This is a genomic window from Tersicoccus phoenicis, from assembly GCF_001968835.1.
GTDB lineage: Bacteria > Actinomycetota > Actinomycetes > Actinomycetales > Micrococcaceae > Tersicoccus > Tersicoccus phoenicis.
This window is the reverse complement of record NZ_MRDE01000068.1, coordinates 56,893-114,258: the sequence shown is the minus strand read 5'-3', so window position 1 is coordinate 114,258 and position 57,366 is coordinate 56,893. Positions and strand designations below refer to the sequence as shown.

Annotated in this window: 52 protein-coding genes (2 of these 52 cut by a window edge); 28 read left to right on the top strand and 24 right to left on the bottom strand. The window is 72.7% G+C overall.

Going from position 1 to position 57,366, the window contains the following annotated elements; genetic code table 11:
• The 5 genes from BKD30_RS10765 to BKD30_RS10745 form a co-directional block, all read right to left on the bottom strand.
• Positions 1-589 carry the beginning of an ABC-F family ATP-binding cassette domain-containing protein gene (locus BKD30_RS10765; protein ID WP_076704558.1) on the bottom strand. Its footprint begins 1,208 nt before the window's first position, so 589 of the gene's 1,797 nt are visible here — the first part of the coding sequence; its start codon is at positions 587-589; its stop codon lies beyond the left edge, outside the window.
• A 51-nt stretch (positions 590-640) separates the two neighbouring features.
• Positions 641-1,639 carry a 4-(cytidine 5'-diphospho)-2-C-methyl-D-erythritol kinase gene (locus BKD30_RS10760; RefSeq protein WP_076704557.1) on the bottom strand — a complete coding sequence of 333 codons (999 nt, stop codon included), beginning with the start codon at positions 1,637-1,639 and terminating at the stop codon, positions 641-643.
• Positions 1,640-1,641: 2 nt separating this feature from the next.
• On the bottom strand, positions 1,642-2,523 hold the full coding sequence (gene rsmA, locus BKD30_RS10755) for a 16S rRNA (adenine(1518)-N(6)/adenine(1519)-N(6))-dimethyltransferase RsmA (RefSeq protein ID WP_076704556.1): 882 nt from the start codon (positions 2,521-2,523) through the stop codon (positions 1,642-1,644).
• A gap of 4 nt (positions 2,524-2,527) precedes the next feature.
• The gene (locus tag BKD30_RS10750; protein WP_076704555.1) at positions 2,528-3,760 is read right to left on the bottom strand and encodes a ubiquitin-like domain-containing protein; all 1,233 of its coding nucleotides are present in this window, start codon (positions 3,758-3,760) and stop codon (positions 2,528-2,530) included.
• Between the two features lie 181 nt (positions 3,761-3,941).
• Positions 3,942-4,979, bottom strand: coding sequence for a TatD family hydrolase (locus BKD30_RS10745; RefSeq protein ID WP_083956322.1), 1,038 nt, complete (start codon positions 4,977-4,979; stop codon positions 3,942-3,944).
• Between the two features lie 102 nt (positions 4,980-5,081).
• Here BKD30_RS10745 and BKD30_RS10740 point away from each other — a divergent pair, with 102 nt between their 5' ends.
• From BKD30_RS10740 to BKD30_RS10730, 3 genes are read left to right on the top strand one after another with little or no spacing between them, the layout of a single operon-like run.
• On the top strand, positions 5,082-6,068 hold the full coding sequence (locus tag BKD30_RS10740; protein WP_076704553.1) for an AAA family ATPase: 987 nt from the start codon (positions 5,082-5,084) through the stop codon (positions 6,066-6,068).
• A gap of 33 nt (positions 6,069-6,101) precedes the next feature.
• A complete protein-coding gene (locus tag BKD30_RS10735) occupies positions 6,102-7,793 on the top strand; it encodes a DUF58 domain-containing protein (protein ID WP_076704552.1) in 1,692 nt (563 codons plus the stop codon).
• Positions 7,790-10,312 carry a transglutaminase family protein gene (locus BKD30_RS10730; protein WP_083956319.1) on the top strand — a complete coding sequence of 841 codons (2,523 nt, stop codon included), beginning with the start codon at positions 7,790-7,792 and terminating at the stop codon, positions 10,310-10,312. The genes BKD30_RS10735 and BKD30_RS10730 overlap by 4 nt, the downstream gene beginning before the upstream one ends.
• Here BKD30_RS10730 and BKD30_RS10725 read toward each other — a convergent pair.
• Together BKD30_RS10725 and rsmI are read right to left on the bottom strand one after the other, a co-directional pair.
• Complete coding sequence (locus tag BKD30_RS10725) at positions 10,284-11,774, bottom strand: NAD-dependent succinate-semialdehyde dehydrogenase (protein ID WP_076704548.1); 1,491 nt, start codon at positions 11,772-11,774, stop codon at positions 10,284-10,286. The genes BKD30_RS10730 and BKD30_RS10725 overlap by 29 nt on opposite strands.
• Before the next feature lie 152 nt (positions 11,775-11,926).
• Positions 11,927-12,799, bottom strand: coding sequence for a 16S rRNA (cytidine(1402)-2'-O)-methyltransferase (rsmI, locus tag BKD30_RS10720; protein ID WP_076704546.1), 873 nt, complete (start codon positions 12,797-12,799; stop codon positions 11,927-11,929).
• A gap of 284 nt (positions 12,800-13,083) precedes the next feature.
• Between rsmI and BKD30_RS10715 the strand changes: the two genes are divergently transcribed.
• The 10 genes from BKD30_RS10715 to BKD30_RS10670 all read left to right on the top strand — a co-directional run bounded on the left by BKD30_RS10715 (position 13,084) and on the right by BKD30_RS10670 (position 23,821).
• Positions 13,084-14,835, top strand: coding sequence for a dolichyl-phosphate-mannose--protein mannosyltransferase (locus tag BKD30_RS10715; protein WP_076704545.1), 1,752 nt, complete (start codon positions 13,084-13,086; stop codon positions 14,833-14,835).
• Between the two features lie 16 nt (positions 14,836-14,851).
• Positions 14,852-16,738: an AMP-dependent synthetase/ligase gene (locus BKD30_RS10710; protein ID WP_076704543.1), complete on the top strand. Its 1,887-nt coding sequence runs from the start codon at positions 14,852-14,854 to the stop codon at positions 16,736-16,738.
• Positions 16,739-17,123: 385 nt separating this feature from the next.
• Entirely contained in the window at positions 17,124-17,924 is an 801-nt protein-coding gene (locus BKD30_RS10705) for an ABC transporter ATP-binding protein (RefSeq protein ID WP_218189298.1), read from the top strand.
• A 23-nt stretch (positions 17,925-17,947) separates the two neighbouring features.
• Positions 17,948-18,589, top strand: coding sequence for a heme exporter protein CcmB (locus BKD30_RS10700; RefSeq protein WP_218189297.1), 642 nt, complete (start codon positions 17,948-17,950; stop codon positions 18,587-18,589).
• The gene (gene ccsA, locus BKD30_RS10695) at positions 18,589-19,332 is read left to right on the top strand and encodes a cytochrome c biogenesis protein CcsA (protein ID WP_143588161.1); all 744 of its coding nucleotides are present in this window, start codon (positions 18,589-18,591) and stop codon (positions 19,330-19,332) included. Before BKD30_RS10700 ends, ccsA begins: the two co-directional genes overlap by 1 nt.
• A 111-nt stretch (positions 19,333-19,443) precedes the next feature.
• Positions 19,444-19,863 carry a cytochrome c maturation protein CcmE gene (locus BKD30_RS10690; RefSeq protein ID WP_076704539.1) on the top strand — a complete coding sequence of 140 codons (420 nt, stop codon included), beginning with the start codon at positions 19,444-19,446 and terminating at the stop codon, positions 19,861-19,863.
• Positions 19,860-21,845, top strand: coding sequence for a heme lyase CcmF/NrfE family subunit (locus tag BKD30_RS10685; protein ID WP_076704537.1), 1,986 nt, complete (start codon positions 19,860-19,862; stop codon positions 21,843-21,845). Before BKD30_RS10690 ends, BKD30_RS10685 begins: the two co-directional genes overlap by 4 nt.
• Positions 21,838-22,329 carry a cytochrome c-type biogenesis protein gene (locus BKD30_RS10680; protein WP_076704535.1) on the top strand — a complete coding sequence of 164 codons (492 nt, stop codon included), beginning with the start codon at positions 21,838-21,840 and terminating at the stop codon, positions 22,327-22,329. Before BKD30_RS10685 ends, BKD30_RS10680 begins: the two co-directional genes overlap by 8 nt.
• Complete coding sequence (locus tag BKD30_RS10675; protein ID WP_076704534.1) at positions 22,326-23,159, top strand: tetratricopeptide repeat protein; 834 nt, start codon at positions 22,326-22,328, stop codon at positions 23,157-23,159. The genes BKD30_RS10680 and BKD30_RS10675 overlap by 4 nt, the downstream gene beginning before the upstream one ends.
• Before the next feature lie 110 nt (positions 23,160-23,269).
• Positions 23,270-23,821 carry a TlpA family protein disulfide reductase gene (locus tag BKD30_RS10670; protein WP_083956314.1) on the top strand — a complete coding sequence of 184 codons (552 nt, stop codon included), beginning with the start codon at positions 23,270-23,272 and terminating at the stop codon, positions 23,819-23,821.
• Between the two features lie 15 nt (positions 23,822-23,836).
• Here BKD30_RS10670 and BKD30_RS10665 read toward each other — a convergent pair whose 3' ends face one another.
• The 4 genes from BKD30_RS10665 to BKD30_RS10650 all read right to left on the bottom strand — a co-directional run bounded on the left by BKD30_RS10665 (position 23,837) and on the right by BKD30_RS10650 (position 28,545).
• Complete coding sequence (locus tag BKD30_RS10665) at positions 23,837-24,556, bottom strand: cytochrome c biogenesis CcdA family protein (protein ID WP_076704532.1); 720 nt, start codon at positions 24,554-24,556, stop codon at positions 23,837-23,839.
• A 226-nt stretch (positions 24,557-24,782) separates the two neighbouring features.
• Positions 24,783-26,321: a TIGR01906 family membrane protein gene (locus BKD30_RS10660; protein WP_076704531.1), complete on the bottom strand. Its 1,539-nt coding sequence runs from the start codon at positions 26,319-26,321 to the stop codon at positions 24,783-24,785.
• Between the two features lie 173 nt (positions 26,322-26,494).
• Positions 26,495-28,000 carry an adenosylhomocysteinase gene (ahcY, locus tag BKD30_RS10655; RefSeq protein WP_076704530.1) on the bottom strand — a complete coding sequence of 502 codons (1,506 nt, stop codon included), beginning with the start codon at positions 27,998-28,000 and terminating at the stop codon, positions 26,495-26,497.
• A gap of 137 nt (positions 28,001-28,137) precedes the next feature.
• Positions 28,138-28,545 carry a DUF3499 domain-containing protein gene (locus BKD30_RS10650; RefSeq protein ID WP_076704529.1) on the bottom strand — a complete coding sequence of 136 codons (408 nt, stop codon included), beginning with the start codon at positions 28,543-28,545 and terminating at the stop codon, positions 28,138-28,140.
• Positions 28,546-28,659: 114 nt separating this feature from the next.
• Here BKD30_RS10650 and BKD30_RS10645 point away from each other — a divergent pair, with 114 nt between their 5' ends.
• Positions 28,660-29,166, top strand: coding sequence for a hypothetical protein (locus BKD30_RS10645; protein ID WP_076704527.1), 507 nt, complete (start codon positions 28,660-28,662; stop codon positions 29,164-29,166).
• Between the two features lie 53 nt (positions 29,167-29,219).
• Here the strand turns inward: BKD30_RS10645 and BKD30_RS10640 are convergent, their stop codons facing one another.
• Genes BKD30_RS10640 through BKD30_RS16955 form a run of 3 tightly spaced genes read right to left on the bottom strand, consistent with a single transcriptional unit; the run spans position 29,220 to position 34,877 of the window.
• Positions 29,220-30,836 (bottom strand): DUF5719 family protein, encoded by a 1,617-nt coding sequence (locus tag BKD30_RS10640; RefSeq protein ID WP_076704526.1) that lies wholly within the window; start codon positions 30,834-30,836, stop codon positions 29,220-29,222.
• A complete protein-coding gene (locus BKD30_RS10635; RefSeq protein WP_076704525.1) occupies positions 30,829-34,317 on the bottom strand; it encodes a glycosyltransferase family 2 protein in 3,489 nt (1,162 codons plus the stop codon). Before BKD30_RS10635 ends, BKD30_RS10640 begins: the two co-directional genes overlap by 8 nt.
• A gap of 8 nt (positions 34,318-34,325) precedes the next feature.
• The gene (locus BKD30_RS16955) at positions 34,326-34,877 is read right to left on the bottom strand and encodes a WhiB family transcriptional regulator (protein ID WP_076704524.1); all 552 of its coding nucleotides are present in this window, start codon (positions 34,875-34,877) and stop codon (positions 34,326-34,328) included.
• A 422-nt stretch (positions 34,878-35,299) separates the two neighbouring features.
• Here BKD30_RS16955 and BKD30_RS10625 point away from each other — a divergent pair, with 422 nt between their 5' ends.
• Positions 35,300-36,013 (top strand): TIGR03089 family protein, encoded by a 714-nt coding sequence (locus tag BKD30_RS10625; protein ID WP_083956312.1) that lies wholly within the window; start codon positions 35,300-35,302, stop codon positions 36,011-36,013.
• Between the two features lie 305 nt (positions 36,014-36,318).
• Here BKD30_RS10625 and BKD30_RS10620 read toward each other — a convergent pair whose 3' ends face one another.
• Positions 36,319-37,005 carry a GtrA family protein gene (locus tag BKD30_RS10620; protein ID WP_235861630.1) on the bottom strand — a complete coding sequence of 229 codons (687 nt, stop codon included), beginning with the start codon at positions 37,003-37,005 and terminating at the stop codon, positions 36,319-36,321.
• 157 nt (positions 37,006-37,162) lie between these two features.
• On the opposite strand from BKD30_RS10620, the gene BKD30_RS10615 reads away from it, so the two are divergent.
• The 5 genes from BKD30_RS10615 to BKD30_RS10600 all read left to right on the top strand — a co-directional run bounded on the left by BKD30_RS10615 (position 37,163) and on the right by BKD30_RS10600 (position 41,330).
• Positions 37,163-38,431 carry a 5-(carboxyamino)imidazole ribonucleotide synthase gene (locus tag BKD30_RS10615; RefSeq protein WP_083956310.1) on the top strand — a complete coding sequence of 423 codons (1,269 nt, stop codon included), beginning with the start codon at positions 37,163-37,165 and terminating at the stop codon, positions 38,429-38,431.
• A complete protein-coding gene (purE, locus tag BKD30_RS10610; protein WP_083956309.1) occupies positions 38,428-39,000 on the top strand; it encodes a 5-(carboxyamino)imidazole ribonucleotide mutase in 573 nt (190 codons plus the stop codon). The genes BKD30_RS10615 and purE overlap by 4 nt, the downstream gene beginning before the upstream one ends.
• Before the next feature lie 51 nt (positions 39,001-39,051).
• Positions 39,052-40,404 (top strand): mannose-6-phosphate isomerase, class I, encoded by a 1,353-nt coding sequence (gene manA / locus BKD30_RS10605; protein WP_076704522.1) that lies wholly within the window; start codon positions 39,052-39,054, stop codon positions 40,402-40,404.
• Between the two features lie 211 nt (positions 40,405-40,615).
• Positions 40,616-40,747: a hypothetical protein gene (locus tag BKD30_RS16880; protein ID WP_268874384.1), complete on the top strand. Its 132-nt coding sequence runs from the start codon at positions 40,616-40,618 to the stop codon at positions 40,745-40,747.
• Positions 40,748-40,835: 88 nt separating this feature from the next.
• Positions 40,836-41,330, top strand: coding sequence for a hypothetical protein (locus BKD30_RS10600; RefSeq protein ID WP_076704521.1), 495 nt, complete (start codon positions 40,836-40,838; stop codon positions 41,328-41,330).
• A gap of 53 nt (positions 41,331-41,383) precedes the next feature.
• Here the strand turns inward: BKD30_RS10600 and BKD30_RS10595 are convergent, their stop codons facing one another.
• Both BKD30_RS10595 and glpX read right to left on the bottom strand, forming a co-directional pair.
• Complete coding sequence (locus tag BKD30_RS10595; RefSeq protein WP_076704519.1) at positions 41,384-42,574, bottom strand: lipid II:glycine glycyltransferase FemX; 1,191 nt, start codon at positions 42,572-42,574, stop codon at positions 41,384-41,386.
• A 149-nt stretch (positions 42,575-42,723) separates the two neighbouring features.
• Positions 42,724-43,719 (bottom strand): class II fructose-bisphosphatase, encoded by a 996-nt coding sequence (glpX, locus tag BKD30_RS10590; protein WP_408033377.1) that lies wholly within the window; start codon positions 43,717-43,719, stop codon positions 42,724-42,726.
• 303 nt (positions 43,720-44,022) lie between these two features.
• Between glpX and BKD30_RS10585 the strand changes: the two genes are divergently transcribed.
• The 4 genes from BKD30_RS10585 (at position 44,023) to BKD30_RS10570 (ending at position 47,480) form a co-directional block, all read left to right on the top strand.
• The gene (locus BKD30_RS10585; protein ID WP_235861629.1) at positions 44,023-44,676 is read left to right on the top strand and encodes a DUF4245 domain-containing protein; all 654 of its coding nucleotides are present in this window, start codon (positions 44,023-44,025) and stop codon (positions 44,674-44,676) included.
• Between the two features lie 75 nt (positions 44,677-44,751).
• Positions 44,752-45,408, top strand: coding sequence for a carbonic anhydrase (locus BKD30_RS10580; RefSeq protein WP_235861628.1), 657 nt, complete (start codon positions 44,752-44,754; stop codon positions 45,406-45,408).
• A 71-nt stretch (positions 45,409-45,479) separates the two neighbouring features.
• Complete coding sequence (locus BKD30_RS10575; protein WP_076704514.1) at positions 45,480-46,898, top strand: class II fumarate hydratase; 1,419 nt, start codon at positions 45,480-45,482, stop codon at positions 46,896-46,898.
• Positions 46,899-46,916: 18 nt separating this feature from the next.
• Positions 46,917-47,480, top strand: a complete 564-nt coding sequence (locus tag BKD30_RS10570; RefSeq protein WP_076704512.1) for a DUF488 domain-containing protein — start codon at positions 46,917-46,919, stop codon at positions 47,478-47,480.
• 174 nt (positions 47,481-47,654) lie between these two features.
• On the opposite strand, the gene BKD30_RS10565 is transcribed toward BKD30_RS10570, so the two are convergent.
• Entirely contained in the window at positions 47,655-48,131 is a 477-nt protein-coding gene (locus tag BKD30_RS10565; RefSeq protein ID WP_076704671.1) for an NUDIX hydrolase, read from the bottom strand.
• 298 nt (positions 48,132-48,429) lie between these two features.
• On the opposite strand from BKD30_RS10565, the gene BKD30_RS10555 reads away from it, so the two are divergent.
• A complete protein-coding gene (locus BKD30_RS10555; RefSeq protein WP_076704510.1) occupies positions 48,430-50,175 on the top strand; it encodes a pyruvate dehydrogenase in 1,746 nt (581 codons plus the stop codon).
• Between the two features lie 35 nt (positions 50,176-50,210).
• Here the strand turns inward: BKD30_RS10555 and BKD30_RS10550 are convergent, their stop codons facing one another.
• Positions 50,211-50,735: a prepilin peptidase gene (locus BKD30_RS10550; protein WP_076704509.1), complete on the bottom strand. Its 525-nt coding sequence runs from the start codon at positions 50,733-50,735 to the stop codon at positions 50,211-50,213.
• 190 nt (positions 50,736-50,925) lie between these two features.
• Here BKD30_RS10550 and BKD30_RS10545 point away from each other — a divergent pair, with 190 nt between their 5' ends.
• Both BKD30_RS10545 and BKD30_RS10540 read left to right on the top strand, forming a co-directional pair.
• Complete coding sequence (locus BKD30_RS10545; protein WP_175578474.1) at positions 50,926-51,810, top strand: hypothetical protein; 885 nt, start codon at positions 50,926-50,928, stop codon at positions 51,808-51,810.
• A gap of 61 nt (positions 51,811-51,871) precedes the next feature.
• Positions 51,872-52,528, top strand: a complete 657-nt coding sequence (locus BKD30_RS10540) for a rhomboid family intramembrane serine protease (protein WP_235861626.1) — start codon at positions 51,872-51,874, stop codon at positions 52,526-52,528.
• A 4-nt stretch (positions 52,529-52,532) separates the two neighbouring features.
• Here BKD30_RS10540 and BKD30_RS10535 read toward each other — a convergent pair whose 3' ends face one another.
• From BKD30_RS10535 to BKD30_RS10520, 4 genes are all read right to left on the bottom strand, one after another.
• Positions 52,533-53,843 (bottom strand): PhoH family protein, encoded by a 1,311-nt coding sequence (locus BKD30_RS10535; RefSeq protein ID WP_076704667.1) that lies wholly within the window; start codon positions 53,841-53,843, stop codon positions 52,533-52,535.
• 484 nt (positions 53,844-54,327) lie between these two features.
• Entirely contained in the window at positions 54,328-55,110 is a 783-nt protein-coding gene (locus BKD30_RS10530; RefSeq protein ID WP_076704508.1) for an isoprenyl transferase, read from the bottom strand.
• Positions 55,111-55,237: 127 nt separating this feature from the next.
• Positions 55,238-55,636 carry a type II toxin-antitoxin system VapC family toxin gene (locus BKD30_RS10525; protein WP_076704507.1) on the bottom strand — a complete coding sequence of 133 codons (399 nt, stop codon included), beginning with the start codon at positions 55,634-55,636 and terminating at the stop codon, positions 55,238-55,240.
• Positions 55,633-55,869, bottom strand: coding sequence for a FitA-like ribbon-helix-helix domain-containing protein (locus tag BKD30_RS10520; RefSeq protein ID WP_076704506.1), 237 nt, complete (start codon positions 55,867-55,869; stop codon positions 55,633-55,635). Before BKD30_RS10520 ends, BKD30_RS10525 begins: the two co-directional genes overlap by 4 nt.
• A 126-nt stretch (positions 55,870-55,995) precedes the next feature.
• Between BKD30_RS10520 and trhA the strand changes: the two genes are divergently transcribed.
• Positions 55,996-56,742, top strand: a complete 747-nt coding sequence (gene trhA / locus BKD30_RS10515) for a PAQR family membrane homeostasis protein TrhA (RefSeq protein WP_076704505.1) — start codon at positions 55,996-55,998, stop codon at positions 56,740-56,742.
• Positions 56,743-56,825: 83 nt separating this feature from the next.
• On the opposite strand, the gene BKD30_RS10510 is transcribed toward trhA, so the two are convergent.
• A protein-coding gene (locus BKD30_RS10510) for a thioredoxin domain-containing protein (protein WP_076704504.1) crosses the window boundary here: on the bottom strand, positions 56,826-57,366 show its 3' end. The gene runs 1,601 nt beyond the window's last position; only the last 541 of its 2,142 coding nucleotides appear in the window; its start codon lies off the right edge, out of view; it ends in the stop codon at positions 56,826-56,828.

Here is a 57,366-nt window from a genome sequence, read left to right as displayed (position 1 = left end):
GCACCTCCCAGGTGCGGGTGCACACCTCGTCGAGGAACCACCGGTCGTGGGTGACGACGAGCAGACCGCCGGCGTTGGCCGCCCACCGCCGCTTCAGGTGCCCGGCCAGCCAGGTGATGGCCTCCATGTCGAGGTGGTTGGTGGGTTCGTCCAGGGCGAGGATGTCGTGGTCCCCGCGCAGCAGCCGGGCGAGGGAGACACGCCGGCGCTGACCGCCGGAGAGGGTGCCGAGCCGGGCGTCCCACGGCAGGTCGCCCAGCAGCCCACCGATGACGTCGCGGGTGCGCGCGTCGCCGGCCCATTCGTGCTCGGGGGTGTCGCCGACCACGGCGTGGCCGATCGTCTCGTCGTCGTCGAGCGTGTCGGCCTGGGCCAGCACGCCGATCGTGGTGCCGCCCCGGACCGTCACGCGTCCGCCGTCGGGTTCCAGTCGGCGGGCGAGCATGCCGAGCAGGGACGACTTGCCGTCGCCGTTGCGGCCGACGATGCCGATCCGGTCGCCCTCCTCGACGCCGAGCGTGACGGAGTCGAAGACGACCCGGGTCGGGTACTCGAGGTGAAGGGCCTCGGCCCCCAGCAGATGCGCCATATCCCTTTCAGGGTAGGCGAGGGAGGGTCGCTCCCGAGACCGGGCCCGCGCTCAGGTGCCGGCGCGGGAGAGGATCTGGGCGCCGGCCACCGGACCGGTCACCGGGACCGCGTCCAGGCCCCGGTGACCCAGGCTGGTCGCGACGGCGTCGGCGTCGTCCTCGTCGGCGCACAGCAGTGCGAGGGTCGGCCCGGACCCGGAGACGATGCCGGCGAGCGCCCCGGCGGCCAGGCCCTCGGCGAGCACCGGCCGCAGCCGGGGGGCGAGGGTGAGGGCGGGTTCCTGCAGGTCGTTGCGCAGCACCGCGGCCAGGCGGTGCGGGTCCCCGGCGCGCAGCGCGTGCAGCACCTCGGCCGGTGGGGCGGGGACGGGGATGTGTTCGGGTCCCGGGCCGCCGGCGACGGCCTGCCGGTGCTCGTCGAGGGCGGCGTAGGTGCGCGGGGTGGAGATGCCGAAGCCGGCGGTGAGCAGCACCCAGTGGAACGGCACCGGGGCGAGGGCCGAGGTCAGTTCGGTGCCGGTGCCCAGGCCCACGGCGACGCCACCGAGCAGCGCGAACGGGACGTCGGCGCCGAGCTGTTCACCGAGCCGGGCGAGCGCCCGGGTGCCCAGCGCGGTGCCGAGCAGCGCGTCGCAGGCGACGAGCGCCGCGGCCGCGTCGGCGGAGCCACCGCCCATGCCGCCGGCCACGGGCACCGCCTTGCTCAGGTGCAGCCGGACGCCACCGTCCCAGTCGGAGGCGGCGAGCACGAGGGCGGCGGCGCGGGCGGCGAGGTTGGTGGCGTCCCGCGGGATCGCGGCGAGCAGGTCGACTCCGCTGTCCAACTGCCGGCGGGCCTGGACGGCGAGGACGCTGCCCGGGGTGAACTCGACGGTCAGCCCGATCCCCGGCTCGTCGGTCGCGGTGGCGGTGACGTGCTCGAGCAGGGACACCGCCTGGTAGACGCTGGCGACCCGGTGGTAGCCGGACGGCAGCAGCGGGCCGACGAGGAAGCAGACGTTGATCTTGCCCGGTGCGCTGACCGTGACCGAGCCGCTGGTCGTGGGCATGGTCAGGGGTCGGTCCGGTGCTGGGCGAGCCGGGCGAACGCGCCGATGTCGAGGGTCTCGCCGCGGGCGGCGGGGTCGATCCCGGCGGCGCGCAGCACCCGCTCGGCGGCCGCGGGTGAGCCGGCCCACCCCGCGAGCGCGGCGCGCAGGGTCTTGCGCCGTTGGGCGAAGGCGGCGTCGACGACGGCGAACACGTCGCCTCGATCCGCCGTGGTGACCGGCGGCCCCTGCCGGACGAAGGACACCAGACCGGAGTTGATCCGCGGCGCGGGCCAGAACACGTTCGCCCCCACGGTGCCGGCCCGGCGCACGTCCGCGTACCAGGCGGCCTTGACCGACGGCACCCCGTAGGTGCGGCTGCCCGGGCCGGCGGCGAGCCGGTCCGCGACCTCCTCCTGGACCATGACGAGGCCGTGCTCGATCGTGGGGACGGTCGCCAGCAGGTGCAGCAGCACGGGCACGGCGACGTTGTAGGGCAGATTGGCGACGAGCGCGGTGGGGTCGCCCGGCAGGTCGGTGACGGTGGCGGCGTCGGCAGTCACCACGGACAGGGCAGACACCCGGTCGGGACGGTGACGGCGCACGGTGTCAGGCAGTTGCCCGGCCAGAACGGGGTCGATCTCGACGGCGACCACCGCGGCCGCGGCGTCGAGCAGCCCGAGGGTGAGCGATCCGAGCCCGGGGCCAACCTCCAGCACGGTCTCCGCGGCGGAGACCTCGGCGGCGGAGACGATCCGGCGGATCGTGTTGGGGTCGATGACGAAGTTCTGGCCGAGCGTCTTGGTGGGCTGCACCCCGGCCCGCTGGGCGAGCCGACGGATCTGTCCCGCTCCCAGAAGACCCGCGGTGGAGCCGGCCGCGGGCACCGGGAGATCAGCGGTCATGCTGTCATCGTAGCGACGCCGCGGCCTCCGTCCCCTCGATGTCGCCGCGCGACGTCGCACCGGTGTCCCGGCCCGGCGGCGGGCTCGTCGGCCGGCTCGTGGGTGGCGGGCTCGTCGGCCGGCTCGTAGGCTTCGGAGCCGGCGGCGGGCTCGTCGGTGGGCTGGTCGGTGGGCTGGTCGGTGACGGACTCGTCGGCCGTGGTTGGCCGGGGACGGGCTGCCGCGGGAGGGAGTACTGTTCGGTCTGCCCGGGAGCCGGCGGGGCCGGTGCGGTGGGAGCGGGTCGCAGCGGCCCGAGACCGCCGAGGCCGGGCCGCGCCGGTGCCGGCCGACCGGGTCGGTCCAACGTGCCGACGGAGACGATGCGGGAGACGGGCTCGCGCACGGTGCGGCTGCCCACGAGCATGCGGTCCCGCGGTTCACCGTTCACCGTTCGCGTGCGGTAGATGCGCACGATCTCCCCGGGCCGGCCTTCGCGCAGCACGGTCGTCTCGCCGGCGAACCGGGTGGGGTCCTGTCGCACCTCGGTGCCGAACGGGATCTGCTCCCGCTGCTCCACCGCCGGGCCGCTGCCGATCCGGGTCACGGTGATCCGCAGGTCAACGGTCGGCACCCGGGTGCCGTCGGGGGCGATCTGATCGCGAGGCCCGAGCCGGATGCCCTGTTCGGTCACGGCCTGCCGGATCGTGGGGGCGGCGGTGCGCACGGTCCGGGTCCGGCCGTCGGCCGCGATGGTGATGCGCTTCGGGGTCGCGATGGCCAGCGGTCGGGGTGCGGTCCGCAGTTCGCGGTCGTCGGGGACGACGGCGCGCGAGCCGTCCGGCAGGTCGAGGAATTCGAGCAACTGTCCCACCGTGCGCAGGAGCGTCGTGATCTGCCGGGGCCGGCCGTCGATGACCAGGTCCAGCCGCATCGCCCGGGTGATCCGGATGGCGTCGTCACTGCCCACCGACCGGTCCTGCGCCGGCTCGACCAGATCACCGGCCCGCACGGTGACCCCCGCCCGCGCCAGCACCTCGCTCACCCGGCTGGCGCCGGTGCGGACGGCGGTGCTGCTCGGCGCGCCGGTGCCGTCGTCGACCGTGATCGTGACGGCACGAGCGGGTGCGGCCACGGCCAGACCGATCGCGCCGACGGCCGCGAGCAGGCCGACGAGAACGGCACCGAGGAGAACGCCGATGAGCCGGCGATTCGTCCGGCGAGGTACCCCCCGACGACGGTGCAGGCGGATGGTCACGATGGTCAGCCCCCGAATTCCTGATGATCCCCCACCGGATATCCACGGAGACGGCGCGGACCCGGCACCGGGACGTCGACCGACCCGCCGCGGGGGCCGGTCCCTCGTCACGACCGTAACCGGGTCGTGACCTGAAAGCCAACCGCACCCCTGCCGGACGCCCGTCGGGGCCGGCCGTCGCTCATGTGGTGCGGCCGACGGGAACGGGCTGCCAGGACCCGTACACGCGTTCGGTGTTCGCCCGCAGGTCGGCGCACAGTTCGGCCAGATCGGCACCGCGCGTTTCCGCCATCGACCGCACCGTGACGGGGATGAGGTAGCTGGCGTTGGGACGACCGCGGTGGGGATGCGGGGTAAGGAACGGGGCGTCGGTCTCCACCAGGACGAGGTCACGACGAGCGATCCGCAGGGCCTCGCGCTGGGGGTCGGCGTTGCCGAAGGAGACGGTGCCGGAGAACGACATGTACCAGCCGCGCTCGTTGCACAGCCGGGCCAGCTCGCCGTCGCCGGAGAAACTGTGGAACACGACGGCGGGAGGCTCCGGCTCCTCCCGCAGGATCGCGACGACGTCGTCGTGCGCGTCCCGGTCGTGGATCTGCAGGGCCTTGCCCAGCCGGCAGGCGAGGTCCAGGTGGCGGCGGAACGAGGCGTGCTGCGGCGCGGCGTCCTCGCGCCGGGTGCGGAAGTAGTCCAGTCCCGTCTCCCCGATCGCGCGGACCCGGGGGTGGCCGGCGAGCGCCTCGATCTCGGCCAGGGCGGTGTCGAGCTCGCCCCGGCCCGCGTAGCGGACGGCGTCGTTGGGGTGGATGGCGACGGCCCCGAGCAGTCGGGGGTCCTGCTCGAGCGCGGCGACCGTGAACCGGGAGGACGCCAGGTCGCAACCGACCTGCACGGCACCGGCGACGCCCACCCGTTCGGCGGCGTCCAGGGCGGCGGCGACCCCCACCTCGACGAGGCCGTCGTGGAAGTCGAGGTGCGTGTGGTTGTCCAGCACGGGCAACGGGAGCGGCTCGGGGGCGGGGGGGTAGGTGAGCCGGCGGGACCGGCCGTTCTCCCCGGTCGACCTGCGCCGTCGTCCGGCGCCGGCCCCGGCACTGTCTTCTCCGGCGCTGTCTTCTCCGTCGCTGTCGACCGGCCCCGTCCCGGCCGTCGGAACCGCCCGGTACTCGGGCGGGGCCTGGTCGGTCGCGGACGGCCGAGGAGCGGAGGAGGAGACCATGGGCCCAGCGTAGCCAGCGGGTGGTTGGGTAGGCTGGACCGATCGCGGCCGTGCACGCCCACCGGGCGGTGCGGGTGCCGCGTCGGGACGAGCGGAGACTTCATGGCGACCAACGCCCACCCCGGCACCGCGGCCGAGTTGACCGAGGCGCCCTTCGCAGCACTGACGACGGCGGTGCTCGACGCGATCGGCACGGTCATCGACGGCAAGGCCGCGGCGGCGCGCACCGCGTTGACGGTGTTGCTCGCCGAAGGCCACCTGTTGCTCGAGGACGTTCCCGGGGTCGGCAAGACCCTGCTGGCCCGCTCGTTGGCGCGCACCGTCGACGCGACGGTCACCCGGATCCAGTTCACCCCGGACCTGCTGCCCTCGGACGTGACCGGGGTGTCCATCTTCGACCAGCGCACCACCGCGTTCGAGTTCCGGCCCGGCCCGGTGTTCGCCCACCTGGTCATCGCCGACGAGATCAACCGGGCTTCGGCGAAGACCCAGTCGGCGATGCTCGAATGCATGGAGGAACGGCAGGTCACCGCCGACGGCGTGACCCATTCCCTGCCCGAACCGTTCATGGTGGTCGCGACGCAGAATCCCCTGGAGATGGAGGGCACCTACGCGCTGCCGGAGGCGCAACGGGACCGGTTCATGGCGCGGGTGGCTCTCGGCTATCCGGACGAGTCCGCCGAGGTGACCATGCTCCGGACCCACCAGGCGGCCTCGCCGCTGGAGGATCTGCGGCCGGTGATCGGTCTGGACGAGGTCGGGTCCCTGATCCGGCAGGTGCGGGCGGTGTACGTCTCCGACGCGGTGCACGCCTACGTGGTGCGGATCGGGACGGCGACGCGGGCGCACGCCGGCCTGGCGCTCGGCGCGAGTCCTCGCGCCCTGCTGCACCTGCTGCGCGCGGCGAAGGCCGAGGCCGCGCTCTCGGGTCGGGACTACGTGCTGCCCGACGACGTCGCTCGGCTGGCGTCGACCGTGCTCGCCCACCGGCTGGTGCCGGTACGGCGGTCGACCGATCCCGACGCCGGGGTGGCGCAGATCCTGGACGCCATCCTCGGGTCCGTGCCGGTCGAGTCGGGCCGCGGCTGAGCCGGCGGGCCCGGCGGACGGGAACGGCACCCCATGTACCGTGACACCACCACACCGGGCTCCCGTGGGGCCGCCGACCGGCACCGGGGCGGGTCGGCAACCGGCCGCGGGCTCGGTCGGCGGCAGAACGGCGCCCGACGAGCGGGTGACGGCCGTGCGGTGCCGTCCACCCGTGCCGCGAACGTCACCGCCTGGCCACTGACCCGTCGCGGCTGGTGTTTCCTCGCGCTCGCGGTGGTGGCCCTGCTGGCCGCCCAGGTGCTGGGCCGGCGGGACCTGCTCTCGGTGGGGATCTTCCTCGCTCTGCTGCCCACCGCCGGCCTGCTCCACCTGCGGTGGTCCCGCCCCGCGCTGACCGCACGCCGCCGGCTTGATCCCGCGCAGGCGGAGGTGGGTCGGCCGGTGCGCGTGCACCTGGCGGTCGACGGCACCGTGCACGGGGGCCGCGCCCTCGCCCAGGAGGACGTCGACCCGGCGCTCGGCAGCCCGTTGGGGTTCCGGGTCCCGGACCCGGGACAGACTCCCGGCGTCGACGGCGACGGCGACGGCGACGGCGACGGCGCGCAGCGGCGGGGCACGGTGCGCGGTCGGTACCGGTACGAGCTGCACCCGACCCGGCGTGGCGTCTACGCCGTCGGCCCGCTGCGACTGCGCCGGCAGGATCCCTTCGGGATGACGGTGCGGCACGTGCTCACCGGCGACCCCGACACGGTCGTCGTCCGGCCCCGGCTGGTCGACCTGCGCGGCGGCCCGGACGAGGGGTGGCGGGACGTGCGCGGGATGAGCCCCGCCGTGCGCACCACCGCCCGCACCGAGGTCGACGTCAGCACCCGCGAGTACCGCCCGGGGGATCCGCTGCGCCGCGTGCACTGGCCGGCCAGCGCCCGGCACGGCTCGCTCATGGTGCGCCAGGAACTGAGCACCACCACCCCGCCGGCGGTCCTGCTGGTCGATGACCGCATCGGCGCGCACCTCTCCCGCACCGGCGCCGCGTTCGCGCCGGGTCCCGGCAGTGGGAACCTGGTGACCAGCGACGGGTTCGAGCTGGTGGTCAGTCTCGGCCTCTCCGTCGCCGCCGAGCTGAGCCGGGCGGGCGCGGACGTGCTGGTGCGGAGCGCGGACGGGCGACCGCTGCTGCACACCAGCACCACGGCGGTGGACCCCCGCCAGGATTCCTTCTCCCGCGCCGCGGGGATCGCGGATCTCGCGACCGGACTGGCCGGGCTCTCCCTGCGGGCGGCCGCCCACGAGGGGCAGGAGCCCGGCCGCGCCGGTCACCGGTCGCGTGGTTCGAGGTCCCGGCACCGGACCGGGACCGACGACCCGATCGTGGCCGGCACCACTGCGGCCGGTCCGGTCTTCGACCCGGCGGGGCTGAGGGACCTGCCCCGAGATACAGCCGACGGTGACCTGTTCGTGTTGGCCGGCGAGCTCACCGACGCGGAGACGACCCGGTTGGCCGCTCTGGCCGGCACGGTCGCCGCCGCGTACGTCGTCCTCGTCGTGCCGCGTCCCGACGCGGCGGTCCGCACCCTGGACCGCCTGCGCGACGCTGGGTGGACCGCCGTCGCGGTCGGCCGGCACGAGACGGTCCGCTCCGTGTGGGACGCGTGGACGCGCGAGCGAGCGGCCCGGCCGCGTCACGCCGTCCCCGCCACGCCCGTTCCCGGGTCCACGCCCGGGGTCACCACCACCAGCACCACCGGCAGAGGATCGACCCGATGACCGTTACCGGTACCCGGCCGGCCGGCCCCGAGGCGGCCCCGGACGACGCCCGCAGCCGGGCCCGTCGCGGCCGCCCGGATCTCCGCGGCGCGGTTCCCCCGCTCGTCGTCCTGGTCGCCGTCGGACTCACGCTGCTGCCGGTCACCGGGGTGCTGCTGGGGCAGGCGTGGCTGGTCCCGGTGCTCGTGTGCACCGCCGTCGCGCTGGTGCCGGTCGCCGCGCTGCGTGTGTTCCGGGCACCGGACGGACTGGTGACCGTCACCGGCGCGGTCGTGCTGGTGGCGGCCGTCAGCGCCGTGTACTTCCCGAGCACGACCCTGTTCGGGGTGCTGCCCACGGGAAGCACCCTGGCCGCGGCGGGTGACGCCCTGGCGGCGACCTCCGACCTGGTCCGTACGTCCGCGATCCCGGTCGAGGCCGACACCGGGCTCCTGCTGCTGTTCTCGCTCGCCGCGGGCCTGGTCGGCCTCGTGATCGAGGCCATCACCTTCAGCCTGCGGATGCCGGCGCTCGGTGGGGTGCCCCTGGTGGCGCTGCTGCTGGTGCCGGCGCTGATGCGGCCGGACAGCATCGAGGTGACCGGCTTCGCCGGCGCGGCGGCCGGCTACCTGCTGGTCCTGGCCACCGGGCACGCGTGGGCGCTCCGTCGCGAGGCGCAGGCAGCGGCACCCCTCACCGGTGCGCAGAGAACCGGGGGCGAGCGAGTCGGGGCGGGACAGGGCCCGAAGCGGACCGAGAGCGGTCCGGGGTCCGGTGCCACCGATTCGGCGCCGGCCGGATGGGTCTCGACGGCGATCCTGTGCGTCGTCGTGCTGGTCGCCTCCCTGGCGGTCCCCGCCGCCATCCCCGGTTTCACGGCGGGCATCTTCCCGCACGGCACCCGGCTGCGGCTGGTCGAGCCCGACGACCGCGTCAGTCCCCTGATCCGGCTCGGCGACGACCTGAAAACACCGCAGGCCGGACGGGGCGAAGTGCGGTACTCGACGACCGCGGACGGGCCGGTCTACCTGAGGATGTCGACGATCACGAACCTGGACGGCAGCCAGTGGGGCCCCGACCCGGACCCCCGTTCCTACCAGCCGCTACGCAACACGCTGACCGACGACTCGCCCGGCGCCGCCGGCCGCACCGACTACGCCCGCGTGCTCATCAGCGGTTACGCCATGCCGTGGCTGCCGGTACCGCAGAACTCCCGGTTCATCGGCACCACGGAGGGCAGCTGGGTCGTGAACCCGACGACCGGGGACGTGCGCAGCGCGGACGGGCGCGGCTACCGGTCGGCCGAGTACACCACCCAGATCGTCAGTCCCACCCTGACCCGGCAGGGGCTACTCGACTCGCCCAACCGGGTCCCCGCCTCGATGGCATCCTTCCTGCAGCTGCCCGCGAAGATGCCGGCGGTGATCACCCAGACCGCGGACCGGATCGCCGCCACCACCCCGGACCACTTCGCCCGCGGCCTGGCCATCCAACAGTTCCTGCGTGGCGGGGACTTCACCTACTCCCTCGACGCACCCGGGCGCAAGGGCTACGACGGCACCGGGATCCGGATCGTCGGGGAGTTCCTCACCCAGCGCGAGGGCTACTGCGTGCACTTCGCGTCCACGATGGCGGTACTCGCCCGGGCCATGGGCATTCCGAGCCGGATCGTCGTGGGACTGGCGCCGGGGCGGACGGCGGAGGACCCGGTCGGCGACGTCAACCGGGCGCCGAGCGGTCAGCAATGGCGGACCTTCGCCTCGGACTCCCGGGACGCGCACGCGTGGCCGGAGCTCTGGTTCGAGAACTACGGCTGGGTCCCGTTCGAGCCGACGCCCGGGCGCGGCGTCGTGCCCGCTTACACCATCACCCCCGGCAGCGGCACCACCGCGTCGCCGAACGGCAACGAGGACCCCCGCCGGCAGGCGAACGCACCGGCACCCACCGCGCCGGAGACCCCTCCGGCCACGCCCGCACCGGGCGGCGACCCGGCCGAGGCCACCGCCGCCAGCTCGCCGTGGCCCGCGGGCCTGGCCGCGGGTGTGATCCTGCTGGCGGCGCTCCTGACGGTGCCGGCGCTCATCCGCGTGGCCCGGCGGCGCCGCCGACTGGGCCTCGTGCGCACCGCCGACGACGGGATCGCCGCCCAGGCCGCCTGGCGGGAGGTCGTCGACACGGCCGTCGACGTCGGTCGCGGGCCCGGGGCCCACGAGACCCCCCGTGGTTTCCTCTCCCGGCTCGGGTCACCCTCGGACACGGCGTCGGGCGGGCTGCCGGCGGCGAACCGGGTGGTCACGGCGGTCGAACGGACCCGGTACGGCCCGCCGGTGGCGGCCGGAGCACGGCCGGCCCCCGGCGTCGTCACCGGCTCTCCTGACGGGGGCGACGCCGACACCGGTCGCGTCCGGGCCTCCGACGTGGAGGAACTCCGCGCCGCGCTACGGCGACCGCTGTCCCGGCGGTCCCGCTGGCGTGCGGCGATCGCGCCGCGGTCGCTGTTGCGCCCCGTCGTCAGGCCCGGTCGGCCCAGGGGTCGCTGATACCGACGTACTGGGTGGAGAGGTACTCGGACAGGCCCTCCGGCCCACCCTCGCGGCCCATGCCGGACTGCTTGACGCCGCCGAACGGGGCCGACGCGTTGGAGATGACGCCGGCGTTCAGCCCCAGCAGGCCGACCTCGAGCCGTTCGCCGATCCGCAGGCCACGGCCCAGGTCGCGGGTGAACACGTACGCGGCCAGCCCGTACTCGGTGGCGTTGGCCAGCCGCACGGCCTCGTCCTCGTCGTCGAACACGGTGATCGGCGCGACCGGCCCGAAGATCTCCTCCTGCAGGATCCGGTTGTCCGCGGGCACGTCGGTGAGCACCGTGGGCTGGTAGAAGTAGCCGTCGCCCTCGGCCGGGGCACCCCCCACGAGGGGTTTCGCGCCGGAGCTCACGGCGGCGGACACCAGTTCGTCGACCTTGTCCCGGCTCTTCGCGTCGATCAGCGGGCCGACCGTCGTGGACTCCTCGGTGCCACGGCCCAGGGTGAGGGCCTTCATCTTCCCGGCGAGCGCCGTGCTGAAGGCCTCCGCGACGTCCCGGTGCACGAGGAACCGGTTCGCCGCGGTGCACGCCTCGCCCATGTTCCGCATCTTGGCGGCCATCGCACCGGCGACGGCGGCGTCGACGTCGGCGTCCTCGAACACGAGGAACGGGGCGTTGCCGCCGAGCTCCATCGAGGTGCGCAGCACGTTGTCGGCGGCGTCGGCGAGCAACCGACGGCCGACCGGCGTCGACCCGGTGAAGGAGAGCTTGCGCAGCCTGCTGTCCTTGATCAAGGGGCCGGTGACGTCGCCGGCACGGGTGGTGGGGATGACGTTGAGCACGCCCGCCGGCAGGCCGGCGTCGAGCAGCACCTGCGCGAACAGCTGGGAGGTCAGCGGGGTGAGATTGGCCGGCTTGAGGACCATGGTGCAGCCGGCCGCGATGGCGGGCGCGACCTTGCGGGTGGCCATCGCGAGGGGGAAGTTCCAGGGGGTGATCAGCAGGCAGGGCCCGACCGGCTTCTTCACGGTCAGCACCCGCAACGTGCCCTCCGGCGAGGCGGAGTAGCGGCCGAAGGCGCGCACCGCCTCCTCGGAGAACCAGCGCAGGAACTCCGCACCGTAGGTGACCTCGCCCTTCGACTCGGCCAGCGGCTTGCCCATCTCGAGGGTCATCAGCAGGGCGAACTCGTCCGCGCGGGCGGTGACCGCGTCGAAGGCGCGGCGGAGGATGTCACTGCGTTCCCGCGGCGCGGTGCGGGCCCAGCTCTCCTGCGCCGCGACGGCGGCGTCGAGGGCGGCCTTGCCGTCCTCGGGACCCGCGTCGGCGAGGGCCAGCAGGGTGCGGCCGGTGGCGGGGTCCTCGACGTCGAAGGTCGCACCGCCGGTGGCGTCCCGCCACCGGCCGCCGATCAGCAGTCCGGTGGGAACTCGGTCGAGGAGCTCCTTCTCACGTTCGGCGATGGTGGCGACCACGGCACTCTCCTTCGATGTCCGGCTCGGGTGGTGTCCGACCGACGGCGACGCGGCCGCGGTCGTCGGCCCCACGCTACGGGCGGCACCGGGGCCTGTCCATGTGCATCCGGTCGGGTCGGACGGGGTCGGCTGGTGCGGGTGCACGATCAGGGTCAGGGCCGGCGCAGGGCCGCCTCGTACAGGTCCCGGCGGCTCAGCCCGGTGCTCGCCGCGACCTGCGCCGCCGCATCCTTCAGGCGTGTTCCGCTCGCACGCAGCGCGGTCACCTCGGCGAGCGCGTCGTCCAGAGACACCGCCGGAGCGGGCGGGGCGCCGGCGACGACGACGACGATCTCCCCGCGCGGCGGGTCCTGCCGGGTGCCGGTCAGCAGGGCCGTCACGGACCCGCGCCGGATCTCCTCGTGCAGCTTGGTCAGCTCCCGGGCCAGGGCCGCCTCCCGGCCCGGGCCGAACGCCTCAGCCAGGGCCGCGAGCATCGCCTCCACCCGGTGCGGGGCCTCGAAGAAGACCATCGTTCGCGGTTCGGTCGCCAGCTCGGCCAACCGGGTGGCGCGCTCTCCCGACTTCCGTGGCAGGAAACCCTCGAAGCAGAACCGGTCGGTGGGCAGGCCCGACAGGGCGAGGGCGGCGAGCACGGCGGACGGACCGGGGGCGACGGTGACCGGCACGTCCTCCCGCACGGCCGCACTGACCAGCCGGAACCCGGGATCGGAGACGGCGGGCATGCCGGCGTCGGTGACGATCAGGACGGTGGCGCCCGACCGTGCCGCCTCGAGCAGCTCGGGGGTGCGGCTGGCCTCGTTGTGCTCGTGGTAGCTCGTCACCGTGCCGGTGACCGTGACGCCGAGACCCTGCAGCAGCCGGTGCAGGCGGCGGGTGTCCTCCGCGGCGACGACGTCGGCGGTCGCGAGCAGGTCACGGAGCCGTTCGCTCGCGTCGGACAGGTTGCCGATCGGCGTCGCCGCCAGGACGATGCCGCCGCCGACGCTCCCCGCGGCGCCGCCGGTCGCCTCACGCTGCTCCACATTCTCGAGGCTACCCGCGCGGGGGGCGTCGCCCCCGTTCGGCGCACCGGGGCCGGGTCGCCGGGGTCGCCGCCGTTCATTGCGCCGCCGGGCCGATGGAGTACCGGTGCGCGCCCCATCGCCGGTGGGACAGTTCCTCCCGACGAGGCGGTGTCCAGGGCCGCCCGATCGGTAGAAACTGTCCCACTGGGCGTTCGTACGGCCGCCGGTCGCGTGTGCCGGAGCAGCCCGACACTCGCCGTCACGCCGGGAACCGCACAGGGACGGGCCCGTAGCATGGACGGGTGAGCCACCCCGCGAGCCCGACCGAGACCGATCCGGCGTCGACTCGTTCCGCGGTTCGCGGCTCGTCGCAGGACCAGGATCGCGACTCCCGGCGCGGCGTTCGAACCCGGGGCAACCCCCGGCGCCTGGTGCTGCCGCCGAGCGAGGCCCTGACGTATGCGGCACTGAAGTGGCGTCTGATCGGTTCCCCGACGGACGCCGGCTCGGCCGGTCCCGGGAGGGTCGGGTGGCTGCTGATCGCCGTCGCTGCCGTCCTCGGCGGCCTGCTCCGGTTCGTGCGACTGGCTGAACCGCGGGCCCTGGTGTTCGACGAGACGTACTACGTCAAGGACGCCTACTCGATGCTGCAGAGCGGCTACGAACGGAACTGGCCGGAGAACGCGAACGACGCGTTCGTCGCCGGCCGTCCCCAGCCGCTGAGCACCCCGCTGTACGTCGTGCACCCACCGCTCGGCAAATGGCTGATCGCGTTCGGCATGTGGCTGTTCGGCACCGACAACGGGTTCGGCTGGCGGTTCAGCGCCGCGGCGATCGGCACGCTCAGCGTCGTGCTGATCGGCGTCGCCGCCTGGCTGCTGTTCCGGTCGCGGGTCCTGGCGGGATTCGCCGCACTGTTGCTGGCCGTGGACGGCCACCACCTGGTGCTCTCCCGGACGGGGCTGCTGGACATCTTCCTCTCCTTCTTCCTCCTCGCCGCCTTCGTCGCCCTGCTCCTGGACCGGGACGACGGGCGACGGCGGCTGGCGCGGCGACTCTCGGACACGGCCGCCGCGAGTCTCGGTACCGTCACCTCCGCTCGTCCCGCCCTGCTCGAGACCGGGCCGTTCCTGGGCCTGCGGCCGTGGCGGTTGCTCGCCGGCGTGCTGCTGGGCCTCGCCCTGGGCACCAAGTGGTCGGCGCTGTCCTTCATCGCCGTCTTCGGTCTGATGACGGTGCTGTGGGACATGAACGCCCGCCGGCTCGCCGGGATCGTGCACTGGGCCCGCGCCGGGATCGTCAAGGACGGGTTGCTCGCCTTCGTCGCGATCGTCCCCGTCGGCCTCGTCACCTACCTGTTCGCCTGGACCGGCTGGTTCCTCTCGGGCGACGCCTGGGGCCGGCAGTGGGCGCAGCAGAACCCCTCGGCGACGTGGGGCTGGATCCCGTCCTCCCTGCGTTCGCTGTGGAACTACCATGTGACGGCGTACCAGTTCCATCGGGGCCTGACCACGGAGCACCCCTATGAGGCGAGCCCCTGGACCTGGCTCGTGATGGGCCGGCCGACGTCGTTCTACTACCAGTCGCCCACCGGCCCGGTGGCGGGCTGCGAGGTGCAGAAGTGCTCGTCGGCGATCCTGTCCGTCGGCAACCCCCTGATCTGGTGGGCGGCGGCCCTGGCCCTGATCGGCCTGCTGTTCTGGTGGATCGGGCGGCGTGACTGGCGTGCCGGCGCCATCCTGGCGGGCGTGGCTGCCGGTTACCTGCCGTGGTTCCTCTACCCGGACCGGACCACCTTCTTCTTCTACGCCCTCTCCTTCGAACCGTTCCTCGTCCTCGGCCTCACCATGGTCGCCGGGGCCGTGCTCGGGTCCGCGCGAACCGCCGACGACCGCGGCGTTCGGGTCGCCCGCCGCCGGTGGGGCATAGTGGTGGTCGGGGTGTTCGTGGCGACCGTGCTGCTGCTCAGCGCGTTCTTCCTGCCGGTCTGGACGGCCGAGGTGATCCCCTACGAGCAATGGCGGCTGCGGATGTGGATGCCCAGCTGGATCTGAAAGCGAGCGTGTACGGGTGAGCCACCCCTTCAAGGAAGCGAGCACGGAGCTCCTGGTCACGGTGGATCGCCAGTCGAACACCACGGACCTGCTGGCACAGCTGGCGCAGCGCAGTCCGTGGGCACCCCTGTACGCGGTCCGGTCCGGGGACGGATGGACCGACGTGACCGCCGGAGCCTTCGAGGATCAGGTCAAGGTCCTCGCCCGCGGGCTGATCGCCTCCGGCCTCAAACCGTCCGACCCGGTGGCCGTGTTCTCCCCCACCAGCTACGAGTGGACCCTGGTCGACTTCGCCATCTGGTATGCCGGCGGCGTCACGGTTCCCGTCTACGAGACCTCCGCGCCCACGCAGATCGCCTGGATCCTCCGGGACTCCGGGGCGCGCCACGTGTTCGTCGCCGACGGCGGTCGGCGTCGGGCGGTGCAGGCCGCCGCCGAGGAGGCCGGCTCCAGCCCGAGTATCTGGCTGATGTCCGACGCCGGGTACGGGCCGGACTTCTCGGACCTGCGTCTGCTCGGCGAGCCGGTAGCCGACGCGTTGCTGGAGGCGCACCGGTCCAGCAACACCCTGGACACGCCCGCGTCGCTGGTCTACACGTCCGGCACGACCGGCCGGCCCAAGGGCTGCATCATCACCCACGGCAACTTCACGGTCCTGGCCCGCAACACCATCCCCGTGCTGCCCGAGGTGATCGGCGAGAACGCCAGGACCCTGATATTCCTGCCGCTGGCACACGTCCTGGCCCGCGCGGTGCAGGTGATGTGCCTGGTTGGCAGGGTGCAGGTCGGGCACGTGAGCGACACCGGCACCCTGCTGCGCGACCTCGAGACGTTCGCTCCCACCTTCTTGCTGGGCGTGCCGCGGATCTTCGAGAAGATCTTCTCCGCGACCCAACGCCGGGCCGAGAACGCGGGCCTGGGCAAGCCGTTCGCCGCGGCGGTGGGCACCGCCGTGCGGTGGTCGGAGTTGGAGCAGGAGCGGGCCTGGTACCGCGGACCGGCGTCCGCGATGCCGGTGATCCCGCTGCGGCTCCGGGCGGCGCACGCCCTGTTCGACCGACTGTTCTACGGCCGGCTGCGCGCGACGCTCGGCGGCTCGCTGACCTACGCCATCTGCGGGGCGAGCGCTCTCGACCCCCAGCTGACCCACTTCTTCCGCGGAGCCGGGATCACCGTGCTGGAAGGCTACGGCCTGACCGAGACGACGGCCCCGGCAGCGGTGAACGTGCCCACCAGCACCAAGGTCGGTACGGTGGGGATCCCCTTGCCGGGCACCACGGTGCGGATCGCCGACGACGGCGAGGTGCTGATCCGCGGCGTCGGCGTCTTCGCCGGTTACCACGGCGAACAGGAGGACGACGCCGCGCATCCCCGGGACGGCCTCGCACCGCCGCGGCCCGGGGACGGCTTCCTGCGCACCGGGGACGTCGGTCGGCTCGACGACGACGGGTTCCTCTCCGTCACCGGTCGGCTCAAGGACCTGATCGTCACCGCCGGCGGGAAGAACGTGGCACCGGGCCCGCTCGAGGAGGTGCTGCGCCGAGACCCGCTGATCGACCAGGCCGTCGTCGTCGGCGACAAGCGGAGCTACGTCACTGCCCTGCTGACCCTCGACGAGGAGGAACTCACCCTGTTCGCATCGCGGCACGGACTCGGGGTCCTGACCCGCGCCGAGGCGGCAACCGACCCGCGGGTCCGGGAGCACCTGCAGCACGCGGTCGAGGCGGCCAACGCCCAGGTCTCCCGCGCCGAGGGGATCCGCAGGTTCGCCGTGCTGGACGCGGAGCTCTCCCTGGAGTCCGGGCACCTGAGCGAGAATCTGAAGGTCAAGCGGCACGCGGTCGTGGCGGACTTCGCCGCCGCGATCGACGACCTGTACGCGCCGGAGACCGCGTCCGCCTGACCGGTCGCCTCCCCGCGAAGGTGGGTCCCGCCCCGGGCGCCGATGCAGCCCGAGAAGCGACGAAGACCCGCCACCGTGATCCCGTGGCGGGTCTTCCGTCGTTGCTCCTGACGCCGCGCGACGGTCAGCCGGCGAGCGGCTCCTCCTGACGACCAGGGTTTCGTCGATGATGGAGCCCCGCCACCGGCCCGGTCCTCAGCGCCTCGAGCGTCTGGTGGTCCAGCTTCCGGCCGTCATCCGAGCGCACACCCGAGGGACGCAGAAAAAGCAGCCGAAGCCGACCCACTTATGCACCGACGAAGTAACGTGACGGACCCCATGAATGACCGAGGTTAGCAACGAGGCGATATCGAAGGTAGGATCAGCTGTGCTGACACCGTGCTCGATGCAGCACTTCCCTAGCGATGGAATCCAGATGATAACACCTGATCTTCGGGGGACAGACGGGAGTTCCGGTATTACCCTGCTGGCCGAGGAATTACCGGAACGCTCGTCGGCGTCCGCCATCGCTGGACGGGAGGGCGCGGACCGCGGCCCCGAGCTGATCGCCTTCACCAAGGTGTCGCTGGATGTGTACAGGGCCCCCGTGCTGCGTGACCTCGACTGGCGCCTGGCCGCCGGTAACGCAGTGGGAATCGTGGGAGCGAACGGGGCCGGCAAGACCACGCTGCTGCACCTGGCGGCGAGCGCCTACCGGCCGGCGAGCGGCACTGCACTCGTGCTCGGGGCTGATCTCGCCGGCCCGCCCCCGTCCGAAGTTCGGCGGGCCATCTGCCTGATCGGGCATCATTCCGCCCTGTATCCGCAGCTGAGCCTGGCGGAGAACCTGCGTTTCATCGCCGAGCTTCACGGCCGGCCGCCGTCGATGGCGGATGCGGCCCTCCAGGCGGTGGGGCTGGCGCGAGCTGCCGACCGACAGGTGGGCCGCTGCTCCCAAGGCATGGTCAAGCGCGCCGAGCTCGCCCGCGCCGTGATCAGCCAGCCAACGCTGCTCCTGCTCGATGAACCCCATGCAGGGCTGGACCCTGAGGCACGAGAACTCGTGGACTTCCTCATCTCCGGTGTGCGGGAGCGCGCCGGCGCGGCAGTGGTGGTCTCGCACGATCGGGAACTGCTGGCACCGCTGGTCGATGAGGTGCTCGAGCTGCGCGATGGGCGCCTTTCACCGGTACCGGGCTTCGGATGATCGCTCCGGTCAGGATGTGCGCCGTGATCGCACGCAATAGCCTGCTCGTCGAGCGGCGTTCCGGCGAGACGCTGCTCGTGATTGCGCCATTCGGTGCGGTCGCCCTGCTGATCATCCCGATCGCGGTGGGCACCGACGTGCCGCTGCTGCGCCAGGTCGGGCCGGGCATGTACTGGGTCGTGCTTCTGCTGTTCGGAGTGCTCGTCATTCTGCGGCAGAGCGCACTGCGGTCTCCCGCACAGTCCCTGGTCCTCCTGCTGGCGGGCGTACCCGGGCCCATCCAGCTCCTGGGCAGCGCCGTGGCCACGAGCCTGCTGGTGCTGGGTCTCGGCGTCGTGCTCGCACCGGTGGCCGTGATGCTCTACGATCCGATCCTCTCCGGTTGGCCGTGGCTGTTGGCGTTCCTGCCGGCCGTCGCGGTCGGTCTGGGAATGCTCGGCGTGGTCGGGGAAGCACTGGTGCGTCGGCTGAGCATGCGCAGCTCACTCGGTCCGCTGCTCATCGTGCCCCTGGCGCTGCCGCTCTTGCTCAGCGCGAGCCAGAGCATGGAGGCGACAGCCTCCGGGCGCTCCGCGCTGCCGTGGCTGCTGTTGATCACGGTCGTCGACCTGAGTCTGTTTCTGGCCGTGCTGTTCGCCGGCCGCCTGCTTGAGGAGGCTCCCTGATGGTTCGCTCGAAGGTGTTGACCCGCCGGATCCTTCCGGTGTCCGCAGTGGTGACGGGATGCGCGGGTCTGGTGGCCGCACTGCTCGCCCCTCCGGACCGGGTCCAGGGAAACCTGCAGAAGTTGATGTACGTCCACGTACCGTCGGCCTGGCTTGCCTATGCCGCGTTCGGACTGACCCTGGTCGCCAGTGTCGGGTGGCTGTGGCGACGCCGAGAGGTCTATGACCGGCTTGCAGCGGCATCCGCTGAACTGGGCGTCTTTTTCACCGGCCTGACCGTCGTGCTGGGCTCGATCTGGGGTAAGCCGGTGTGGGGCGTGTGGTGGACCTGGGATGCCCGGCTGGTGACGACGGCACTGTTGTTCTTCATCTACCTCGGCTATCTGGCCCTCCGCAGGGCCATACCGGATCCCGCTGACCGCGCCCGGCGCTCAGCGGTGTTCGGGATCGTCGCCTTCGGCATGGTTCCGATCGTGCACTTCTCCGTGCTGTGGTGGCGCACCCTCCACCAGCCCCCCACCGTGCTCCGCCCGGGGGACCCCACCATCGACCACATCATGCTGATCGTGCTCGGGATCAACCTGCTCGGCTTCACCCTGATCGGGCTGTGGCTGCTCCTGCAACGGATGAACCTGGGTGCCGGGCAGGAAGCGCTGGAACAGTCGGTGGTCGCACGTGACCGCGCCCTGGCCGGAGCATCGATAGAACCACCGCAATTGAAAGGATCGAAGATCAGTGGCTGAATGGTCGTGGGTAATCCTGGGATTTGCAGTGACCTACGGGTCGCTCATCGGGTACTTCGTGATCCTGCACCGGCGTCGAATCACGGCTCGGCGCCAGTTGAAAGCACTGAAATGAAGTACCGCACCATCGTGATCCCGGTGATCGGGGTGATCGGGGTGCTCACGGGCTCCCTGCTCTTCGGTAACCTCAATCAGAACCTCGTGTATTACTTGGTCCCCTCGGAAGCGGTGGCGCAGAGCAGCGACCGCGGACCCGACCAGCGCTTCCGTCTCGGCGGCCTGGTGCAGAAGGGCAGCGTGGTCCGGACGCAGGGCACAGTCAAGTTCACCCTCACCGACGCGAAGGCCACCGTGCCCGTGGTTTACAAGGGTGTGCCGGGACAGTTGTTCGCCGCTGGCATCGGGGCGGTCGTGGAGGGTCAGTGGCGCGGCGACACCTTCTACGCTGACACGATGCTCGTCAAGCACGACCAGAATTACCGGGTCGGGGAGCCTGATTCCGCCAGTTCACCCGGTGAGGTGACACCATGACCGCGGTCGTCGGCTGGACCGCGGTCGTGCTCGCGTTCGCTGGTTCCATGTCGCTGGTCGTGCTCGGCGCTCGGGCATTCCGCCGCCCGGACGGCCCGGTACGCCGGGCACAGCTGAAGTTAGCGGTGGGCGCGATGGTGATCGGATCCGTCGTCGCCTTCGGTGCACTCCAGTTCGCCCTGCTGACCAACGACTTCTCCGTGTCGTACGTGGCGGAGAACTCCGCCCGCGCAACCCCCGTGCTGTTCAAGATCTCGACTGCTTGGTCGGCGTTGTCCGGGAGCATCCTGCTCTGGACGCTCGTCCTGGTCGGATACACCGTCGCGACTTTCAGACGGGTCCGCGAACTCGATGACCGGCTCGGCACCGGAGCACTAGCCGTGATGGGACTGGTCGCCACGTTCTTCTTCGGGCTCGTCGCAACCGTGGCGAACCCCTTCGGTATCATTGCCAATCCGCCGGCGGACGGACCGGGGCCGAACCCGATCCTGCAGAACCACTTCATGGTGCTCATCCATCCGCCGATGCTCTACCTCGGACTGGTCGGATTCACCGTGCCGTTCGCCTTCGCGATGTCGGCCCTCGTGCTGAAGCAGGGCGGCGTCGACTGGCTGCGCCGCACCCGCCGCTCCAACCTGGTGGCGTGGACCTTCCTCACGGGAGGTCTCGTCTTCGGAGCCTGGTGGTCCTATGAGGTACTGGGGTGGGGTGGCTACTGGGCGTGGGACCCCGTGGAGAACGCTGCCCTCATCCCCTGGCTGCTCGCCACCGCCTTCATCCACTCGGCAGCCCTCCAGATCAAACGGGGAATGCTGCAGGCGTGGAACTTCGTGCTGGTGCTGGCGACGTTCTCGATGACGATCCTCGCGACCTTGCTCACCAGGTCATCCGTCATCTCTTCCGTTCACAGCTTCACCCAGTCCGGCGTGGGGCCGGCACTGCTGGGTTTCCTCATCCTGGTGATCGGTGGCGGCTTCACGCTGTTTGCGCTCCGCGGCGAGCAGCTCGCCTCGAACCGCCGCCCGGAGTCCGTGCTCAGCCGGGAGGGGGCGTTCCTGACCAACAATGTGATCCTCAGTGTGTTCGCCTTTGTCGTGGTGCTCGGCACCCTGTACCCGATCGTCGTAGAGGCGTTCAACGGCGCCCAGGTCTCGGTGGGCCGGCCGTTCTTCGACCGGATGGCGGTGCCGCTTTCGTTCGCGCTGCTCCTGGCGATGGGGATCGGACCGTTCATGCCCTACCGCAGGGCCGGCGCTTCAGTGATGTGGCGTCGTCTGAGCGTTCCGCTGCTGATCGCCTGCCTGGTGACCGCGGCCCTCGTGGTCGCGGGTCTACGCGAACTGCCCGTCGTCGTCGTGGTGACCCTCGTGATGCTGATCATCGGCGGCAGCGTGCAGGAGTTGATCCGTACCACTCCCGCGCTTCGACCGGCCTCGGTGTTCCGGATGCTCTACCGACGCCGCGGCTACTGGGGAGGCCAGCTGGCCCACCTGGGAGTGGCGCTCCTGGCACTGGGCATCGCGAGCTCCGGGACACTGGCGGATCGCACCAGCGTGACGCTCAAATCCGGTGACACGGCCACCTTCGCCGGCTACACCCTCAGATCCGAGGGCACCTCCGCGCGAGAGGGAGCCGGCCGCAGCGCCACCGTTGCCCGGATCGTGTTCGAAGCCGACGGGAAGACGGTGTACGTTGCCGAGCCGGCCCTGACCAAGTTCAACAATCAGGCGCAGGCGGTGGCCACGCCGGCCGTGTGGAGTACTTCGACGCGGGACATCTACGTCGCCCTCTCGAGCGTCGAAGCCGGCAGCGTCGGGCTGAGCCTCTACCGTTACCCGTTCATGTGGCTGCTGTGGGCGGGCGGTTTGCTGGTGATGGTCGGCGGCCTGTGGGCACTCGGTCTCCCGCGGCTGCGCAGACAGGCGCCGGATGCCGTGCGGCCGCAGGAAGACGACGTGGCTGAGGTCGACGTTCATGCTTAGAGGCCGCTTCCGGTGGCGCGGGGGTGCGGTGATCGCGGCGGCTATTGCCGCGCTGCTCACCGTGATCGTCGTCGGCCTGCTTGTTGCCCAGCCGACGACCGCAGACCGGGCCTACACACTGGAGCAGCGACTGAGGTGCCCGACGTGCAAGAGCGTTGCGATCTCCGAGTCACCGTCCCAGACGGCCGCCAGTATGCGCCAGATCGTTGCGGACCAGGTGGCGGCCGGCCGCAGCGACGAGCAGATCATTGCGTATTTCACCGAGCGGTATGGCCAGTGGGTCCTCCTGGACCCGCCCCCTGCGGGCGCGGGTCTGCTGTTGTGGCTGCTCCCGCTGGTCGCCGCCGCGGTCGGGGTCGTCGTGCTGCTCACCCGGCGCCGGAGACCGCCCGATGAGGCGGCGGATCTGCCCGAGCCGGAGCGCCGCGTCCTCGAGGCAGCGCTCCGAGAGTACCGATCGCGTGCGGAGGACGACGAACCGTGAATGCACGACGACTGGAACTGGAAAACGACAGGGACCAGGCATTGCGAGACCTGCTGGAGCTGGATCGGCAGGCCGCGGAGGGCGAATTGGAGCCGGCTGTCGAAGCACGATTGCGTCGCGGTTACCAGCGGGAGGCGGCTGCTGCGATCGCGGCGCTGGAACACGCCGAGCGGAAGGAGCCAGAGCTCGCGACGGTTCCGGCTCGATCCAGACGTGGCCTGCGCCAGCCCAGGGTCCTGCTTTACGCACTCGGGCTTATCGCGGTGGTGGCGGCAGGCGTCTTGCTTCCCGGCTATGTGCTCGACCGACCCCAGGGCGGGTTCGTCAGCGGCAACGAGCCGCTGCAGAGCCAAGGAGCACCAACCGCCGCGCCGGGTGCTCCCGAGGTCACGGGGCGCAACCTTGCGAATGTGACCGACAAAGAGATGGAAGCCGTCGTCCAGGCGAACCCGGATGTGCTCGGAATGCGCCTCGCCCTGGCCAACCGCTACATGGAGAAGGGCCGCTACGATCTTGCCGCGGCACACTACCGGAAGATGCTTGAGCAGGACCCGGCGAACGCAGAGGCCAAAGCGCACATCGGCTGGCTGATGCTCAAGGTGGGCAAGCCCGACCGGGCCGCCCAGCTGGTGGACGACGCGCTTGCCGCCGATCCGTCGCTCGTGGATGCGCTATGGTTCAAGGCGAATGTCCGGCTGTACGGGTTCAACGATGCGACGGGAGCGATCAAGGTTCTGGACCAGATGAGTTCGAGGGCGGATGTCTCCGCCGAGGTGCGTACCCAGATCACGCAATTGCGGGCGCTCGCGTCCCGGAAATCGGAAGGTTGAGGCCGATTGGCGCCGGTACCGGGCCAGGGTCGGAAAAGGCCGTCGTGACCACTGTCAGGCGCCCGCGTCGTCGCCGCTGGCTGTTCTGGGGAAGCACGCTGGTCATCGTGATGGCGGTCGGCCTCGGGGCGGTCTTCGGAGCGCGACTCAACCAGGATCCCACGTTGGTGGACACACCCTTGATCGGCGAGCCCGTTCCCAGCCGCACGCTCCCCTATCTGGAGCGGGACAAGTCGGTCTCGCTGAGCGACCTGCGCGGTCAGATCGTGGTGGTCAACTTCTGGGCGTCATGGTGTGTGGCCTGCCGCGAGGAGCATTCCGCATTGGTGGCGGCTGCAGCAGCGTACCGCGACGCCGGCGTGAAGTTCGTGGGTGTGGTGTACCAGGACACGAAGCCGAACGCGGTCAGTTTCCTGGATGAGCTCGGTCGGGGCGAAGGCTACCTCTACCTCACCGACCCCGGGTCGCGGCTGGCGATCGATTTCGGCGTGTTCGGGATTCCGGAGACGTTCTTCATCGACAAAAAGGGCAGAATCGCCGCGAAGATCACGGGAGGGTCCACGCTTCCGCTGCTCTCCGGGGTACTGGACAAGATGCTGGTCGGCGGAACGCCTGACCCGTCGGTGACCACTGCGCCGGTGCAAGAAGGACCGGGCGAGTAAGTAGGCCCCCAGGGTTCAGATCGGCGGCCATCCGACGCTGGCGTACCAGCGCAGCATCGTGCTCATCCACTGGGTCCACTGGCCGCTCATCACCGCGAGACCCATGGCGACGAGCACGATCCCGCCGAAGATCTCCAGCTTCCGTGTGTGTCGCCGCAGCCAGCCGATCCTGACCCGGCCCCGGGCCACTGCGACGGCGAGCCCGAGGAACGGCAGGCCAAGCCCGAGCGAGTAGGCTGCGAGCAGCACGGCACCCTGCACCATCGTGGCGGTGCTCGCGGCCGTCACCAGTACTCCGGCGAGCACCGGACCGATGCAGGGTGTCCAGCCGAAGGCGAAGGCTGCGCCTAGTGGAGCAGCCGAGCGTGGTCCCCGGCCGAGTCTGGAGAGGTCGAATCGGGCCTGACGCTGCAGCAGCGGGATGCGCAGCACACCAGCCGCGACGAGACCCATCACAATGATGAAGGCACCGCCGGCGAGTTCCAGCGGCCGCTTGTTCTGAGCGAGCATCAGCCCCAAGCCGGATGCGGTGACCCCGAGGGCGACGAAGACCGTGGAGAAGCCGAGCAGGAAGAGCACAGCACCCACAAGCACCCTGCGGGGATTGGGTGCATCGGTCTCCGACATCCCGGAGATGTAGGAGATGTAACCCGGAAGTATCGGCAGAGTGCACGGGGCAGTGAAGGACACCACACCAGCCACCAACGCAAGGGACGCCATCGCGTACAGCTCCATCGCGGGTGCTCCTTAGTCGGCACAGCCGGAATCGGGCACCAGCCTATGACCATGGTGCCGCCGGATATCCAGCTTCGTGGTTCCAGTCACGTCGGCCGTGAGGCGGCCTGACTACCAATCAAACTAGCACCTGCCCAAAGCTCCTCGACACGGAGAAGCGACGGAAGACTCGCCACCGTGATCACGTGGCGGGTCTTTCGTCGTTGCGGTGGACGCCGTGCGACGGTCAGCCGGCGAGCGGCTCCTCTTGATCGGCCATCGACCGGCGCAGTGCCTCCTGCGCCGCCCGGGACCGCTCACGCCGACGCCGCGTGGGCCAGGTCAGGATCAGCGTGAGCGCGCTGACGACGATGACGATGGCGCCGATGACGATGCCCGCGTCGATCCAGAACTGCGTCGGGAACAGCCGGATCAGGGCATCGTTCTCATAGAACGTCCAGTTGCCCTGGGCGAAGAACACCCGGTGGAACATGGTGAAGAACAGGCTCCAGTCGAGTACGGCGAACACCGCCAGGGCGACGACGACGACCAGGATGAACGCGGAGCCGGCGAACAGGCCACGCCGGACGCCGCCGTGGTACCGCTTGGCGAGATAGATGACGGCGATCAGACCGAGCACGAGCAGGACGGCGGCCACGATGTAGGAGACGCCGATGACGGACTTGACGTCCACCATGTGGCTGACCTCCCCCTCGGTCAGCAGCGAGCCACCGTCCTTGCCGGGCAACTGGGACAGATAGCGCGGGTTGGCGAAGTTGTTGACGTAGTCCTCGACGGCCGAGCCCCAGGTCAGTCTGTCGTCGGCGGTGAATCCGTACGGGTCGGCCGGGAAACCGGGCCGGTTGTACTCGACCCAGAGGAACAGCGGTGAGGCGACGGTGCGGACGGCCGCGGCAAGGAGCACGATGGGGAACGTGATCCCGAGCACGACCTGCCAGAAGCGTCCGGCGGCGGGCTTGCTCCCGAGGGCGGCGTCACGACGGGTCGCCCGGCGGCGGGCCTCCTCGTCGGCCTCGACGGTGTCGGCCCCGGCGGTTTCGGAGGTGCCGACGGCACGGGCTTCGTCGGCGGTGTCGGCGGCGTCGACGGGACCGGCGGTGCGGGCGTCCCGGGCTCCGGCCGAGCTGACGCCTGCATCCGTGTCGGTGCGACCGCTCGTGGCGGCCACGGCGGTCGCCCCCAGCGGGGCGGGGACCTCCCCGTCGGGCGAGGCGTGGCCTGCGGCGGTGCGGCGGTCGATCGTCGTGGCGCCGACGGCTCCCCCGGCGTCGCTGCGGGCGTCCGTCTCGACGATGCCCGACCCGACCCTGGCACCGGCACCGTGCTGCTGCCGGTCCTCCGCACCGCCGAACTCGCGGTCCCAGTCGTCCATGGCCGTCGCGTGGTCGACGCGCTCCCGCTTCCTTTCCGCACCGTCACCGGCGGTATCGTTCCCACCGGCGGCTGCAGCGCCCCCACCGGCGGCGGCGTCGACAAGGGAGACGGGCTCGGTCACTCGCACGCCGCCCTGCTCGCCGGACCCATCCGCACCCGCTTCCCACCGAACCGACGCGCCCCCGGGAGCGGCCCCGCCGGCGGATCCGGCCCCCTCTTCACCGCTGCCGGACTCGGCGGCACCGGAGCGGCCATCCAGGTCCCCGGTGCGCGCCGTGCGGCCCCGGACGTACTGGTCGGCCAACTCCCGCGACGTGGGGATGTAGCGGCCACCGTCGTCGGTGTCCAGGGGCGGATACTCGTCCTCGGGTCGCGGTGTCCTGCTGCTCACGGGTCTCCTCGTTGTCTGCCGGATCGTCCGGTGCGGACTCGTTCGATGCCGATTCGCTTCCCCGACCGGCCACGACACGACGCGCGGGGAGGGGATCGGCGTTTCCTCCCCTCGAGGCTACTCGCCACGGCAAGCGGATCGGGGCCGGGGCGCGGCGGTCCGCTCAGCCCCGCTCAGTACCGGTACTGCTCGGACTTGTACGGGCCGGCGACGTCGACGTCGAGGTATTCGGCTTGGTCCTTGCTCAACTCAGTCAGCTCGACGCCCAGGGCCTCCAGATGCAGTCGGGCGACCTTCTCGTCGAGCACCTTGGGGAGCACGTGCACCCCGGGCTCGCCGTCGGCATCAACATCGGTGGTGTACAGCTCGATCTGCGCCAGCACCTGGTTGGTGAAGGAGGCGCTCATCACGAAGCTCGGGTGACCGGTGGCGTTGCCCAGGTTCAGCAGCCGGCCCTCGGACAGCACGATGATGCTGCGCCGCTCGCCGCCCTCGGTGGCCGTGGTCTGCGCGGTCTCGGAGGCCTCCGGGAAGATCCACTCGTGCACCTGCGGCTTGATCTCGACGCGCTCGATGCCGGGCACGCGGGCCAGGCCGGCCATGTCGATCTCGTTGTCGAAGTGACCGATGTTCCCGACGATCGCCTTGTCCTTCATCGCCACCATGTGCCGGGCGCGAATGACGTCGCGGTTGCCGGTAGTGGTGATGAAGATGTCCCCGCTACCGGCGACGTCGTCGAGCGTGGCCACCTGGTAGCCGTCCATCGCGGCCTGCAGCGCACAGATCGGGTCGATCTCGGTGACGATGACGCGGGCGCCCTGGCCGCGCAATGCCTCGGCGGCGCCCTTGCCCACGTCGCCATACCCGCAGACGACGGCGACCTTGCCGCCGATCAGCACGTCCGTCGCCCGGTTGATGCCGTCGGGCAGGGAGTGCCGGATGCCGTACCGGTTGTCGAACTTGCTCTTGGTCACCGAGTCGTTGACGTTGATGGCCGGGAACAGCAACTGGTCGCGGGCGGCGAGCTGGTACAGCCGGTGCACCCCCGTGGTGGTCTCCTCGGAGACGCCGCGCAGACTCGCGGCGATCCTCGTCCAGCGCTGCGGGTCAGTGGCGAGACTCTGGCGCAGGGTGTCCAGGACGACGGCGTACTCGGCGGTGTAGTCGGCGTCGCCCTCCGCCGGCGCGGGCGGCACGGCGCCGGCGGCCTCGAACTCGACGCCGCGGTGCACGAGCAGGGTCGCGTCACCACCGTCGTCCAGGATCATCGTCGGCCCGATCGGCTGCCCGTTCTCGTCGGTGAAATCGAAGATCTTCGACGCCGCCCACCAGTACTCGGGCAGCGTCTCGTTCTTCCACGCGAACACGGGCACGCCCTGCGGGTCCTCCGGCGTACCGGTGCCGACCGCAATGGCGGCGGCGGCCTCGTCCTGGGTGGAGAAGATGTTGCAGCTGGCCCAGCGGACCTCGGCGCCGAGCGCGGTCAGGGTCTCGATCAGAACGGCGGTCTGCACGGTCATGTGCAGGGAGCCGGCGATCCGCGCGCCCGCCAGCGGCTGGGTGGGGCCGTATTCGGCGCGCAGGGCCATCAGCCCGGGCATCTCGTGCTCGGCGAGCCGGATCTGGTGGCGGCCGGCGACGGCGAGGGACAGGTCGGCAACCTGGTGGTCGAGGGTCATGGGGTCCTCCTCCTGGGGAACGGGCGGGGCGTCCGTGGGGCCTGCGTGCGGCCGGGGTTGTGGGTGTCGGTGCGAGATGATGTGCGGGACCGTCCGGGTTAGGTCGGTCCGGTGGTCCGGCCGGTGGGTGCCTGCGGTCAGGGCTGTTGTTCGCGCAGGATGCGCAGGTGGCCGCGGCGGACGCCGGTGGCGGACGGCGCGTCGAGCGGCTGGCCGGCCTCGCGCTGGCCGGACGGGGCCGCCCCGGATTCGCGCGGACCGGACGGGGGCTGGGACGCGGGGTCGGCGCGGGGCCGCCGGACGATGTCCGCCAGTGCGGCCAGGTCGTCGACGGGCCCGGCTTGCGGAGTGTGCAGCCGCACCACCTCCCACCCCCGGGGAGCGGTGAGCCGCTGCGCGTGGTCACCGCACAGGTCGTAGCAGTGCGGCTCCGGGTAGATCGCGAGCGGTCCGAGCACCACGGTGGAATCCGCGTACACGTAGGTCAACGTCGCGACCGCCGGCTGGCCGCAGGCGGTCCGGGTGCACAGTCTGGAGGATCCCACGATCCCTCAGCCTACTCCCGGCTCCCCCGCTTCACGGGCACCGCCCCGCCCGTTCCGGTCACCGGGCGACGCGCGCTCCGGCGCGTCGCCGAGCAGACGGACTAGAGTTCTGCCATGCACGACAGCGTCGGCCCGTCGTTCGTTCCCCCGGTCCCCGCCGAGGGCGCCCCGGGCGGGTTCCGTCCGTCTCCGCGCCGCCGCCGGAACCGGCACGGTCGCGGCATGCGCGGCGCGCCACTGCCGCTCGGCGTCCCCGCGCGCCGCACCCGGGCCGACGTGTTCGACGACGCCGTGCTGGACTCGGCTCGACGCCTGCAGCGGCTGCACCGGCCGGCGCTGGACGCGGTGACCTTCGCCGTGCAGCAGATCCCCGACGACCTGGAACAGTTGCGGGCCCGGGACACGGGCGAGTTGCTGGCCGACGGCGGCATCCCGATGGGACGGCTCGAGGACCGGGACGGCCGGGTCGTCGTCGTCGTGTTCCGGCGGGTGGTCGAACAGTTCGCCGGTCGCGACATTCCCCTGCCCGACGCCGTGCACGACGCCATCGTCGAACTGGTCGCCTCGTGGCTGCACTGGGACCCCGAGGCCGTCGACCCGCACTACGGCCGGTTCGAGTAGGCTCCTCCACCCCCGCGCGGGACCGCAGCGGACCTGTCGGGCGGCCGGGGGCATCAGGGCACGATCCGCAGCGAGATCCGCCGGACGTCCTCGTCCGGCTCCGGCACGGCGGCGACCGCGATCCCGGTGGCTCCCGCGGTGGTGACCTGGGCGGCGTACACCGCACCTCCGTCGGACTGCAGCCGCACCGCCGCCGCGTTCGACGCACCCTGCCGTGGGTCGGTCACGACGGTCCGGCCGGCGCCCACGCGGACCGTGCGCGCCGGCCCGAACCCGCCGTTGCCGGTGACCGGTCGGATCGTGACCGTGGCCGCTTCCCCCGGCGCGGTCAGCGCCAGCCGCGCCGTTCCCACGGGGACGACCGGAAGCACCACGTCCTGCCCGAGCCGGTCGGCGGCGCCCGCCTCGGCGATGTCCACCGGCCGGCGCGCGGAATCGCCGCGGACGGTCCGCACCCCGGCGGTGACCGCGACGTCGGACCGCACCGTCAGGCCCCACGTTCCGGCCGGCAGCGACCCGAGGTCGACCGTCGTGACCGCTCCGGCGCGTGCCCGGACGATGCCGGCGCTGCCGATCGTGACCGCGCCGGCCGGGCCCTGCGCCTGCACCCGCACCGTGGCCTCGGCATCTCCAGGCACCGCTAGCTGCAGGACGGGCACCGCGTCGGGGACCGTGCGGCGCAGAGCCGCCGTGGCGGCCGGGGACTGGAGGAGCACTCCGGGTACCGTCCGGCTCAGTGCGGGACCCGGCACCGGGGTCAGGTACTCGACGCCGCCGGGGGTCAGCCCACGCAGCACGCTCTGCTGGATGACCGCGGCGACCGGGGCGCCGCGACTGCGCACCCGCACGCCGAGTTCGGCCTCGCCGGGGGCCAGGCCCGCGAGGACGACGGAGCGGCTGGCCCCGGCACCGACCAGCAGTTCCCGGCCGCCGGTCGCCGTGATCGGCCCGCCGCCGCCCGCCAGATCGAGGCGCACGGTAGCGGGGCTGGTGCCGGGATTGTGCACGGTCAGGATCGCGGTGCGCCCGCCCGTGGTGGAGGCGCCGAGCAGCCACAGATCGTTGCCGGGGCGCTGACAACTCGCGGCGGCCAGACCGCGCAGGTCGCCGTCGTCGGCGCGGTAACCCAGCGCCGCGGCCGCCGCGGTGGGGGCCTGCCCCACCGGGGCGGCGCGCAGCACCGTGGGAACCGAGACGCCGACGCCGGTCCGGGCGGCGGCCCGGAGGCCACCCGGAGCCGCCGTCGCCGGGGTCGGCCGAGCCACGGTGGCCACCGGACCCCGACCGGCGAGCGGTTCCAGTGCGGTGCCGCCGATCAGGCCGGTGCTGGTGCTGCGCACGACGGCGGCGACCGTCGTACGGGCACTGGCCGAGACCGGGCTGAACCGGGGGTCACCGCCGGCGCCGACGGTGAGCAGGCGGGGTGCACCGGGGCAGACCGTGGTCGTCCCGGCGGCCGGCACGGCCACCGCGGGAGCGGGTACCGTGCGGGCATCCGCGGCCGGCGCGGCGCCCGGGTTCAGGGCGGGAACGGCCACGAGGGAGCCGGCGGCGGCGAGCAGCGCGACCGAGGCGGTCAGCGAGAGGACCCGTCGACTGCGGGAGACCGGAATCGGGGCACCCGCCGTCGAGGGGCCGGCCACCCGCGGACCGGTGGAGGGTTCAGACACGCGAGGCTCCGTCCCGGTCACGGTGCGCCTGCCCGGATCGCTCGGCATCCGGTGCGGTCGGCGTCGTGTGCCTGGCCGCGACGACGGCAGCGGTCGATCCCGGCCGCGATCCGGCCCGGCGCAGGACGGGCTCGGACTGCTGCCAGTGCGGGGTCAGCCGCCGCGGCATCCGCAGCGGCAGCGCGAGCAGCACGGTGATCAGCAGCACGGCGCCCTGCGCCGCGGCCCACCACGGGGCCGCGGGCTGGCGGTACTGGGCCTGGAACCGGCCCCCGTCGGCGGGGACCGAAAAGGACTGCGCCCACGCCGACCCGCCGGTGCCGGTGCCGGACGCGGTTCCGTCGACCCGAGCCCCGTCGACCCGAGCCCCGTCGACCGTTGCCGCCCAGTACGGGTCGGCGCGTTCGGCCAGGACCACGCGGCGCCCGGCGGGGCCCGGCGGCAGTTGCGCCACCGTCCCGTCCCCGGTCGTGGGCAGGTACATCAGCGTCGCGCCCCGGGCGTCGACGAGCCGCGCTCGGCTCACCACGGTCGCCTTGCCGGCGACGACGGCGGCCGGGGCGACCCGCCACAGCCAGCCGCTGTCGGTGCGGCCGACGGCCACCAGGCCCGGGACCGTGTCGATGCGGGCCGCCAGCAGGTCCGCGGCGCTGTCCCCACCGCGCAGGACGACGAAGGCGGCGCCGAGGGACTCCAGATCCGCGGCCGGATCGACGCCGTTGGCCGCGAGCACCGTGGCGGCGGACCGGCGGACCACGGCGGCCACTCGGTCCGTCCCGGCTCCGGGTCCCGCTCCACCGGCCGAGCCGGCCACGGTGGACGAGAGCGCGTCCGCCGTCGTGCCCGTGCCGCTGACCAGGGACGCGGTCGGGTCGCGGCCCTCGGCGACGTCCAGGACCAGCGTCCGGGACCGGTCCGGCCCGGTCCCCCGGTCCGCCGCGGTGGCCGGCAGGGACCGGACCGGAACCGTGCCGACGACGTCGTCCCGGCCGGTCAGGGCCACCAGCTCGGCCGGGCCGCCCTCGACCCGGCTCGCCGTGAACAGGGCGAGCCCCGTCAACGGTGCCACGCACAGCACCGTGCACATCAGCACGCCCGTGATCCGTCCGGCCCGCCCGAACGGTGTACCGGTGGCGACGTCGGGGCGGTCCCGGCGGTGCACGGTCCACGCCTCGATCCCGGCGGCGGCGGCGATCAGCAACCCGAGGGCGGTCAGGGACACGGCGGGCCCCGCGTAGGGTCCGACGACGGTGCCGTCCCCGGCGACGCCGGTGACCAGGACGGATGCCAGCGCACCGGTCCCCAGCCCGGCCAGCACGGCCAGCCAGGCGCCACGGGCGGTGGCCGCGCGACGCGGAGCCGTGAACAGGGCGGCCACGGCGAGCGCGAGCGCCGGCACCCCGACCAGCAGGGCCCCGACCAGCACCCACGGCCCGGTCGGCAGCGGTGCCACGGCGGCGTCCAGGGGCAGCCGCTCGGGAAAGCCCAGCAGCTGTTGCCAGAGGGGGGCGGGCTCGGCGCCGAGCGGCACGCCCGGGTCCGCCAGGATGCTCCGGAACAGCGCACCGACGTCCCCCGCCGACGCGCTGGTCGCCACGCTGGACAGCCGGTCCGCCAGGACCGGGGCGACGAGGACCAGCGACGGCAGCAGGGACCAGCCGAGCGTCCGGCCCCGCCGGCCCAGGACGGCGACGAGGACGAGGACACCGGCGATCAGCGCCGGCAGCAGCACTGGCGCGGAGGCGGTGACCGCGGCGCCGGTGAGGCCGGCTGCGGCCGCGGCAGCCCAGGAGGGGGCGCCGCCGGTGCCGGCGCGGGGAAGGTGCCCGACCGCGCGCACCCGGCCGCGCACGTCGATCCGGTGCGTGCGGGCGGAGCCGACCGCCCGGATCAGGCCGAGCACGGCGAGCGGGAGCAGCACGTGCGCGAGCACGGCGCCGAGCCTGCCGGCCCCGAGGGCGGTCTGCAGCGCCGGTACGGCCGCGTACCCCAGCGCCGCCCAGAAGCGGACGGACCGACGGGCGGTGACCGCGCCGACGGCGAACCACGCGGTCAGCGCGCTGAGCGCGAACGCGAGCGGGAACAGCCAGGCGACGACCATCGACCCGTTGCCACCCCCGAGCACGGCGAGTCCGGCGAGCAGCAGGGTGAAGGGTTCCGGCACGGCGGGCCAGCCCGCTCCCAGCGTCGACCACCACGAGGAGGCGTGGGCCAGGACCGTGCCCAGACTCGACGCCAGCGGCAGGAGCGCGCCACCGGCCACCGCGGGTCCGGCGAGGAACGGGGCGTAGGCGATCACCCCCGCAGCCGATGTGAGCGCCAGGGCGAGCAGCACCGCGGCGGTGCTGCCGTTGCGTGCGGCCGTCGCGATGGACGTGAAGTCGTCCCGGCCGACGGTGTCACCGGTCGCCTCCGGCGTGCCGTCGGAGGCGCCGGTGCCGTCCCCGACGACGGTCCCGGTGACGGCATCCGCACGGGCGCGACGGTGGGCGCGGACCTCCCGGCCGGGGGTGAGCAGGGGCCGGACGACGGAGCGGGAGACCCGGCGGCTCGCCTCCGCCCGCCGGCGCGAGCGACGCAGGACGAACGGACGGCCCAGCGCCGCGACGGTGGCGACCGCCTCGGTCACCCCGTAGCCGGGGTCCTTGGCGAGCAGGCTGACGATCAGCGTCCACAGGCTGCCCAACAGCGCGCCGAGCGCCGTGAACGGCAGCCGCGGCGCCGGTGCGTGCGTGAGGCGCAGGTGGACCTGGGCACGCCGCCGTCGGGCCTGCTCGCGGCGGGGTCGGCTTGCGCCACGGTCGGCGGCGTGCTGGACCCGCGCTCCGGGCACGACGACGACGCGGTGCCCGGCGAGCCGGTTGCGCCAGCACAGGTCCAGGTCCTCGGCCCCGGCCGGCAGCGCCGGGTCGAAGCCGCTCAGGGCGTCCCACACGTCCCGGCGGATCAGCATGCCGGCGGTGTTGACGGCGAACACGTCGCTCGCCGCGTCGTGCTGTCCCTGGTCCTGCTCGTCCGGGGCGATCAGGGTCAGGCGTTCGATCCATCGGCTCGCGTGCAGGCCGACGTCCAGGAGCGCGCGGGGGTCGTCCCAGTGCACCTGCTTGCAGCCGGCGACGGTGACCGACGGGGCGGTCTCCACCGCGGTCAGCAGCCGGGCGAGGGCGTCCGGGTCGGGGGCGCCGTCGTCGTGCAGCAGCCAGATCCAGCGGGACCGCGCGGGCCCCGGTGCGCCGAGCCGGCCGTCCGTGTCCGCCAGGGCCCGGACGACCGCGGCGGAGAACGCGGTCCCGGGATCCGTGCGCACCAGCCGGGAGCCGGTGGGCAGGCCCGCGCGCAACAGGTCGAGGGTCAGGTCGGTGGACCCGGTGTCGACCGCCACGACGGCGTCGAGGGGGCGCCGCTGCGCGTTCAGGCCGGCGAGGGTCCGGCGGAGATACCGCTCGCCGTCATGGGCGACGAGGACGGCGGTGACATGCACGCCCCCGGTCAGACGACGCGTCTGCGCAGGCGTCGACGCTCACGCTCGGACATACCGCCCCAGATGCCGAATCGCTCGTCGTTCTCGAGGGCGTACTCCAGGCACTGGGCACGAACGGTGCAGGCGCCGCAGACCTTCTTGGCGTCCCGGGTCGAGCCGCCCTTCTCCGGGAAGAAGGCCTCCGGGTCGGTCTGCGCGCAGAGGGCGTCGGCCTGCCAGGAAAGCTCACCGTCGTCCGCGGGGTCGGGGGACGTGCCCGGCAGCCCGATCCAGATGGCGGGGCTGAGCTGCCGGGCGCCCGTGGGGTCGGGGGCGTGCACGGGCGCCGCGGCCGGGGCGCCGGCGAGCGCCGTGACCGCGGATCCCTCGAACGCCTCGTGTTCGGCCAGGAACGCGGTCGCAGCGTCCTCGAGGGACCGCTGCGTGTGCTCCCGGTACCGGCGTGACGCGTCCGGGTCGGCGGGATCGACGTACCAGTCGTCGGGGACGGCTCGGGCTCCGTGTCGGCTGGCGGTATCCGCGGCCAGATAGCGCTTCTGCGTCTGCTCCGCTGCTCCCACTGGTGCTCCTCGTCTGCTCGGTCTGCTGGTTGCTGCTCGGACAGAAGACCGTCTGGCCCCCCGGGCCGGGCGCTTCGGAGGACCTCCACCGGTCGGCTGGCTGAGACCTCCGGCCGGTGTGATGTTCGTCTCTCCGGCCGCTCGGCCGATGCCTAATTACACGCGTGTAAGCACATCGACGTCAAGCCGTGCGGGGGAATTCGAGGCGGTCGCGGCGTGTCCTCTTCCCTCGGGCGTGTCGCCCGACTCCGGCCACGGTCGGAGGTCGAGAAGAGGCCCCGGAACTCGCCCGCGGAAGTCGGGACCTCGCGCTCCATTCCCGGCGGCCCCAGCGTATCGCGAGGCCCGGCGGAGCCGACCCCCGGTGCCCGCTCCTGCGACAGAATGGTCTCGCGCAGCCGGTATCGACAGGAAGGACGACCATGACCACCCCGACCGAGACCACCCCGAGCCCACGGTTCAGCGATCTCGAGCGGTCGCTCACGGTGGCCGGGTCGGCGCCCCGGCTGATCTGGTACGGGCCTGAGGGCGAGCGGGTCGAGCTCTCCGGCGCGGTGCTGCTGAACTGGGCGGCCAAGACGGCGAACCTGCTGGTCGAGGAGTGCGACGTGGAGCCCGGCACCGCGATCCGGCTCGCCCTGCCGGTGCACTGGCGGACCATGGCCCTCGCGTTGGGCGGCTGGCAGGCCGGTGCCCTGCTGCACACGGGGACGGACGACGACGCGGTGACCGTCCACGTCGATGTGGCACCGGCCGCCGCGGGCTCGGTGCGCGCGGAGTACGACGTCGTCGTCGCGCTCGGCACCCTCGACCTCGCCTACCCGGGCGAACTGCCCGCCGACACCCTCGACTACGCCGCCATCGTGCGCGCGTTCGGTGACGGTTTCGCCGGGGAACCGGCGACGGACCGGCTTCGACTGTGCCGGGACGGCAGGCCCGTGGAACTGCACCGGTCGCGCCGGGGCGCCGCCGAGCCGGGCCGTACCCGAGCGCTGGATCCGTCGCTCGACCTGGCCGACGCGCTCCTGACGGCGGTCGACGCCTGGCTCGACGGGGTGGCCGTGCTGATCACGGACGACGCCGAACGCATCACCGATGCGGTGCTCGCCTCGGAGCGTGCCGTGCGCGTGTCCTGACGCTGGTCTACCCGTCTCCTCGCACGGGAGCCCGAACAACGGCCACGCTGTTCGGGCCGGTGTGCGAGAACGACCCGAGCCCTCGCGGGTGGCCGCCACACCTCGCACGGGAGCCCGGACAACGGCCACGCTGTTCGGGCCGGTATGCGAGAACGACCCGAGCCCTCGCGGGTGGCCGCCACACCTCGCACGGGAGCCCGGACAACGGCCACGCTGTTCGGGCCAGGGCACCCCAGCCCGGACAACGGCTCTTCTATCTGGGCCAGAGTGCGAGACCGACCTGAACCCTCGCGGCGCCCACGGCCTCAGTGCCCGTCGGACTCCATCCCGTGCCGGACCTCCTCGCGGCGGACCTCCTCGGCGCGGATCCGGCGCAACCGCTCGGTCTCGGTCCAGCGCTGCTGGTCGTGAGCGGCGATGTCGTCGGCGAAATCGGGTTCGGCGTTCAGTTCGGCGGAGAACACCCAGTAGCGGTAGGCGATGAAACGGAAGATGGTTCCCAGCCCGAGGCCGATCACGCCACCGGCGATGAACGAGGACGTCGTGTCCGTCAGGCCCAGGACGTAGACCGTGAACCACACGCAGCCGGCCTCGATGCCGACCCCGATCGCGTTGATCACGAGGAACTGGACGAGCTCGCGAACCTTGTTGGGCTGCCGCTTGTGCCGGAACGTCCAGTACCGGTTGGCGACCCAGGCGAACAGCGTGGCCACGATGCCGGAGACGACCCTGGCCTTGGCGTAACTGTCCTGCATCGGACCGTGCACCAGCAGGAACCACACGCCGTTGTTGATCACGTAACCGACGGCGCCCACGGTGCCGAACTTGAGGATCTCCCGCATCAGCATGGAGAAGAGCCCGCGGAACCGCTCCACCAGTGCCTGCATCCCGACCTCGCCATCGTGCTGGTCGACCGCCGTCTCGCGATCGAGCGGCCCGCTCGTCACCGGGCCGGAGCCACGTCGGCCGGCTGCCGGACCGGCTGCGGCCACCCGAGACACTCTACCGTCGGCGACACGCGGGCGACTCCGCCGCGGCGAGGGAACGCCGTGACGGTGCCCACGCTCCCCTGCTTGCCGAGGCGCCCGCCTAGCCCAGCCAGCCTAGCCGCACGCCGGTCCCGCCGGCTCGGCTGGATAGGCTGGCGGGATGGACAGACCTGTGATCGGTGTGGTGGGCGGCGGCCAGCTGGCGCGCATGATGGCGCCGCCGGCGACGGAACTGGGGCTTCAGCTGCACGTGCTGGCCACGTCGGCGGACGAGTGCGCGGTGGCGGCGGTGCACCGGTTCGAGATCGGTGATCACCGGGACCTGGCCGCCCTGCGCCGGTTCGCCTCCGACGTCGACGTCCTCACGTTCGACCACGAGCACGTGCCCACGGAGCACCTGCGCGCCCTCATCGCCGAGGGCGTGTCCGTGCATCCGGGGCCGGACGCGCTCGTGCACGCCCAGGACAAGCTGGTGATGCGAGCGGCGGTGGACCGGCTCGGCCTGCCGAATCCCGGCTGGGCCGTCGTCGACGACGTCGAGGATCTGGTCGCGTTCGGCGAGGCGACCGGCTGGCCGGTGATCCTCAAGACCCCGCGCGGCGGCTACGACGGCAAGGGTGTGCGGGTGATCGACGACGCCGACGCCGCCCGCGCCGCCGCGGACTGGTTCACCGGCGGCGGCCCGCTGCTGGCGGAGCAGAAGGTCCCCTTCAGCCGTGAACTCTCCGCCCTGCTGGCCCGCACCCCGTCGGGCGAGATCGCTTCCTGGCCGGTGGTCGAGAGCATCCAGGTGAACGGGGTGTGTGACGAGGTGATCGCCCCGGCCCCGGACCTCGATCCCACCGTCGCGGCCGCCGCGAGCGACGCCGCGAGTACGCTGGCCGCCGAGTTCGGCGTCACCGGCGTCCTCGCGGTGGAGATGTTCGAGACGCCGGGCGTCGGCCCCGGCTTCGCGATCAACGAGCTCGCCATGCGCCCGCACAACAGCGGCCACTGGACCATGGACGGCAGCGTGACCAGCCAGTTCGAGCAGCATCTCCGGGCGGTCCTCGACCTGCCCCTGGGAGCCACGGATGTCGTCGGCGCGGCCGTGGTGATGAAGAACGTGCTCGGCGGCGCCAACCCCGACCTGTTCACCGCCTACCCCCGGGTGCTGGCGGACGCCCCCGCCGTGAAGGTGCATACCTACGGCAAGGGGGTGCGGCCCGGCCGGAAGGTCGGGCACGTGAACGCCGTCGCCTCCACCGCCGGGGATCTGCCGCGGGTGCGTGCGGCCGCCGGGAACGCGGCCCAGACCCTCGCCGACGGCGTGTCCGGGAGGCCGGCCGACGACGTCTCATCGGACGGCGCACCGCACGGCGATTCCGCGGGAACAGGTCGCACCGGTGTCGGCCCCGACGGCGGCGCCACGACCGGAGGACCCCGATGACCGCCACCCCGAGGACCGGGTCAGTCTCGGCGGGATCCGCCTCGGCCGGACCCGCCCCCGACCCGCTCGTCGGCGTCGTGATGGGCTCGGACTCCGACTGGCCCGTGATGCGCGCCGCAGCCGAGGCGCTGGACGAGTTCGGCATCGGCTACGAGGCCGACGTCGTCTCCGCGCACCGGATGCCGGAAGACATGATCGCCTACGGGCGGGACGCCGCCGGCCGCGGACTGCGCGTCATCATCGCCGGGGCCGGGGGCGCCGCCCACCTGCCCGGCATGCTCGCCGCCGTCACGCCGCTGCCGGTGATCGGGGTGCCGGTGCCGCTGAAGACCCTCGACGGGATGGATTCGCTGCTCTCCATCGTCCAGATGCCCGCGGGCGTCCCGGTGGCGACGGTCTCCATCGGCGGTGCCCGGAACGCCGGCTTGCTGGCCGCTCGCATCCTCGCTGCCGGGTCGGACGAGCAGGCCGGACGGCTGCGCGGGGACCTGGTCCGCTTCGCGCGGGACCTGCGGGCGAGCGCCCTGGCCAAGGGGCAGAAACTGCGGGACGGCCTCGATGCCGACTGAGGATCACGGGTTCGGGACGATCGAGCTCGCCGACGACCCGAAGGAGCGCGTGTGTTCCGCCTGACCAGCCCGATCCGCCCCTACCCGTGGGGCTCGACGACGGCGATCGCCACCCTGCTCGGGCGGGAGCCCTCCGGCGACCCGGAGGCCGAGCTGTGGCTCGGCGCCCACCCCGACTCCCCGTCGGTGATCGCCGCCGGGGAACCCGGGTCCGGCGCCCGGCTCGATGACGTGATCGCCGCCGATCCCGGGGCGACGCTCGGCGCCGGGGTCGTTGAGCGCTTCGGCGAGCGGCTGCCGTTCCTGATGAAGATCCTCGCAGCCGATGCACCGCTCTCCCTGCAGGTCCACCCCACGATCGCGCAGGCGGAGGCCGGGTACGCGGCGGAGGACGAGGCCGGGATCGCCCGTGACGCCCCCGAGCGGAACTACCGGGACCGCAACCACAAGCCCGAGATGATCTACGCCCTCAGCGACTTCGCGGCGCTGAGCGGTTTCCGTGACCCCGCCGCGACCGCGGTCCTGCTGCGCGAGACGATCACCGCGCTCGAGCGCGGCCTGGCTGCCGACGGCGGCGGGTCCGGCGACGATGCATCGGGGGCCGGGGTTCGCCTGCTCACCGAGCTCGCCGATCTCCTGGAGGGGGACGCACCGTCCTCCGACGCCGAGTCCTCCGGAACGGACGAGGACCCGCGCCTGCGGCAGGCGTTCGCCCTCGTCTTCGACCGGCGGGGCGACGCGGCACTGGCCGCCGACGCGCTCGCGGCCCTCGCCTCGGCGTCACTGTCCGATGTGCTGTCCCCGGGAACGGCGATCTCGATCGCCACGGCCGCCGATCTGCAGGAACGCTACCCCGGCGACCCGGGCGTCGTCGTCTCCCTGCTGCTCAACCGCGTCAGCCTGCTGCCCGGGGAGGCCCTCTACCTGCCGGCCGGCAACGTGCACGCCTACTTGTCGGGACTGGGCATCGAGGTGATGGCGGCCTCGGACAACGTGCTGCGCGGCGGCCTGACGGGCAAGCACGTCGACGTGCCCGAGTTGCTGAAGACCGTGCGGTTCGCCGCACGCGGAGTGCCCGGACTGCCCGCCGTGGAGACCGAGTGGGGGCAGCTGGTCTTCGCTCCCCCGTTCGACGAGTTCGCCCTCCAGGTGCTCGACTTCGACGCCGGGCCAGGTGACGCCTCGACCAGCGGTGATCTGCCGGTACTGCAGCACGGCCCGGCCCTCGTCGTCGTCACCGACGGCACCCTCATGCTCGACTCCCCGAACGGGTCCCTGCGGGCGACCCGCGGGGAGGCGGCGTTCGTCCCGGCGGCCGAGGCGCCCGTGATGGCGCGCGCCGCCGAACGGAGCTCCACGGGGCGCACCCGGGCATTCGCGACGACGGTCGCCCGGGAGTTCTGAGGACCGGCGGCGGTCATCTGGACAGGAGCAACTGCGGCACCCGTCCGCTGCGTCATTCGGATCGGGTACCCGCCACGGCCTTCGTCGTCGTCTGCACGACGTCCGAGACACTCCTGGGCAGCTGTTCGGTGAGGGACGAGTCCCGCAGTTTCGCGACCGTGCCGTCTCGCTGAACCGTCAGCCGCCACGTCGGGCCACCGAGAAGCGGGCCATGGACGCGCTCGAGGACGCCGGTATCGTCACGGGCGTCGACAAGTTCAAGCGCGGCCGCTTCTGGCGGTCGCCGGAGATCCTCTCCGCCCTCGACGACTTCGCCGACCGCGCCCGACGCGGCCGACTCTGACCAGCGCCACCCAGGAGAAGGGCGTACCAGCGCCGAACTGGCCCGGCAGCCCGGGCTTCTGTCGGTGGCAGCCGGCACCATGACGTCCATGACGGACACCCTGCTCGACGCCCCTGCTCGCGTTTCCCAGCACGCCCTCCGGCACCGAGCCGGTGGCACCGACAGCCGTTCCGGCGCACCGATGCGTGACCGGCTGACGATCGCGACGCTGATGGGGGTGGCCTCCCGGCACGCGAGCCGCCGCGAGGTCGCCTTCGAGGACGCCGCCGCGGAGGTGCGACACGCGGCGGGCGGCCGGCCCGACCTGCTGGGCGAGGCAGCGGGCGTGTTCGTCGCGATGGGACGCGCCGACGCGGCCGCCTGGTACGCGAATGCGGCCGCCCACCTGTGCATCGCCGCGGACGGCGACCCGGAGGTGGCGCGGGGCCAGGTGGACGCGGTCGCCGCGCGGCTCTCCGCACCCCGGCGCGGGGTGGCCGGTGGGCCACCGGTACCGGATCAGGTCGGCAGGCCGGGCGGAGGGGCGATGAGCGCGGTCCGCGTCGGCTCCGGCACGCGAGCCGGGGCGGTGAGTCGGACGTGAACGCGGAAGAAGGCGCGGGAGAAGGCGCAGGACCGCGGGGTCAGCGGCCGGCGTCAGCGCCCGGAGCGGGAGCGGGCCTTCGACACCAGCGACCGGACCGCCGGCAGGGCACCGCCGACGACGCGCCGGGCGGCCGGGACGGCCCCGGCGAGCGCAGCCTTCGCGGCCGGCCGGGCGCGGGTGACGGCCTTCCGGGCGAGCGGCATCGCCCGCGCGTACACCGGGTAGAGCGGGGACAGGGGCAGGTCCCACGTGCCCGTGAGCTGGTCCTCGTGCTGCGCGAACTGCTTCTTGAAATCCGAGATGCCGTCGTTCAGCAAGCCGTTCAGGTCGTAGCGGGTGCAGCCGTCGGCCTTCATCTCGGTGAACGCCGCCCACTTGACGCCGTAGTTCGCGCGGGCCTTCTGCCCGGCCGGGGACACGCCGCCGTAGAGTTCGAACGCGGTGGAGCCGCTCCGCGCGATCCACACGAACGCGATCGGTTCGCCGCCGTCGAAGGCGGCGACGATCGGCGAGTTCTCGCCGAGGAACCGCCAGATGTCGCGGTAGTAGTCGTCGCCGTGGATGCCGAACCCGGCGCGGGCCGCGGTGTCGCGGTAGAGCGCGAGGATTTTCTCCAGCTCGGTTTCGGAGGCGACCCGGCGGAACTCGAGATCGCTGCGCAGGTTCTTGCGCACGTTGGCCCGGGTGGTGCGGTGCATCGCGGCCATCAGCTCGTCCTCGGTGCGGGTGAGGTCGAGGATGAGGGTGCGCGGGATGAGGATCGTGGAGTCGGTGCGGTGGAAGCCGGCCGCGGTCAGGCGCGCCTCCCCCGCCGACCCAGCCTCCCAGTCGGGCTCGACGACGAGCGCGACCGACCCGCGGGTGGCCTTCACATGAGCGGCGACGGCGTCGAGCACCTCCGCCGCGCGCTCCGGGTCACCCACCGGTCCGCGGGAGACATAGGCCAGGGACCGCAACGGCCACGGCAACGACCGGTACGCCACCTCGGCGGCGCCGAGCGGTGTGCCGGTGACCGCGGCGCCGGAATCCGGCGCGGCCACGGAGCCGGAAGCCGCGGTACCGGTGACGGAGCCGGAAGCCGCGGTGCCGGTGACGAGCAGACGCTCGACCTGCCACCCGTGCGCGGCCTTGACCTCACCCCAGCCCCACAGTTGCAGCGGGTGACCGCCGAGCGCCTCGACCGCCGCGTCCCAGGCGTTCCGGTCCTCGATCGGGGTGACGGTCGCGCGGTTCTGGCTCACTGCTCTCCTGGCGGCTCGGTGATACGGCGGCCCGGCGTCGGGCCGCCGGGGCGGCATCCAGCCTATGTCACGGTGTCCGCCGTCGGACGGAGCCACCGACCCGTCGGCCGAAGCAGACCCGCGGAACGGGCCGCCAGGTCACCACCGCCTCAGCGGGCGTAGTCCGTCCACTTCTCGGCCTGGTGCTCCGCCTCGACGAACCGGATGGTGCCGGACTTCGAGCGCATCACGATCGACTGGGTGCGGACCGTGGTGTTGCTGTACCGGACGCCGCTCAACAGGTCACCGTTGGTGATGCCGGTGGCCGCGAAGTAGCAGTTGTCGCTGGTGACCAGGTCGTCGGTCAGCAGCACGGCGTCGAGGTCGTGCCCGGCGTCGATGGCCTTCTGCCGTTCCTCGTCGCTGGTCGGGTGCAGCCGACCCTGGATGGCGCCGCCGAGGGTCTTGAGCGCGCAGGCGGCGACGATGCCCTCCGGGGTGCCGCCGATACCCATCAACGCGTCCACGCCGGTGCCCTCCCGGGCCGCCGCGATCGCGCCGGCGACGTCGCCGTCGACGATGAACTTGGTGCGGGCGCCCGCGTCCCGGATCTGCTTGACCAGCGGCTTGTGCCGTTCCCGGTCCAGGACCATGACGGTCACCTGGCTGATGCTCTTGCCCAGGGACTTGGCGATCAGGTGCAGGTTCTGCTTGACCGGCAGCCGCAGGTCGACCATCTCGGCGGCCTCGGGCCCGGTGACGAGCTTGTCCATGTAGAACACGGCGGACGGGTCGTACATCGAGCCGCGTTCGGCGACGGCGAGCACCGCCAGCGCGTTGTCCATGCCGAGCGCCGTCAGCCGGGTGCCGTCGATCGGGTCGACCGCGACGTCGACCTCGGGGCCGGTGCCGTCGCCGACGCGCTCCCCGTTGAAGAGCATGGGGGCCTCGTCCTTCTCCCCCTCGCCGATCACGACGACGCCGTTGAAGCGCACGGAGTGAAGGAAGGAGCGCATCGCGTCCACGGCGGCGCCGTCGGCCCGGTTCTTGTCGCCGATGCCGACCCAGAAGCCGCCGGCGATGGCCGCGGCCTCGGTCACGCGGACGAGTTCGAGGGCGAGGTTGCGGTCCGGCTCCTGGTCCGTGGTCGCCAGCGTCGGGGACAGCGCCGAGAACCGGTTCTCCGCGTGGTGCGGTTGCGAGAGCGCCTCCACGACCGAGGGGGCGACGTCGGCCGGGGTCTGCGTGGCAGCCTGGTCGGCGGCACCGTTCTCGGATCCACCCGTCTCGATCGGCGGCGTCGGCGTATCGGTGGTCTTCTCGGACACGGTGACCTCATCTTCGAGTGATCGGATCGTCGAGTGCTCGGCGCGAACGGTTCGATCCTACCCACGCGCGCGGTGCCGCGAACTTCCGTGACGAGGGGCGTGACGATGGTGAGGACGTGCGGATGCGGCAGGATGGAGGGCGTGAGTTCCCCCGATCCCGCCCCCTCCACGGAGCCGCGGACCCCCGCGGTGCTCAGCGCCGCGCAGGCCAAGCGGATCCGCTCCTCGGCCACGGGCCTGCTGATCGCGGTGGCCGTCAGCCTGGCCGCCATCATCCCCGTCCTGCTGCTCAGCCCGGCCCAGCGGGCGGAGACGTATCGACCGGCGGTCGACGTTCCGGCGATCGCCGCCCAGGCGGCACCGGCCGCCGGGTTCCGCCCGGTCGCGGCGATGCCGGCGGGCTGGAGCGCGAACTACGCCCGGTTCAACGCCGGCAGCGGCTCCGGGGTGCCGAACTGGGAGATCGGGTACGTCAGCGAGGATCAGCAGTTCATCGCCCTCACCCAGGCGGCCGCGCGGCGCGCCAATCCCACCTGGATCGCGCAGGCAACGGAGAACGCGCCGGTCACCTCGGACCGCACCGTGGCGGGCCAGCGGTTCGAGTTGCGGGACAAGGGCGGGACGAAGTCCCTGATCGGCACCGTCGGCGGCTCCGTCGTCATCCTGCGGGGCAGCGCATCCGACGCCGCCCTGACCACGCTGGCCGCCGCCGTCGTCGCCGACCTGCACGCCGCGGGTACGCCCGGCTCGACGCCGGTGCCGACCGCACCGGCGTCCACCGCCGCCGCGTCCTGACGCCGCCTCCCGGAGAGCGCCCGCGGGCCTACCCGGGCGGGGCACGACCCCGGCCGACTGGATATGCTGGCTGCCGTGACGTCTTCACCCTCTCCTGCTGAAGTCAGCCCCGCCGAACTCAGTCCCGCCGACGCGTGGCAGCGGCTCGCGGACGGCAACCGCCGGTTCGTGTCCGGGCAGTCGCAGCACCCCAACCAGGACGCCGCCCGGCGCACCGCCCTCGTCAACGAACAGCACCCGTTCGCCGTCATCTTCGGTTGCTCGGATTCACGGCTCGCCGCGGAGATCATCTTCGACGTGGGCCTCGGTGACGTGTTCGTCATCCGCACGGCCGGTCAGGTGATCGACGACGCCGTGCTCGGCTCGCTCGAGTACTCGGTCGCTGTGCTCGCCGTGCCGCTCATCGTCGTCCTGGGCCACGACAGCTGTGGCGCCGTGACCGCCACCCGCGACGCCGTCGACAGTGGCGAGATGCCGACCGGTTTCATCCGCGACCTCGTGGAGCGGATCACCCCGTCGGTGCTGACCGCGAAGCGGGGGGGCCACCAGGACCTGCCTTCGATGATCGACGAGCACGTGCGGCAGACCGCGGCCCGGCTCGGTGACAACTCCCGGGTGATCGCCGAGGCCGTTGAGGCCGGCCGCACCGCCGTCGTCGGCGTCAGCTACCACCTCGAGGACGGCAGCGGCGTCGTCGTCTCCACGACCACGCCCCTGACGACGCCGGCCTGACCACTCCCCCCACGCCCCGGTCGCGACGACGCCGGCCGGGCACCACCCACCGCCACCACGAGGAGACACCGGTGTCCGACACCCCCGAGTACCGCATCGAGCACGACACGATGGGTGAGGTCCGCGTCCCGGCCGACGCCCTGTACCGCGCTCAGACCCAGCGGGCCGTGGAGAACTTCCCGATCTCGGGCAAGACGCTCGAGCGCAAGCACATCGAGGCGCTCGCACTGATCAAGAAGGCCGCCGCCCGCGCCAACGCGGAACTCGGCGTGCTCGACGGAGACCTGGCGGACGCGATCGCGGACGCCGCCGACGCGGTGGCTGCGGGCCGGTACGACGGGGACTTCCCGATCGACGTGTTCCAGACCGGGTCCGGCACCTCGTCGAACATGAACACCAACGAGGTGATCGCGGAACTGGCCACGCGGGCGCTGAAGGCCGCCGGGTCCGAGAGGACGGTGCACCCGAACGACCACGTCAACGCCTCCCAGTCCTCCAACGACGTGTTCCCCACCTCGGTGCACGTCGCGGCGACCAGCGCCCTGCTCAACGACCTGATCCCGGCCCTGACCCACCTGGATGCCGCACTGAGCCGGAAGGCCGCGGCCTTCGCCGACGTCGTCAAGTCCGGCCGCACCCACCTGATGGACGCCACCCCGGTGACCCTGGGCCAGGAGTTCGGCGGCTACGCCGCGCAGGTGCGCTACGGCATCGAACGGATCGAGGCGTCCCTGCCGCGCGTCGCCGAGGTGCCCCTGGGCGGCACCGCCGTCGGCACCGGCATCAACACCCCGGCCGGCTTCCCGCAGAAGGTGATCGCGATCCTCGCGCAGGAGACGGCGCTGCCGCTGACCGAGGCGCGGAACCACTTCGAGGCGCAGGCCAACCGGGACGGGTTGGTCGAGGCCTCCGGTCAGCTGCGCACCATCGCCTACTCGTTGATGAAGATCAGCAACGACCTGCGGTGGATGGGTTCGGGTCCCAACACGGGCCTGGGCGAGATCGCCATCCCGGATCTGCAGCCCGGCTCCTCGATCATGCCGGGCAAGGTCAACCCCGTGATCTGCGAGGCCGCGATCCAGGTCGCCGCGCAGGTGATCGGCAACGACACCACCATCGCCCTGTCCTCCACCAACGGCGCGTTCGAACTGAACGTGGGCATCCCGGTGATGGCCGCGAACCTCCTCGAGTCCATCCGGTTGCTCGCCAACACGGCGCGGGTGATGGCGGACAAGATGATCGACGGCATCGAGGCCAACGTGGACCGAGCCCGGTTCCTGGCCGAGGCGTCCCCGTCGATCGTCACGCCGCTGAACAAGTACATCGGTTACGAGAACGCCGCGAAGATCGCCAAGAAGGCGGTCGCCGAGGGCCTGACCGTCCGGGAGGCGACCGTCGCGCTGGGCTACCTGGAGCGCGGCGAGCTGACCGAGGAGCAGCTGGACGCGGCGCTGGACGTGATGTCGATGACCGGGCCGGCCACCGCCTGAACCGGTCCGGCAGCCGCCATGCCGTCGGTCCCCGACCGCCCGCGCCGGGTGTTCACCGTCGGGCACTCCACCCGCCCGTTCGAGGATATGGTGGCCATGCTCCGGGCGAACGACATCACCATGCTCGTGGACGTCCGGTCCTTCCCGACCTCCCGCGTTCATCCGCAGTGGAACCAGGACGCGATCGTCGAGCGGCTCCCGGCGGGCATCGGCTACCGGTGGATCCGGGCGCTCGGCGGCCGTCGGCACACCCCCGCCGGTGTGGCCAGCCCCAACGGCGGGTGGCGCGTCAAGGCGTTCCGGGACTACGCCGACCACATGGCGACGGCCGACTTCCATGCCGGCCTCGCCGAGCTGCTGGAGATCGCCGGCCACTCGGTACCGGCGATCATGTGCAGTGAGGCCGTGCCCTGGCGCTGTCACCGCCGACTGATCGCCGACGCGCTGCTCGTGGCCGGGGTCGAGGTGGCTCACCTCATGTCTCCGACGTCGGTACGGCCGGCCGAGTTGACCCCGTTCGCCGTGGTCGACGACGGGCGGATCACCTACCCGACGCCGGAGGAGCCGCTGCCCGGCCTCTGACGGACGGCGTCGGGCCGATTTCGGGCCTCGAACGCTTCCGGTCGCCGCTTCAGTCCGGTCGCCGGTCGCCGAGCTCAGTCCGGTCGCCGGTCGCCGAGCTCAGTCCGGTCGCCGGTCGCCGCCTCAGTCGCGGTCGCCGGTCGCCGAGCTCAGTCCGGTCGCCGGTCGCCGAGCTCAGTCGTGGGCGAAGACCGCCACCCCGGTACTGGCCAGCGCCGTCCGCAGCCGCCACCGCTGGTGCTCGGGCATCGAGTCCGGCAGGTCGTCGACGTCGAACCAGCCCACGGCGGTCGACTCGTCGTCGGCCACCCGCGCCTCGCCCGCCACGCACCGGCAGCGGAAGGTCAGATCCAGGAACTGCGCCCGGTCGCCGTTGGGGTAGGTGACGGGGTCGCCGACACTGGTCGAGGTGAGGAACTCGACGCGGGCGACGACGCCGGTCTCCTCGGCGATCTCCCGGGCCAGGCCGACGGCGGGTTCCTCGCCCGGTTCGAGGATGCCGGTGATCAGTCCCCACCGGCCGTTGTCGGCGCGTCGGCCGAGCAGCACCCGGCCCTCGTCGTCGAGCACCACCGCCGTCACCCCCGGCAGCCAGATCAGGTCGGTGCCGAGCTTGGCGCGCATGCTGAGGATGAAGTCGGGGGTGGGCACGCGGCCCATTCTAGGGAGCCGGTGCTCGCCCCGTGTTCGTCCGCCGCCACCGCGAGAGGGACAGTTCCTACCGTTCGGGACAGCCCCCCACCGCCTCGACGGGAGTAAGTGTCCCACCGGGCGACGAAGAACCCGGCGACGAAGAACCCGGCGACGAAGAACCCGGCGACGAAGAACCGGGCGACGAAGGACGTCCTGAAGCGTGGGTGCGCCGTGAACCACGGCATACCGCCCGCCCGGCGTCGGTGCCAGACTGACAGGCGAGACCACCCGTCGAGCATGACCGGAAGGAACCGCCATGGCCCAGAAACTGGCCGAGCAGATCGTCGAGCAACTCATCGGTGCCGGAGTCCGCCGGATCTACGGCATCGTCGGGGACAGCCTCAACCCGATCGTCGACGCGGTGCGCGCCAGCGGCGGGTCCGCGCGCGGCGGGATCGACTGGATGCACGTGCGGCACGAGGAGGCCGCCGCGTTCGCCGCGTCCGCCGACGCGCAGCTGACCGGCCGGCTGGCGGTCTGCGCCGGCTCGTGCGGGCCCGGCAACCTGCACCTGATCAACGGGCTCTACGACGCCAACCGGTCCGGCGCCCCGGTGCTGGCCATCGCCTCGCACATCCCCAGCTCGCAGATCGGCACCGGGTTCTTCCAGGAGACCCACCCCGACCGGCTGTTCACCGAGTGCAGCGTGTACAGCGAGCTGATCTCCACGCCGGTCCAGTCACCGCGCGTCGTGCACGCCGCGATCACGCATGCGGTCGCCCGGCGTGGGGTCGCCGTCATCACGCTGCCCGGGGACGTCGCCGACGAGGCGGTGGCAGCGAAGGCGCCCGCCCCGGCGACGTTCACCCCCGGCATCCTCCACCCGGATCCGGAGAGCCTGGCGGCGCTGGCCGCGGCGATCGACGCGGCGGACAAGGTCGCCATCTTCGCCGGCATCGGCGTCGCCGGCGCGCACGACGCCGTCGTCGACCTCGCCGCGAAGCTGAAGGCCCCGGTGGGGCACTCGCTGCGCGGCAAGGACTTCATCCAGTACAACAACCCGTACGACGTAGGGATGACCGGTCTGCTCGGCTACGGGGCCGCGGCGGAGGGCATTCACGACGCGGACCTGCTGATCCTGCTCGGCACCGACTTCCCGTACGACCAGTTCCTGCCGGACACCAGGACCGCGCAGGTGGACCGGGCGGCCGAGCACATCGGGCGGCGCACCGACGTCGACGTCGCCGTCAACGCGGACGTCCTGCCCACCCTGGCGGCGCTGCTGCCGCTGGTGAAGGAGAAGACCTCCAGCCGGTTCCTCGACGCCACGCTGAAGCGGCACGACAAGCTGATGAACAAGGCGGTCGGCGCCTACACGCGGCGCGCGGACCGGCTGGTTCCCATCCACCCGGAGTACGCGGCGTCGCTGCTGGACCAGGTGGCCGACGACGACGCGATCTTCACCGCCGACACCGGCATGGGCAACGTGTGGACCGCCCGGTACATCAACCCGCTCGGCACCCGCCGGCTGATCGGCTCCTACCTGCACGGCTCGATGGCCAACGCGCTGCCGCACGCGATCGGCGCGCAGGCGGCGTTCCCGGACCGGCAGGTGATCGCCGTCGCCGGTGACGGCGGGCTGTCCATGCTGCTCGGCGAACTGATCACCGTGGCCGCGTACCGACTGCCGGTCAAGGTGGTCGTGTTCAACAACTCGACGCTCGGCATGGTCAAACTCGAGATGCTGGTCGACGGGCTGCCCGACTTCGGGGTGGACGTCCCGGCGGTCGACTACGCGCGGATCGCCGAGGCCCTCGGCTTCCACACCACCCGGGTGGAGGATCCCCGGCAGATCGAGGCCGCCTACCGGGAGGCGTTCGCGCACCCCGGGCCGGCGCTCGTCGACGTCGTCACCGACCCCAACGCCCTGTCCATCCCGCCGAAGATCACCTCCGAGCAGGTGGTCGGCTTCGCGACGGCGATCAGCAAGGTCGTGCTCAACCGGGGCGCCGGGGAAGCCGTCAGCATGGCGCGGTCCAACCTGCGCAACCTCCCTCGCTGACTCCCGCCCGTGGCCGCCGCGGTCGGACCCCGGGGTCAACCGGCGGGGATGAGGACCAGGGCGGCGCCGGCGCCGGCGAGCATGAACGGGCCGAACGGGAGGGTGGTCCGCCAGCTCGCCCGCCGGGTCAGCAGCAAGGCGGCGCCCACCACACCGCCGGCGAGGAACGCGAGCACCGTGCCCGCGGCGACGTGCGCCCAGCCGGCGGCGCCCAGGTGCAGGCCGAGCAGACCGGCCAGCTTCACGTCCCCGAAGCCCATGCCGGGTGGGTGGATGATCCGCAGCAGCAGGTAGCCGGCGAACAGCACCACCCCGCCGGCCAGCGTGCGGAGAACACCGCCGGCGCCGCCCGCCTCCGGGCCGGCGACAACGAACGCCGCCACCCACAGCACCGCCGAGCCGGCGATGCCGGGCAGCACGAGCCGGTCCGGCAGCCGGTGCTCGACGACGTCGACGACGGTCAGCAGCACTGCGAGCGCGAGCAGACCCGCGCACGCCAGGGCCGCCAGCAGGCCGGCCACCGGATGCGCGGCACTCAGATCAGCGAGCCGGCCGATCATCGCCGCCCCGATGTGCCGCGTGTCTCCCCCGACATGAGCGCAGCCTACCGGGCCCGGCCCGCTGCCGAGCGGGTAACCCGAGCGGGTGTGGACGAACGGGCTCGTTGCCGATCGGGAAGCCCGATCGATGTAGTCCCAACGGGTGAAGCCCGAACGGGTGTGGACCAGCGCGGCTGGCTAGACTGCGCTCATGTCCGTCCCGCCGTCGCCGGAGCCGTTCCGGCCGAAGCGCGCTTCCCGTCGCGATACCGAGCGCGACGCCGCCGGCGAGTCCGTGCCCCGACCGGAGCCGGCGCCGGAGACGGCGTCGGGGCCGGAGACGGAGCCGGCGCCGGAGACGGCGTCGGGGCCGGAGACGGCGTCGGGGCCGGAGCACGGCAACCCCGTCGACCCCGACCACGCCGACCCGGCGACCGCCGCCCGGTTCCGGCGCCTGTGCCGGTCCTCACCGTGGCGGTGGCGGACGCTCCGGTTCCGGTTCACGATGCGCCCGGGTGCCGAGCCCCTCGAGGCCCTGGTGCGTCGCCCGCTCGCGCTGCGGATCACCGGGGTCGACGGCGGCCTGGTGCACGCCAGCCTGAACGCCCCGCCCGGACTCGGCAGCTACGCGACCGCCCGCCGGGCCTCGTCCTGGCTGATGCCCCCGCACCTGGTCACCCCGCTCCGGGCCCCGGACGGACTGGTGCAGCGCCGGCCCGAGGCCGCCTACGGGGAGCCCTGGTACGACGATCCGCGGCTCGCCTCCACCCTGGACCCGGTGCAGCTGGCCGGGAACGCACCGGCCGCAGCCGATCTGCCGCAGGCCGAACCAGTCACCGTGCATGCGCTGCGCGAGGCCGACCACGAGGGCAGACCGGTCCTGGAGGCGCTCCTTTCCCCCAACCACGCCTACCGGGTGGCCGACCCGGCCGCCGCCCTGCTGGGACCGGGCCGCACCACCGTGCGGATCGACGCCGCCACCGGGGTGTGCGTGCTGGTGGAGCCCGAGGACGCGAGCGAGCCGGTCCTGTGGCTGCGGATCCTGGGCACGGACGAGTACGCCGGCGACGACGAGTTCCTCGGCGGTGCCCCGTGACCGGGCGTGAGCGCCGGCAGCCCGGGTTGCGGCGCTGCCCCGAACAGAGCACGGCGACGCGGTGAGCGCCCCGAACGGCCCCCGCCGGCCGTACCGGCCGTCCCGACCTCCGGCGGTCGAGCCCACTCTCCGGGAGGAGCTGCGCCGGCACACCGTCCGGGTCGTCGGACCGCCGGTGGCGCTGGTGACGCTGATGTGGGTGGTCGAGATCGTGGACCTGCTGATCCCGCTGCGCCTGGACGCCTTCGGCATCCGGCCGCGGCAGCTTGACGGGCTGTGGGGTGTGCTCACCGCCCCGTTCCTGCACCTGGGGTTCGCCCACCTGATCGCCAACAGCGGCGCGTTCCTCGTTCTGGGGGTGCTGGTCGGGCTGGTCAGCGGCCGGTTCTGGACGGTGTTCGCCGGTGTCACCGTGCTCGGCGGCCTCGGTACCTGGCTGATCGGCGACTCCGGCAGTGTGCACGTGGGAGCCAGCGGTGTGGTGTACGGGTTCGCCGCGTTCGCGCTCGCCTATGGGTTCACGGCACGCCGGTTCGGCCCGGCGCTGGCGGCCCTGATCGTTCTCGTGCTCTACGGCGGGCTGGCCGTCGGGGTGCTGCCCGTCAACCCGTTCGTCTCCTGGCAGGGTCACCTGTCCGGGGCCGTCGCCGGCGTCGTCGTCGGCGTGCTGCTGGCACGTCGGGCCCGCGCCCACCGGCCCGACTACCCGCCCACCTGAGGAATCAGAGGTCGACGCCCTCCAGCAGTTCCGTGACCAGCGCCGCGATCGGGGACCGCTCGGACCGGGTCAGGGTGATGTGCCCGAACAGGGGGTGACCCTTGAGCGTCTCGACGACGGCCGCGATCCCGTCGTGCCGGCCGACCCGCAGGTTGTCCCGCTGTGCGATGTCGTGGGTGAGCACCACCTTCGAGTTCTGCCCGATCCGGGACAACACGGTCAGCAGCACGTTCTTCTCCAGCGACTGGGCTTCGTCGACGATGACGAACGCGTCGTGCAGGGACCGCCCGCGGATGTGGGTCAGGGGCAGCACCTCGAGCATCCCCCGGTCGATCACCTCCTCGACGACCTCCTGGGAGACCAGGGCGCCGAGGGTGTCGAACACGGCCTGCGCCCAGGGGCCCATCTTCTCCTGCTCGGAACCGGGCAGGTAGCCCAGCTCCTGGCCGCCGACGGCGAACAGCGGCCGGAACACCACCACCTTCCGGTGCACACGGCGCTCCAGCACGGCCTCCAGCCCCGCGCACAGCGCGAGCGCGGACTTGCCGGTACCCGCCCGGCCCCCGAGGGAGACGATGCCGACCGTCTCGTCCAGCAGCAGGTCGATCGCCAGGCGCTGCTCGGCGGAGCGGCCGTGCAAGCCGAACACGTCCCGGTCCCCGCGGACCAGGCGCGCCGTGCCGTCGGCGTGGACCCGGCCCAGTGCCGACCCGCGGCCGGACGTGAGCACCAGATTCGTGTTGACCGGCAACCGCGGCTCGGCCGGCAGCGGCACCGGCTGGTGATCGTACAGCGCCGCCAGCTGCGCGTCGTCGAGTCCGACGTCGGCGGTCCCGGTCCAGCCCGAGTCCTTGGACTGCTCGTGCAGGTACTCCTCCGCGGCCAGCCCGATCGCGGATGCCTTGACCCGCATCGGCAGGTCCTTGGAGACGATGGTGACGTTGTGCCCCTCGTCGGCGAGGTTGCGGGCGACGGCGAGGATCCGGGTGTCGTTGTCGCCGAGTCGGAACCCGGCCGGCAGCACGTCGGCGGAGATGTGGTTCAGTTCCACCCGCAGGGTGCCGCCCTCGTCGCCGAGCCGCACGGGCTCGTTCAGCGTGCCGTGGGCGATCCGCAGGTCGTCGAGCAGGCGCAGCGCCTTGCGGGCGAACCAGCCGAGCTCGGGGTCGTGCCGCTTCTTCTCCAGTTCGGTGATGACGACGACGGGCAGCACGACGTCGTGCTCGGCGAACCGGTAGATCGCCCGCGGGTCCGACAGGAGTACCGACGTGTCCACGACGATGCACCGCACCGCCGCGTCGGGCTGGTTCGCCAGCGGCCGGTTGGCACGCGACGTGAGTGCGGGACGTTCGGCCGGGACGTCGCCCGTCGTGGCACGGTCCCGGGTCGTACCCGTCCGCGCTGGCGAGGTCGTCGCCGACTGGGCTGCTGCCTGCGGTGCTGACTGTGCTGGTGTCACGATTCGCTCCCCGCCCCGGGCCGCGATCGCGACCCGGATCGCTCGTCAGGTCGGATCCGGGACGCCTCGGGGCCGCGTCGGCTGTCCTCCAGCCGGACGGCCTGCCGCACCGCCGACCGCGGATCCGTCCGGCCGCGCCGGGACGGTGTCCCGCCGGCCCGGACCGGGTCCGAGGGTGCGACGCATCATGGTGGGCCTCCCGCACCGGACGGCGATCGTGCCGACCGATGGAACGAATCTAGGCCGCAACTCGACCACGGACGGCAGCCACGCCGTACCGGCCGGATGAACGGGGGGTGAAGAACGGGGGGTGAACAACGGGGAATCCGCCGCTCGCCGGTCAGGAGCCGAAGCGGCGCTGCCGTCGCGCGTAGTCGCGCAGGGCGCGGAGGAAGTCGATGCGCCGGAAGTCCGGCCACAGGGCCTCGCAGAAGTAGAACTCGCTGTAGGCGCTCTGCCACATCAGGAAGCCGGAGAGCCGCTGCTCCCCGGAGGTGCGGATGACCAGGTCCGGGTCGGGCTGACCGCGGGTGTAGAGGTAGGCGGAGATCTGCTCGACGGAGAGCTCGTCGGCCACGGTGGACAGGTCCTTGCCCGCGGCGGCCGCGTCGCGCAGCAGCTCGCCGACCGCATCGACGATCTCCCGCCGCCCGCCGTAGCCGACGGCGACGTTCACGTGCAGCCCGTCGGCGTCGCCGGTGCGTTCGGCCAGGCCGCGCAGCCGCGCGGCGAGATCGGCGGGCAGCACGTCGGGTGCTCCCACCGGGTGCACCCGCACCGTGGGGTCCTCGGCGATCCGGTCCAGCGTGTTGCCGATGATGGCGAGCAGGTCCTCCAGCTCCGCGCTGTCCCGGTTGAGGTTGTCGGTGGAGAGCATGTACAGGGTGACGACCTTGATGCCGAGTTCGGCGCACCACCCCAGGAACTGGTGGATCTTGTCCGCACCGGCCTGGTGCCCGTGCCGGGTCGGGGCGCCGGCCAGGGCAGCCCACCGGCGGTTGCCGTCGACCATGACTCCGATGTGCTCCGGCAGCGGCGAGCGCATCACCTGGCGGGCGAGCCGCTGTTCGTAGAGGTCGTAGAGCGGGGTCCGTCTGGCCGGCCGCTCGTCCGCTCCAGCCACGGGACCTCATCCTCCTCCGTCCGCTCGCTTCTCCGTCCGCTCGCTTCTCCGTCCGCTCGACGCGGGGTTGGCGAACCTGACCACACTATCGCGCACGCGCCCGCCCGGGCCCGGGTCGAGGGGTACGTCAGGGCGTCTGCACCCTGCACCGCAGGCCCGGCGCGCGGCTGATGCCCCGATCGAGCGTGACGAGCGAGGTCTCGAGCAGCTCGGCGAGGGCGACGTAGCTGGCGTCGTAGGTGGTGAGGTTGCTGCGAAGTTCCCAGGCCCGCGGCGCCAGGAGGTCGTACGGCCAGTGTTCGACGGCGAGCTCGAGGAGGTCGGCGTGAGCCTGGGCGGCCTGGTCGACGGTGATCAGTGCGGCGAGCTCATGGCGCCGGATGATGTTGCTCGCCTCGAAGGCGAACAGACCTGGCGCTGCCAGTTCAGCTCCCGCCAGGGCGGCCGCGCTCCAACGCCCCTCCGGTCCCGCGTCCAGCAGCAGGGCAACCACGGCCGAGGCGTCACAGACGACCCGTGGCCTCACCGCCGGTCCGCGTCCCGAGCGGCGAGGATGGCAGCGGTGTCGATCCGGGAGCCGGTGATGTCGACGCGCGCCCGCGCGCGAGCGATCACGTCGTCGACCGCAGGCCTGCCGGCGGCCTGAATCAACATCCCGCGAAGATACTCCTGCAGGGACATCCCGGCCCGGGCAGCGCGCGCCGCCAGCTCGTCCCTGACCGGACTCGGCACCTCGCGAACGGTGATGGCAATACCCATGCAGCGATAATAGCAGCATTGCCAGCATCATGACATCGCGGCACGACCGCCGGGCGGCCCGTCGCCGTGCCTCCCCAGCCCGTCGCCGTGGGGGCGGCACCCAGTCCCTCTCGCTACGATGACCCCGTGCGTTCCCACCACTCCGCTGTCCCCGCTCGGACGTCCGCCCCCGCCCCGCGGGCGGCCCGGCGCGAGCCGGCGTCCCCCGCGGACGCGGCCCTCGGGCGGGCCACCGACCTGCTGGAGAAGCCGCGGCTGCGCGGCTGGATCCATGCGGGCATGACGCCGTTGGCGCTGGCCGCCGGGATCGTGCTGATCGTCCTGGCGCCGACCACCCCCACCCGGTGGGCATCGGCCGTCTTCGCTCTGACCGGGGTGCTGCTGTTCGGCACCAGCGCCGCATATCACCGGGGCAACTGGACGCCGCGCACCCGACTGGTGCTCAAGCGGCTGGACCACGCGAACATCGCGCTCGTCATCGCGGGCACCTACACCCCGATCGCCGTGACCCTGCTCAGCCCGGCGCGGGGGGCCGTGCTGCTGTGGGTGATCTGGTCCCTCGCGGTGGCCGGTGTGCTGTTCCGGGTGCTGTGGGTGCATGCCCCGCGGTGGCTGTACGTGCCGATCTACGTGCTGCTGGGGTTGGTGTCCGTCCTGTACCTGGGCGAGTTCTGGAAGGTCAGCCCGGCGATCACCATCCTCATCGCCGTCGGAGGCGCCGCCTACATCGTCGGGGCCGTGTGCTACGGGTTCAAGCGACCCAAGCTCAGCCGCGACTGGTTCGGCTTCCACGAGGTGTTCCACGTGCTCACGGTGGTGGGCTTCACGTGTCATTTCGTGGGGATCACGATGGCGGTGCTCGCCGCCCGCTGACGCGCGCGTTCGCGGCCCCCGCCGGGTCGGCGGGGTTCAGCCGGTCCGGTCAGGCTTTCGGCCGTTCTCAGCCGATCAGGTTCTCAGCCGGTCAGCTGCGCCCGCAGTTCCGCCTCGGTCTGGGCGGGCAGGTCGCACACCATGTTCCGGCACACGTAGGCCCGCGCCACCCCGGCCGGGCCGGTCGGCCGGCCGCGCAGCAGGGGCACGCGACTGTCGCGTGCCGACGCGTCGCCGTCGCCGACGGCGAGGACGAGCGCCGGGACGGGGTGGACGGCCGCGACCTTGCGCAGCGCGGACCGCATCGCCGAATCGCGCCCGACGACGGCGATCTGGATGGGCCCGGTGGCGAGGACGGTTGCCGCGGCCAGACCGGCACCGACCACCTGCGGCACCTGCCCGGCGAGTCGTCCGACGTAGCCGACCAGCTGTTCGGCGAGGGAACGGTGCTCGATCGACCCGGAGTACGCCGAGGCCAACGCGCAGGCCAACGCCAAAGCGGCCGTGCCGCTCGGGACGGCGTCGTCGAGCGGGTCGACCGGCGCCTCCCCGGCCAGCGCAGCGGGCCCGGACGCGCCGCCGTCCCCGTCGGCCGGGACGTCCTGCAGGGCACCGTCGACGACG

Excerpts from the sequence above, each read along its gene's own strand:
- BKD30_RS10760 (WP_076704557.1), bottom strand. The coding sequence starts at position 1,639 with ATGCCCACGACCAGCGGCTCGGTCACGGTCAGCGCACCGGGCAAGATC.
- rsmA (WP_076704556.1), bottom strand. The coding sequence starts at position 2,523 with ATGACCGCTGATCTCCCGGTGCCCGCGGCCGGCTCCACCGCGGGTCTT.
- BKD30_RS10745 (WP_083956322.1), bottom strand. The coding sequence starts at position 4,979 with ATGGTCTCCTCCTCCGCTCCTCGGCCGTCCGCGACCGACCAGGCCCCG.
- BKD30_RS10740 (WP_076704553.1), top strand. The coding sequence starts at position 5,082 with ATGGCGACCAACGCCCACCCCGGCACCGCGGCCGAGTTGACCGAGGCG.
- BKD30_RS10735 (WP_076704552.1), top strand. The coding sequence starts at position 6,102 with ATGTACCGTGACACCACCACACCGGGCTCCCGTGGGGCCGCCGACCGG.
- BKD30_RS10730 (WP_083956319.1), top strand. The coding sequence starts at position 7,790 with ATGACCGTTACCGGTACCCGGCCGGCCGGCCCCGAGGCGGCCCCGGAC.
- BKD30_RS10705 (WP_218189298.1), top strand. The coding sequence starts at position 17,124 with ATGCAGCACTTCCCTAGCGATGGAATCCAGATGATAACACCTGATCTT.
- ccsA (WP_143588161.1), top strand. The coding sequence starts at position 18,589 with ATGGTTCGCTCGAAGGTGTTGACCCGCCGGATCCTTCCGGTGTCCGCA.
- BKD30_RS10690 (WP_076704539.1), top strand. The coding sequence starts at position 19,444 with ATGAAGTACCGCACCATCGTGATCCCGGTGATCGGGGTGATCGGGGTG.
- BKD30_RS10685 (WP_076704537.1), top strand. The coding sequence starts at position 19,860 with ATGACCGCGGTCGTCGGCTGGACCGCGGTCGTGCTCGCGTTCGCTGGT.
- BKD30_RS10680 (WP_076704535.1), top strand. The coding sequence starts at position 21,838 with ATGCTTAGAGGCCGCTTCCGGTGGCGCGGGGGTGCGGTGATCGCGGCG.
- BKD30_RS10670 (WP_083956314.1), top strand. The coding sequence starts at position 23,270 with ATGGCGGTCGGCCTCGGGGCGGTCTTCGGAGCGCGACTCAACCAGGAT.
- BKD30_RS10665 (WP_076704532.1), bottom strand. The coding sequence starts at position 24,556 with ATGGAGCTGTACGCGATGGCGTCCCTTGCGTTGGTGGCTGGTGTGGTG.
- ahcY (WP_076704530.1), bottom strand. The coding sequence starts at position 28,000 with ATGACCCTCGACCACCAGGTTGCCGACCTGTCCCTCGCCGTCGCCGGC.
- BKD30_RS10645 (WP_076704527.1), top strand. The coding sequence starts at position 28,660 with ATGCACGACAGCGTCGGCCCGTCGTTCGTTCCCCCGGTCCCCGCCGAG.
- BKD30_RS10625 (WP_083956312.1), top strand. The coding sequence starts at position 35,300 with ATGACCACCCCGACCGAGACCACCCCGAGCCCACGGTTCAGCGATCTC.
- BKD30_RS10615 (WP_083956310.1), top strand. The coding sequence starts at position 37,163 with ATGGACAGACCTGTGATCGGTGTGGTGGGCGGCGGCCAGCTGGCGCGC.
- purE (WP_083956309.1), top strand. The coding sequence starts at position 38,428 with ATGACCGCCACCCCGAGGACCGGGTCAGTCTCGGCGGGATCCGCCTCG.
- BKD30_RS16880 (WP_268874384.1), top strand. The coding sequence starts at position 40,616 with ATGGACGCGCTCGAGGACGCCGGTATCGTCACGGGCGTCGACAAGTTC.
- BKD30_RS10600 (WP_076704521.1), top strand. The coding sequence starts at position 40,836 with ATGACGGACACCCTGCTCGACGCCCCTGCTCGCGTTTCCCAGCACGCC.
- BKD30_RS10570 (WP_076704512.1), top strand. The coding sequence starts at position 46,917 with ATGCCGTCGGTCCCCGACCGCCCGCGCCGGGTGTTCACCGTCGGGCAC.
- BKD30_RS10555 (WP_076704510.1), top strand. The coding sequence starts at position 48,430 with ATGGCCCAGAAACTGGCCGAGCAGATCGTCGAGCAACTCATCGGTGCC.
- BKD30_RS10550 (WP_076704509.1), bottom strand. The coding sequence starts at position 50,735 with ATGATCGGCCGGCTCGCTGATCTGAGTGCCGCGCATCCGGTGGCCGGC.
- BKD30_RS10545 (WP_175578474.1), top strand. The coding sequence starts at position 50,926 with ATGTCCGTCCCGCCGTCGCCGGAGCCGTTCCGGCCGAAGCGCGCTTCC.
- BKD30_RS10520 (WP_076704506.1), bottom strand. The coding sequence starts at position 55,869 with ATGGGTATTGCCATCACCGTTCGCGAGGTGCCGAGTCCGGTCAGGGAC.